Source organism: Geothrix sp., from assembly GCF_030219325.1.
Classification (GTDB): Bacteria; Acidobacteriota; Holophagae; order Holophagales; family Holophagaceae; genus Geothrix.
The window spans coordinates 1797460-1854548 of sequence record NZ_CP126625.1; the positions used below are offsets into that span (position 1 = coordinate 1797460).

Here is a 57089-nt window from a genome sequence, read left to right on the forward strand (position 1 = left end):
GCCGCGTGGTAGATGGAGTCGGCCTTGTTCTCCAGGGTGTGGACCCGCCGGATGCGATCCCGGATCTCCTTCTGGTTGGACATGTTTCGCAGGGAGCGGATGAGGTGCAGGATCTCGCCGGAACCCTCGACGATGATGGAGCTGATCTCCGTGACGGCCGGCATGATGTGGGTGATGCGGTAGAGGATCAGACGCTCACAGACCGCGTGGAGGGAATCGACCACATCGTCGAGGGCATGGGCCAGGGCCATGATGTCCTCCCGTTCGATGGGCGTGACGAAGGTCTGGTTCAGCCGGTCCATGATCTCGCGGGTGAGATCGTCGCCAATGTGCTCCAGGTCCTTCATCTGCCGCCGCAGCTCGGCGAAGCGGACGGGGTCCCCGGTGCGGATCTCCAGGTCGAACAGCTGCGAGGCCTGGTAGGCGTTGGCGGCGGCGGATTCCAGAAGGTCGAAGAAGACCATCTCCCGGGGTTTGAGCCAGCGCATCAGGGCATTCAAGGACATGGGGATCTCCAACGTTCAACCTTCAACTGTAGTGGGTCGAAGGGTGTAACTGGAGCGTAAATTTGGCCACGGCCGCTGGGCGCCGAACCTGCCTCGGTGTATGGTCGGAAGGCATGGATGAGCCGGAATCTCAGCGTGACGGTGGATCGGGGATTCCGGTCTTCTTTGGACGTGCGCTGATCTGTCTGGTTTCCATGACCTTCCTTGGCTTCGGACTGGGGCTGAGTGTCCAGAAGGGGGCCTCTTTCCTCTGGACAGTCGGCTTCCTCATCACCCTGGCTTTGGTCCTGGTCCTCATGGCGCGTTGGCAGGTCGGGCCTCTGGCTGAACCCCTGGGACAGCTTCTGGGTGGGAGCCGTCCCCAGGCCATCGAGGATCTCCCCCGGGCCTGGTTCGCGCTGGAACGGGAGAACGACGACCTCAAGGAGAAGGCGGCGCGGGAAGATCGGCTGCTGCCTGGCATCATGGCGCGCCTGGAGGAGGGCGTGCTGCTCTTCGGCCCTTCGGGGAACCTGGAGCAGTTCAATCCGGCGGCGCAGCGGCACCTGGGCCTGGGCGCCCCCCTGGCCAAGGGGATGGGCGTGGGTGAGGTGTTCCGGGACCAGGCGGGCCAGGACGCGATCCAGCGGGCCTTCCGGGGGGCGTCCTGCGAATGGCGCCTGGCGCGGGCGGGCCGGACCCTGCGAGTCCGTGCCATTCCCTTCGCACCCTTGGGGGCCGTGAGCGGCGTGCTGCTCACCCTGGATGACGTCACGAGCCAGGAGGCCCTGGAGACCACCCGCCAGAAATTCATCTCCAACGTGAGCCATGAGCTCAAGACGCCGGTGACCGCCATCCGGATCGCCGCGGAGAACCTCCAGGAGGAGCGCCTGGAGGGCTCTGCGCGGGCCAGCGCCCAGTCCATCATGCGCTCCGTGGATCGGCTCACCCTGTTGCTGGGGGATCTCTCGGAGCTGAGCCGGATCGAGAGCGGCGCCCTGCATCTGGCTCCGGTGGCCTTCGACCTCGGGGGTTTCCTGGAGACCCTGATGCGGGACCTTCAGCCCCGGGGGGTGGCTTGTGGCGTCGAGCTGGCCCTGCTGGTGGATGCCCCTGAGGGGACGACGATCCTCGCGGATCCGCTGCGGCTCCACCAGGTGCTGGAGAACCTGCTGTCCAACGCCCTGAAATTCAGTCCGGCGGGGGGACGGGTCGAGCTGGTCGTGCGGGTCACGAGCCAGGGACAGATCTGGGAAGTGCGGGACCAGGGGCCGGGCATCCCCGAGTCCGAGCAGGGGCGGATCTTCGAGCGCTTCTACCGGGCCCAGGCGGCGAAGGCCAAGCCGGGCACGGGGCTGGGGCTGGCCATCGTGAAGCACCTGTGCCGGCTGATGGGTGGGGAGGTCGCGGTGGAGAGCCGTCCTGGAGAAGGCGCCACCTTCCGGGTGATCCTGCCGCCCCAGGCCGAGCCTCAGGAACCGGCGGGTCCGCCCAGTCGGTAGCCGACGCCCACCACGGTCTCGATGGATTCTGCGGCCGCCTCGCCGATCTTGGCCCGGACCCGCCGGACGTGGGCATCGATGGTGCGGCTCTCGCCCAGGTACTCGAGGCCCCACACCTGCTGGAGGATCTTCTCCCGAGTCAGGACCCGGCGCGGATTGGCCAGGAAATAGGCCAGCAGCTCGAACTCCCGCCGGGTCAGTTCCACCAGCTGCCCGTCCACCCTGGCGGCGTGCATGTCCAAGTCCACGGTGATGGGACCGAAGGACAGCTGGGGGGCGCGTTCGGAACCTTCGAAAGGCGTGGATCTCCGCAGGATCGCCCGGAGGCGCGCGGCCAGCTCCCGGGCCGAGAAGGGTTTGGAGATGTAGTCGTCGGCACCGAGTTCGAGGCCGAGCACGCGGTCGATCTCTTCGCTCCGGGCCGTCACGAGCAACACCGGGAGGGCCCGGAGGGTCGCATGGGTGCGGATGGCGCGGAGGACATCCAGACCATCCATGTCGGGCAGGCTGAGGTCCAGCAGCGCGGCGTCGAGCTTGGGCCCGCTGGCGTTGAGGGCCAGCATGGCATCGCGGCCCGTGCCGACGGGAATGAGGCTGAAGCCCTCCCGGCGGAGGTGCTGTTCCAGGCCCAGCCGGATTTCGGTGTCGTCTTCGAGAAGGAGGATGCGCGGCATGGTCACCTTTGTCCCTATTCTGCCGCATCGCCCTGGAGGTAGGGGTGCTTGGCGCTCCGTCCCTCCAGGATGAACAGCACTTCCTCAGCAATGTTGGTGGCCTGGTCGGCGATGCGCTCCCAGTTCTTGATGACCAGGATGAGGTGGCTGGCCCGCTCGATGCAGAGGGGGTCGGACATCATCAGGCGCAGCAGTTCCCGGTAGATCGAGCCATAGAGGTCATCCACGGAGTCGTCCGCCTGGATCACGGTCCGGGCCAGACCCGCATCGCTGCCGATGAAGGCGTCCACGGCCATCCGGACCATGCCCCGGGTCTCCTGGCCCAGGCGCTCAAGCGAGCCGCTGGAGAGGATCGGCGGATGGACATACGTCGCCCGGCGCGCGATGTTGCAGCAGTGATCGCCAATGCGCTCCAGCTCCGGGACGATCTTGAGGCTGGAGGCGATGAGCCGAAGGTCGCCCGCCGCGGGGGCCCGCAGGGCGAGCAGGTCCACGCAGAGGCGGTCCAGCTTCAGCTCCCACTCGTCCAAGCCGCGGTCCATGGTCATCACATGATCGGCTTTGGCTTTGGAGCGTTCGGTGAGGGCCTGGATGGTCAGGTCGATCATCTCCTCGGCCAGGCCCGCCATGGCCAGGATGCCGTCCCGGAGATCCCTCAGTTCCTGGTCGAATTGACGCATCAGCCGAACCTCCCTGTGATGTAGTCCTCGGTCATGCGGTGTCCGGGATTGGTGAACATCTTCTCGGTGAGCCCCGTCTCGATCAGCTTACCCATCCAGAAGAAGGCCGTGTGATCGCTGACCCGAGCGGCCTGCTGCATGTTGTGGGTGACGATGACGATGGTGAACTCCCGCTTCAGCTCGAGGATCAGTTCCTCGACCCGGGCGGTGGCGATGGGATCGAGCGCGGAGCAGGGCTCGTCCATGAGGATCACCTCAGGGCGGACGGCCAGGGCCCGGGCGATGCAGAGGCGCTGCTGTTGGCCGCCGGAGAGCCCCTGGGCCGAGTCCTTCAGGCGGTCCTTGACCTCCTCCCACAACCCGGCGCCCTTCAGGCTGCGCTCCACGGCCTCATCGAGGACCGCGCGGTTCCCCTCGCCCTGGATCCGCAGGCCGTAGGCCACGTTCTCGAAGATGGATTTCGGGAAGGGATTGGACTTCTGGAACACCATGCCTGCCCGTTTCCGGAGCGCGATGACATCGGTTTCCGGGGCGTAGATATCCGTATCCCCCATGAGCACCCGTCCCTCGATCCGGACGTCGTCGATGAGGTCGTTCATGCGGTTCAGGCAGCGCAGCAGCGTGCTCTTGCCACAGCCCGAAGGGCCGATGAAGGACATGACGGAGTTGCGGGCCACCTTCAGGTCGACGTCGAACAGGGCCTGCTTGCTGCCGTAGTACAGGTTGAGCCGGTCCACCTGCACCATGGTGGGCGAGGTCAGCACGGCCGGGTCGGTGAGGGGCAGGTCGGGCTTCACGAAGCTCGCGGGACGCATGCCGGCATCAGGGGGCGGCACCTGCAGGTGCGCGGGCTCCGTAACAGGACGGGGGTCGTCGATTTCCATGTCGATGGCTCCAGGGTTCTCGATCAAAAGGTGCTCCCCCCCAGGCGCTCACGCAGCTTGCGCCTGAGGTTCAATGCGAAGAGGTTCAGGACCACCACCACGAGGAGGAGGAGGAAGGAGGCCATGAAGACCATGGGCTTGGCGGCTTCGGAATTGGGACTCTGGAAGCCCACGTCGTAGATGTGGAATCCGAGGTGCATGAACTTCCGGTCGAAATGGAAGAAGGGGAAGGTGCCATCCAGCGGCATGGCCGGGGCCAGCTTGACCACGCCCGTGAGCATCAGTGGGGCAACCTCGCCGGCGCCGCGGGCGATGGCCAGGATGAGGCCCGTGAGGATGCCCGGTGTGGCACTGGGAAGCACCACTTTCCAGAGGGTCTGCCACTTGGTGGCACCCATGGCGAGGCTGGCCTCCCGCTGGGAGCGCGGGACCGCGCCGAGGGCCTCTTCCGTGGCGACGATGACCACGGGGACGGTCAACAGGGCCAGGGTGAGCGAAGCCCAGAGGATGCCGCCGGTGCCGTAGGTCGGGGTCGGCAGGCTGTCGGCGAAGAAGAGCTGGTCAATGGCCCCGCCCAGGCCATAGACGAAGAACCCGAGGCCGAACACGCCGAACACGATGGAGGGCACCCCGGCCAGGTTGTTCACGGCGACGCGCACGGCCCGGACGAGCCAACCCTGCTTGGCGTACTCCCGGAGATAGAGGGCCGTGACCACGCCCAGGGGGACCACCAGGATGGACATCACCAGCACCATCATCACGGTGCCGAAAATGGCCGGGAAGATGCCGCCTTCGGTGTTGGATTCTCGGGGATCGTCGGCCACGAACTCCCAGAGACGGGAGACGTAGACGCCGAACTTGTCGAGGGGGCCCATGGCATTGGCCGGCACCATCCGGACGACGCTGCCGAGGGGCCAGTCCTTGAGCTGGCCCTCCGCCGTCTGCAGGTTGAGGGTCCAGGCCCTGGCCTCGGAGCGGGCCTGCTCCAGGCCGGCCTGGACCTGGTCGTAGGTGGTCTGGATCTCCGCGGTCTTGGCGTCCAGGGCCTGGAGCGCCGGCTGGTCGCCCTTGGCCTCCAACCGTCGGCGGGACAGGCGGAGCTTCTCGATGCGGCGGTTCAGTTCGCCCACCTGGCCCTTCTCGATGGACTGGATGTGGCGCCGAAGCCGGTTGGCCTCCGGAAGGCGGCTCAGGGCATCGGCCATGGCCTGGGGACCGGTCGCCACCACCTTGCCATCGTGGCTCAGGGAGGCGATCCGGCCGATGAAGGGGCCGTATTCCAGGCGCTCGATGAGCAGGGCGTCCTTCGGGTATTCGGGGGCGCCCATGCTGGCGCCGGGAATCCAGCGGAAATCCTGGCCGTAGATGTCGCGGTTCCCGACCCGGAACTGGATCTTTTCGGTCTCCTCGCCGCGGGCGGGCTCATGTCCCGTGATCTCGCCTAGGACCGGCCCCTCCGGCGTCTGCACCTGGACCAGCGTGGCGGGCCAGAAATAGCCCATGCCCTTGGCCACGATGAAGCCCACCAGGCTGAGGATCATGGCGAGGCAGAAGGCCAGCAGGGTTCCGGAGAACCACACGAAGATCCCGCCCTGTCGGAAGCGATCGGCCAGCCGGCTCATCAGATGGACTCGTAGCGGCGGCGCAGGCGCTGGCGGACCAGCTCTGCGACGGTGTTGAGGATGAAGGTCAGGACGAACAGCAGGAAGGCCGCCAGGAACAGCACGCGATAGAGGGATCCGTGCAGCGGTGCTTCCGGGATCTCCACGGCGATGTTGGCGCTGAGGGTGCGCATGCCGTTGAAGGGGCTCCAGTCCATGACCGGCGTGTTGCCCGTGGCCATGAGCACGATCATCGTTTCGCCGATGGCGCGGCCAAGGCCCACCATGGTGGCCGAGAAGATGCCAGGGCTGGCGGTGGGCAGCACGATGCGCCAGGCGGTCTGCCAGGGGCTGGCGCCGCAGGCGAGGCTGGCGGAGGTCAGCGACTTGGGCACGCTGGAGAGGGCGTCCTCGCTGATGGTGAAGATGATGGGGATGACGGCGAAGCCCATGGCGAACCCGACCACCAGGCTGTTGCGCTGGTCGTAGGTCACGCCCATGGCCGTCTGCAGCCAGGTCCGGTAGCTGCCACCCATGACCACGCGCTCGACCCAGGGGCCGGCCAGGCTGGTCAGCCAGACGGCCAGCAGCAGCACCGGGACCATCCAGAGGACCTCACGCCCGTTGCCGTAGCCGTTGCGGAAGGGGAGTGACATGCGCCCCCAGAGCGGTGCGATCAGCAGGGCCAGCAGGAGCACGACGAAGGGAAAGACGAAGACCTCGACGGCCATGCGCTCGAGGAGCGGAGCCATGACCAATCCGGCCAGGAATCCGAGTACCACCGAAGGCAGGGCGGCCATGATCTCGATGGTGGGCTTGATGGCGTTCTTCAGCCGCGGCATGGCGAACTGGGAGGTGTATAGCGCGCCGAGGACCGCCAGGGGGAAGGCGAAGAGCATGGCGTAGAGCGTCCCCTTGAGGGTGCCAAACACCAGCGGCACGAGGCTGAACTTGGGTTCGAAGTCATCCGTTCCACCCGTGCTCTGCCAGACATATTCGGGTTTTTCGTAGCCCTCGTAGTGCGTCTTGCCCCACAGCAGGCCGAAGCTGACCTCAGGATGGGGGGCGTCGAGGGACCAGAGGCGCATGGCCCCCGAAGCCGCGCTGGCGTGGAGGATCAGGTCGCCCCGGGGGGCCAGGGCGGCGATCCCCGGGCCCTCGAGTCGCGCGGAGAACATGCGGCGCTCGGTGGTCAGGTGGTCCACGACCAGGTCTGTCGGTGTCCAGGTGAGGAACCGCTTGTCCCGCTGACTGGCCTGGAAGCCCAGCACCGGCCCCTCAAGTCGCGGGAAGGCGTGGAAGGCCTGGAGCTGGAATGCCTCGTTCACCCGCACGCGCTGGTAGGCGGCCAGCTTGCCCTTGATGCCACCGACCAGCAGGCTCGACTGGCCCAGGGCGAAACCAAGCGACTGGATGGGCTCTGCGAAATCGGCAGAGGACAGGATCGCGTCGGATTCAGGATCGAGGTCCAGCAGCCGTCCTTCGCTGGTGCCCACGAAGAGGTTCCGCCCGTCCGAGCTCCAGGCCGCGGCCGTGGCATGCAGGGAGGGATCCCGGAGGACCGGCCTCCAGGACAGCACTGCGGGAGCGGCATCCAGCTGAGTCTCCGCCCAGGCGAGACCATCCTGGGTGGAGCTCACGATCCTCATGGCAGAGCCACCGCCCAGGCCACCGCTTTCCATCAGCCTGAAATGGAGGATCTGGCCCGCACCCATGTCCAGGGATGGGCCACCTTGCCAATGGGGATCCAGGGTCCATTGGGCGGGATCGTTCTCCCCGGCGGGTTTGGACCAGGCCATCCGCGTGAAGAAGAGACGGCCATCCGCCCCGACGACCAGGGCCTCGCCCTTGGGATTGAGGGGCGTGACGCTGCGCCAGGGCAGCGCCGGACCGTCGCTGGGAGCAGCAAGCGCCGAGCCTTGCGGGAACCTCAGGGCCTTCACCCCTTCCGTCCGGGACATGAGCACGATGGCTTTTCCGGATTCGTCGGCCCAGGCACCGACGGCTGGCGCCGTCTGCAGGGTCCCCAGGGACCGAGACTGGGGCGGCAGGAAGAGCGGCACTGATTCCTTCATGATGAACAGGAGCATGGCCAGCACGGCCCCGATGATCGTCAGGCCGCCGCTGGAGATGGCGAAGGCCATGAACCGGTCGACGCGTTTGGCACGGGCCTGGTGTGAAGGGATGCTGGACATGTCGGCTCTTGGGGGCGAAGGGTAAAAGGCCTGATCAACAAACGGGCGTGCCGGAGGATCCCCCCGGCACGCTCGAGTCCAGATTCACTACTTCAGCTTGGCGATCTCTTCGGTTTCCATCTTGGCGGTGAGGGGCAGGAAGCCGTCCTTCACGACGATCTCCTGGCCTTCCTTGCTGAGCACGAACTTGAGGAACTCGCTGGTCAGGGGATCCATCGGCTTCTTGGGATCCTTGTTGATGTAGATGTAGAGGAAGCGGGCCAGGGGGTACTTGCCACTCAGCGCGTTCTCGTAGGTGGCGGCGAAGGCGGCCCCATCATTCTTCTTGGCATCGGACAGGGGGACCGCCCGGACGCCGGAGGTGGCATAGCCGATGCCGCTGTAGCCGATGGCGAACTTGTCGGAACCCACGCTCTGGACCACAGAGGAGGAGCCCGGCTGTTCCTTCACGGTGTCCTTGTAGTCGCCCTTGAAGAGCGCGTGCTCCTTGAAGTAGCCGTAGGTGCCGCTGGCGCTGTTGCGGCCGTAGAGGCTGAGGGGGCGGTTGGCGGCATCCCCGGTCAGGCCCAGGTCGCCCCAGGTCTTGATGTCCTTCTCGAGGCCGCCCTTGCGGGTCTTCGAGAAGATCGCATCCACCTGCTGCATGCTGAGGGCCTTGATGGGATTGCCCTTGTTCACGAACACCGCGAGGGTGTCGATGGCCACGGCCACCTTGGTGGGCTTGTAGCCGAACTTCTTCTCGAACTTGTCGGCTTCCTCGTTCTTCATCTCACGGCTCATGGGGCCCAGCTGGCTGGTGCTCTCGATGAGTGCCGGGGGGGCGGTGGTGGATCCCTTGCCTTCCACCTGGATCTTCACGTTGGGGTATTTCTTGTTGAACCCCTCGACCCAGTAGGCCATCAGGTTGTTCAGGGTGTCGGAACCGATCGAGTTGAGGTTTCCGCTGATGCCGGAGACCTTCTTGTAGGTGGTGAGCTTCGGGTCCACCTTGACGGTCTGGGCGGTCGCGGTCAGACCAACCAGGGCGGCCAGAACGGTCTGGGCCAGGAATCGGATCCTCATGGATGCCTCCTAAGTAGCCTTGATCCTGGGTCCCGGGGGTGAATCCCTTTGTTACGGCCCGTGACATCCCTGTAACTTCATTCCCGAACCAGCTTGCCCTCGAGCAAATAAGTGGGTTTAATGCTTGGAGATCCTGCGTGCTGATCGAGGCACCGCCCGCGCACGGGGATCGCGACCATCCAGTTTTTTCCTACGGGTGGCCGAAGTCAGGGCAGGGCCCCCTTCGGTTTCCCGATCCACCATCCCAATCCATCACCACACCCAAGGCCGCTGAGCCTGCCGGGCGTAAGCCGCAGCCAGAACCCTGGGCCCCAAGAGGAGCCTCCTTGAGCCCCAAGAAAACCATGATGATCAACGCCACGGATCCCGAAGAGATCCGCGTCGCCACCCTGATCGACGGCGTGTTGTTCGACTACGACGTCGAGTTCCTGCACAACGAGAAGATCAAGGGCAACCTCTACAAGGCCCGGGTGGTCCGCGTGGACACCAGCCTGCAGGCGGCCTTCGTCCACTTCGGCGGCCAGAAGAACGGCTTCCTGCCCCTGGGCGAACTGCCCCGCGAGCTGAGCGGCGACGGCCGCCGCGCCCGCATCCAGGACGTCCTGCAGCGCGACCAGGAGATCCTGGTCCAGGCCGTCCGCGAGGAGCTGGGCAGCAAGGGCGCCATGATGACCGGCCAGGTCAGCCTGGCAGGCCGCTACCTGGTGATCACCCCCGGCAACCCCGTGAACGGCATCAGCCGGAAGATCGAGGCCACCGAGGAGCGCCGCCACTTCAAGCAGCTCATCGACACCCTCGAGATTCCCGAGGACATCGGCGTCATCGTCCGCACGGCCAGCCTGGGCGTGACCAAGGAGGACTTCCAGCGTGACCTGGAGTACCTCCTGGACACCTACAAGGAAGTGCTGAACCGCTACAAGCACCGCCACGGCGTGGGCCTCGTGTGGCAGGAGGATGACGTCGTCACCCGCACCCTGCGCGACACCTTCACGGCCGACGTGGAGGAAGTGCAGATCGACGACGAGGACACCTTCCGGGCCGCCCAGTCCTTCTTCAAGCGCACCATGCCCCAGCATCTCGACGTGCTGAAGCACTACAGCGGCAAGAAGCCGCTCTTCTCCCGCCACCAGCTCGAAGAGCAGATCGACCGCGTCTACGGCCGCAAGGTGGGCCTGCCCAGCGGCGGGGCCCTGGTGCTGGACCAGACCGAGGCCCTGGTGGCCATCGACGTGAACAGCGGCAAGACCTCCGGCGACGGCGTGGAGGACATGGCCTTCAAGACCAACATGGAGGCGGCCGAGGAAGTGGCCCGGCAGCTGCGCCTGCGTGATCTGGCCGGCCTCATCGCCATCGATTTCATCGACATGAAGCGCGAGTCCCACATCCGCTCCGTGCAGGACAAGCTGGTGGACTGCCTCAAGGCCGACAAGGCCCGCATGGAGGTTGGGAAGATCAACCGCTTCGGCGTGCTGGTCATGACCCGTCAGCGCATCCGCCCCAGCCTGCAGCACGTGAACCACGAGAGCTGCCCCACCTGCGCGGGCACCGGCAAGGTGAAGACCATCGAGGCCATGGCGCTCTCCGTGGTGCGCAAGCTGCACGGGATCCTGGCCAAGGGTGGCATCGGCGAGATCCGCGTGAAGCTGGCCCCGGCCATCGCCGCCGCGGTGCTGAACGAGAAACGCAGTGACCTGACGCTGATGGAGGAGGAGAGCGACGCCAAGATCCTCATCCAGGCCGACTGGTCCATGAGCTACGGCGAGATGTCGGCGGAGATCGAGCGGGCGGAAGAGGCCCCGGTCGAGAAGCCCGCGCCCAAGCCGCATCGCGAGAAGGGCGCTCCCGAGGACGAGACCGTGGTCCTGGGCGGTGACAGCCCCATCTCCTTCGAGAAGGCCCTGGGCCTCCATGGCGATGGCCCGAAGGATGCCAAGAAGGAGGCCTTCAAGTACGATCGCCGCGACCTGCAGCGGGCCGCCCTGGATGAGCGGGAGCGCCTCCGCGCCCTGTTCGAGAGCGCCAAGCCCGAGGACGATGAGATGGAAGACGGCCCCGAGGAACCCGGAGACGAGTCCAAGGGCGATGGCACCAAGCGCAAGCGCCGGCGCCGGCGCCGCAAGGGCGGGGCGGACCGGGGCGAAGGAGCCACGCAGGCTGGATCCCCCGAAGGGGCCAGGCCCGTCGTGACTGAGCCCATGCCCGAGCCCCCCAAGGCCACCCCAGGCCTGGTGGCCAGCTTGCTGACGCCGAGCCCCCGGCCCCGGATTGGCGCTGCTCCCCAGGTCGCCGAGGCCGCCGTGGCGGAAGCCCCCAAGCCCAAGCGCACGCCCAGGGCCAAGGTGAGCTCGGCTCCCGAGCCCGCGGCAGCTCCCACTCCCGTGCCCGAGCCGATTCCTGAGCCGGCGGCCCCTGTGAAGAAGAAGGCTGCCCCGAAAGCCAAGGCCTCCGCCAAGTCCCCCGCGAAGAAGGAGAAGGCAGAGAAGGAGAAGGCCGAAAAGCCCGCCGAGACGGCCCCCAAGCCCAAGGCGACCCGCGCGAAGAAGGCCAAAGCCGAGTAGTCGCGGATGTCCATCTTCTGGATTGCACCTCTCGCCTCCCTGGCCACCCTTCTGGGTGGCTGGGGAGTGGTGCGCTTCCTCCAGGGCCGGGCGCAGTTCATGCGCCTGCTATCGGGCGTGGCGGCGGGGTACCTGCTGTCGCTGACCGTGGCCCGCATCATCCCCGAATGCCTGGAAGCCAAGGGTGGGGAGCTCAACGCCTACTGGGTGCTGGCGGGCTACCTGCTGGTGCACGTCATGGAGCACGGCATCACGCTCCATTTCCACTACGGGGAGGAGACCCATACGGACGGATCGCCGCTCAGCGGCGTACTGGCCCTGGTCGGCCTGTCGCTGCACAGCCTCATGGATGGCGTGGCCATCGCTGCGGCCCTGGCGACGCATAGCAACCTCGGTCCCCTGGTCGTGCTGGGCATCCTCCTCCACCGCATCCCGGAGGGCGGAACCATCGCCTCCATCTTCCTGGTGCGGGGCTTCGGGAACCGCGCGGCGATGCTGGCCGCGGGCACGCTGGCCCTGGCGGCCATGCTGGGATCGGCCGGACAATCGCTGCTCAACCTGCCGACCGGTCCGGTCCTCGGACTGACGGCAGGACTGGCCCTCTACGTGGCGAGCTCGGACCTGCTGCCCGAGGTCCAGAAGGTCTCGGGCCTCCGCAGCACGATCGCCCTGCTGTCGGGAGTGGGGATCTTCCTCCTCAGCTCGCGGCTGCTGCCGCACCAGCACTGAGTCCCGCATGCGCCGTCTCGGGAGGAAAAGCAGAGGCCTGTTGCTGGGCGCCCTGCCGGCCCTCCTGGCGGCGCAGGGATTGCCGCCGGCCCCGGTCATCCCGCCCCTGGACGCGCCGACGCCGGCAGAGCTGCTCCCGCTCCGTCCCTTCCGCATCGAGCGGGGCCCCGGCAATTCCCGTGTGCCCTTCGACTGGCGGGGTGACCGGGTCCGGGAAGTGGGCGATGTCTGGATCCTCGAACAGGGGGCCATCCAGGCGGAAGGCCTGCTCCTCCTGGCCGACCGCATCGAATACCGCATCCCCGAGGGCCGGCTCATCGCCGAGGGGCACATCCGCCTGGAGGGCCCTGACCTGCGCCTGCGCGGGGAGCGCCTGCAGATGGACTGGGGCCTCCGCTCGGGCGAGGCCTGGGCCCTGCAGATGGACCTGCCCCCCTCCTGGACCCTCAGGTCTGGCCATGTGGCCTTCGCCACCCTGCGCACCTGGTCCTTCGACGAGGTGGAGCTGAGTCCCTGCCCCGAGGAGAAACCAGGTTGGACGGCCAAGCTCACCAGCCTGAAGGTGGATCTCGACGGTTTCGCCACGCTCTGGAACGCCCGGGTCCTGCTGGGTTCCGTGCCCATCTTCTACCTGCCCTACGCCCTCTATCCGGCCCAGGCGGAACGCACGTCGGGGCTGCTCCCTCCGCGCCTGGGGCTGTCCAGCTCCTTCGGCTCCACCGTGGGGCTCTCCTACTTCCAGGTGCTGGGCGATTCCGTGGATACGACCTTCTCGCCGGAGTACCTGAGCAAGGAGGGCATGCTCTGGGGCGGGGAGCTCCGATGGCGTCCGGACCTGACCCACCAGGGCAGCTTGTCCGGGGAGACCATCCACCAGCGGAGCCTCGACACCCATCGCTACCGCTACAACCTGAAGGAGGTCTGGCAGCGCGAGGACGGCTGGCAGCTGACGGCGGACGTGAACCAGGCCTCGGACAACTTCGTGGATGCCGATTTCGGGAAGGGCCTCGGTTCCCTCGGCGCCACCAGCTTCGACTCGGCCCTGTATCTCGGGCGCAGCTTCACCTTCGGCAGCCTCAGCCTCTCCGCCGCGGAACAGCGCAGCTTCTTCTTCACCAAGGACCAGGGCGACCCCTTCTACAGCGCCCAGTTCCCGGCCTCCCTCCGGCGGCAGACCCTCCCCCAGGGCGAGTTCCGGTTCTTCCCGGTACCTCTCCTCGGGCAGCTGTACGTGGATGGGGGGGTGCGGCTGGGCCGCTTCGCCTACCGCATCGAGGGCAGCTCCTCCGTGCCCGACCAGAGCTACGCCTGGGATCGCCAGGACGCCAACACCCGCGTGCATGGACGGCTGGGGCAGTGGGGGCCGTTCCGGGCCGACTTCGAGCTCCTGGGGCGGGCCACCCACTACAGCTCCACGCTGTCCTCCGCCGTGTTCGATCCGGCGGGCGGGGCCGACGGCACCGTGGTGGACCCGGCCACCAGCCCCTTCCAGGTGGATGGCGTCCCGGCGACGCGGCTCCTGCTGTCCAGCCACCTGCGGCTGTCGGGGCCCCAGGTCGGCCGCAGCTATAAGGAGGTCTCCGTCCTGGGCTACGAGGGTGAGCTCAAGCACGTGGCCGAGCCCTATTTCGGATTCACCGAGACCAGCCGCTATGGCGACGCCGGGCTGCTGCCCAGGTTCGATACGGTGGACTCCTTCCCCGGCGTCAACGACAGCGCCTCCGGTGAGCGGAGCTTCGAGGTGGGGCTCAAGCAGCACCTCCTGGGGCGTTCCGGCCTGGGATCCGGGTTCGCGGACCTGGCCCGGCTGCGGGTGGCCACGCGGTACCACGCAACCCCGATCATCCTCAGCGACGGCCGCTACAAGAAGGGCTGGTCCTCCCTGGATACCGACCTGGACGTGGAACCGGACGATCGCTGGCGCATCAGCCTGCGCCGCTCCTCGGACATCGGGGCCGGGGGTTCCGACAACGCCCTCAGCGTGGACGTGAAGGCGAGGGACGGTGGCCGCTTCAACCTGGCCTACTTCTCCACCGGCATCAACCGGTTCCTGGTCCGCCAGCAGGGCCTCCAGTTCGGCGGCCTGCAGCGGCTCTGGGATGACCGGGTCCGTCTGGAGTTCAGCGCCAACTATGACTTCCGGAACCACGGCTTCGCCTCCAGCCAGGTGGCCCTGGCCTACGTCCAGCCCTGTGTGGCCTATGTCCTGAAATACAGCCATGTGGCCTTGAACACGGCCCTGGTGTCGGGGGGGCGTGAAGATCGCGTGGACCTGACCCTGACGCTGAGGGGGCTGGGCGACCTGTTCAGTTTCCGGCGCTGACGATCCGGGGCGGGAGATCGCCCTCTCCGGACACCACGACGCGGTTCCGTCCCAGGCTCTTGGCCTGGTAGAGCGCCTTGTCCACCTGGGCCATCAGGGCGCTGATGGTGGGCGCACCGGGCCCGCCCACGCCGAAGCTCATGGTGGGGAAGATGGTCTGGCCCCCGGGCAGCACGATGGGGTCCTCGTCGATGCGGCGCCGCAGCTTGTTGGCCACGTCCGCACCGGCCTTGAGGCTGGTTTCCGTCAGCAGCACGGCGAACTCCTCGCCGCCGATGCGGAAGGCGAGGTCGGATTTGCGGAGCGCGGAACGGATGCGTCCCGCCAGCTGCCGGAGGACCTCGTCGCCGACCGGGTGGCCGAAGCGGTCGTTGATCAGCTTGAAGTGGTCCACGTCGCCGAGGACGAGGACGAAGGCGCGCCGGTGCCGTTCCCACTGCCGGACCGCGTGGTCGAGGTTCTGGTCGAAGGCCCTGCGGTTGAGCAGCTCCGTCAGCGGATCGGTCAGCACTTCGTTCCGCAGGGAGGCCGCCTCGATCTCCAGCATGCTGCGCCGTTCCCGCAGATCGTGGATGGCCGATTCGTACTCGGTCTGGATGCGGCGGGCGTGCATCCACTCGACGGCCCGCTTGCAGGCGTGGACCAGCCGGGGTGCCGGAAGGGGGAGCGGCACCCAGTCCGAGATGCCCGCCAGCAGCAGGCGGCGCTGATCGGCCTCGTTCTTCATCTGGCCCACCAGGATCGTGTAGGGCAGCCGGCCCTGCTCCCTGAGCTGGGACAGCACCGCCAGGGCGCCCTCCACCCCCCCGGAGGAGAGGCCCAGCAGGAGCACGGGCGCCTTCAGCGCACGCTGGGCTTCCACGGCATTGCGGACGGGCGGGGAATGCACCTCCATGCCGTAGTGGTGGAGCATGTCCCTGGCCTTCTGGGCGAGGGAGGACTGAAAGCCCACCGCCAGAACCGGGAGGCGCTGCCCCTCCTCGCGGGAGGTGCTGCCCGCCAGCACGGGACCGAGGTGGTTGAGCAGCTGCTGGATGGTGTGTCCAGAGGCGAGGAAGCCGTCGGCCTGGGCTTCCTGCAGGGCCCTGAGATCCTGTTCCGTCGGGGCATGATCGAGGATCAGGAAGATGGGAAGGTTGTGGAAGAGGACCCGGGCCTCACCCCGCAGGAGCCGACAGAGGCGGTAGCCATCCATGGGGTCGCCACCGGAGTCGACGAGGAGGACCTGAGCCTCCCCCCAGGCGTCCTGGGCGAGAGCTTCGAGGGGATCGGCGGCCTGCAGGATGCGATGGCCTGCGCCTTCGAACGCCATCCTCAGGCGTTCGACGAGGTCGTCATGGCGGGAGATGACCAGCAGGTTCATGAAGGGCCGAAATGAAGTCCTTCATGTTAGTGCGGATCAGCCCCGAGTTAAGGAAAATAACGGCGGGAGATCCGGCGATGGAGGGCACAGGTCAGCTCGTAGGGGATGGTGCCGAGGACCTGTGACAGCCGCTCGAGGCTGTGCGGCGCCGCCGGATCGGCGCTGAAGAGAGTCATGGGATCCCCCGGGGCCACCTGAGTGCCCAGGGGCAGGGCCACCGTCAGGTAGTCCATGGACACGCGGCCCACCACCGGGAAGGTCTGGCCGGCGAAGCCGACGACCCCGCGGTTCCCCAGGTCCCGCCGGTAGCCGTCAGCATAGCCGCAGGCCAGCGTGGCGATCTGCATGGGCTGTGGCGCCACGAAGGTGCGGCCATAACCCACCGTGGTTCCGGCCGGAACGGTCTTGACACGGGCCACCTCGGCCACCAGGGCCAGGGCGGGCTCCAGTCCCAGTTGTCGGCCTTCCGGCAGGGTCGTGAGACCGAAGAGGGCCAGCCCGGGCCGGAGGTGGGTGTCCTGGTCCAGGAGGTTCCGGAGGCAGGCATCACTGTTGCCGTGGTGGCGCTGCACCGGGTGGATGCCGGCGTCCACCAGCTGGGCGAGGCAGCCTTCGAACACCCGGCGCTGCCGGAGGGCGAAGCCCAGGTCGGCGTCGTCGGCCGTGGCGAAGTGCCCCATGGCACCATCGATCCAGGGGGCCAGCTGCCGCAGGGCCGCCAGGCAGTCCCCCAGCTCGGAAGGCAGCAGGCCGAAGCGGCCCATGCCCGTGTCCAGCTTCAAGTGCAGCCGAACCGGGTGGCTGGGCAGGATCCGCGCGTACTCCGCCAGGTGCTCGGGCCCGACGACGGCGATGGTCAGGCCCTCCGAGCTGGCGGCGGGGAGGGCTTCCGGGCGGAGGCCACCCAGCACGAGGACGGGACAGCCGATGCCGCCCTGGCGCAGTTCCAGGCCCTCCTCGAGGCTGGAGACCGCCAGACCGTGGGCCCCGGCCGCGGCCAGGGCCCGGCCGACGGGTACGGCGCCATGGCCGTAGGCATTGGCCTTCACCACGCCCCAGACCTCCCGGCCCCCGGCGGCGGTGCGGATGCGCTCCAGGTTCCGCCCGATGCGGCCCAGGTCCACTTCCGCCCGGAGGGCCCGGCCCTCGGGATGCCGGATCAGGGGTTCGAGGTGCTGCTCATTCACCTGTCGCTCGTCATTCGGCAAGACCCTGTTCCGCGAGCCAGCGTTCGGCGTCGATGGCAGCCATGCAGCCGCTGCCGGCGGCGGTGATGGCCTGGCGATAGGTGTGGTCCTGCACGTCGCCGCAGGCGAAGACGCCGGGAATGGAGGTCCGGCTGGAGCCCTTCTCCACCACGAGGTAGCCGGTCTCGTCCATGGGCAGCTGGCCCTGGAAGAGGCTGGTGTTGGGCCGGTGGCCGATGGCCACGAACAGACCTTCCACGGGCAGCTCGGACTCGCTGCCATCCACCGTGTCTTTGAGCTTCAGGGCGCGGATCTTCTCCACCTTCTCGCCCATGGGCGTTTCGTGGGTGGCCGTGACCACGTCCAGCACGACCTTGTTCCAGAGGGGCTGGATCTTCTCGTTCTTGAAGGCGCGCTCCTGCATGGTCTTGGAGGCGCGGAGCTTGTCCCGGCGGTGGATGAGGTGGACCTTGGTGGCGAACTTGGTGAGGAAGGTGGCCTCCTCCAGGGCGGTATCGCCGCCGCCCACCACGGCGATCTCCTTGCCGCGGAAGAAGAAGCCGTCGCAGGTGGCGCAGGCGCTGACGCCGCCGCCGGAGCGGGAGAGCTGCTCGTCCTTGTCGATGCCCAGCCACATGGCCGACGCCCCGGTGGCGATGATGACGGCATCCGCGGTGTATTCGCCCTTGTCCGTGGTGAGGCGGAAGGGACGGCTTTGGAGGTCGGCCTTGAGCACCGTCTCGGACTTGATGGTGGTACCGAAGCGGAGCACCTGCTCCCGCATCTCCTCCATCAGGGCCGGGCCGTCGATGCCCTTGCGGAAGCCGGGGAAATTCTCGACCTCGGTGGTGATGGTGAGCTGGCCGCCGGGCTGGACTCCCTCGAACACGAGGGGTGCCAGGTTGGCTCGCGAGGTGTAGAGGGCGGCGGTGTACCCGGCGGGACCCGTACCGATCACGATGACTTTATGGTGGTTCACGCGCTTCTCCTGGCAGGGGACGGGCCGGGGGCCCGGGTTCCGAGTCTACCGCGCCAGTCCCCGCTCCCGAAGCAGGGCCTCGGCTGCAGGCACGTCCGCCGGCACATCCACGCCCAGGCTCAGGTGGGGCGTGTCGGCCACGCCGATGGCCATGCCCGCGGCCAGCGCCCGCAGCTGTTCCAGCATCTCCAGCTGCTCGAGGGGGTGCGGCGGGAGCTGCGTGAAGGCGCGCAGGGCCTCGGGCCGATACGCGTAGAGGCCGAGGTGGCGCCGGAAATGGCTCAGCTGCCCGGGCTGCATCCAGGGCCGGAAATCCGGCTCGAAGACGGAACCGTTCCGCAGGTAGGGGATGGGGCTGCGGCTGAAGTAGAGGGCCCGCTGGCGGTCATCCACCACCACCTTCACGGCGTTCGGGTTGTAGAGCTCGTCAGGGTGGGCGAAGGGGCAGGCGGCGGTGGCGATGGGGAGGTCCGGCTGGGCCTGCATCAGGGCGACCACGGCCGCCACCGTGTCGGGATGCATGGCCGGCTCGTCCCCCTGGATGTTGAGAATGCAATCAAAGTCCTCCCCCAGGGATGCCAGGGCTGCGGCGGCGCGGTCCGTGCCGGAGGGCAGGGCGGGGTCCGTCATGAGGGCCTCGCCTCCGAAGCCCCTCACGGCGGCCGCGATGCGATCGTCATCCGTGGCGACCACGACCCGGTCGACGCCCCGGGCCCGGTGGGCCGCCTCGAAAACCCACTGGATCATGGGCCTTCCGGCGATGAGGGCGAGGGGCTTGCCGGGAAACCGGGAAGCCTGGAAGCGGGAGGGCAGGACGGCGAGGGTGCGCATGGGCCAAGTGTAGTGCAGGGGGACCGCCGGGATTCCAGACCGGAGGACCCCCTGCCGATGCCTCAGGAACCGGGGGCTTTCGCTTGGATCAATCCTTCGACGATGTATGGGCAGAGTTCGAGGACCTGTTTGCGCAGGCCCGGCAGACCCTTGCCACGCTGAAGGAGCCCCAGCCGGCCCACGTGGTCCAGGCCTCGGTGAACGCCCTGTTCCGGACCACGCACACCCTCAAGGGCATGGCGGGCATGCTGGGGTTTCCCAGCTTCAGCAAGGCCGCGCACCGCATGGAGGACATCTTCGACCTCATGCGCAAGGGGCGCCTGCGTTCGACGGATTCTCTGGTCGAGACCCTGGAGGCGGGCATCCTGGCCCTGGAATCGGGCATGGGCGGCCTGCGCCGGGGCCGCTCGGAGCCCGAAGACTACCTGCAACCCCTGCGGAAGCAGCTGGGGGAACTCGAGGCCCTGGCCCGACCCGCCGAGGGGGCGGCCCAGGACCTCACCTCGATGCTGGACCTGCCCCCCGACACCCTGAAGGCCCTCTCGGAATACGAGCACACCCGGGTGACCTCCCTCCTCATGAGCGGGATGCCGATCCATGGCGTGAGGATCTGCCTGGACTTCGCCACCTTCGACGAGCGCCTACGGGTCTACAGTGAGGCCCTGGGCGCACTCGGCGAACTCATCTCCACGCTGCCCTGGGATGCCCCGGAGGATCGCGAGGGGCTGGCCTTCCTCCTGATGGTCGCCTGCCCGGACCTGGATCCGACCAGGCTTCCGGCCCTGGAGGGCGAGCTGCTCGGCATGGCCCTGCTGGCGGATCCCGTCCGGGTGCCAGCCAGCCTCCGGGCTGCGGAGCCCACCCAACTCCCGGAGGAAACTCCGCCCGAGCCGGCAGTCCCCGGGACACCGGCGCCAGTGTCACCGGCGCAGGAGGTGGAGATCCTCCGCCTTCCGGCCCACCGCGTCGAGGCGCTTGAGGCCCGACTGATGGCCGTCGGACAACTGCGGGACGCGGCCAGCCTGCTGCTGAACCGGAGCCGCCAGGCCACCGATGACGATCGGCCGATGGCCCTGCTGGGACAGATCGAGGATGGTCTCCTGGATGTCCAGAAGTCCCTGCTGCAGATGCGCATGGTCAAGGTGGAGAGCCTGTTTTCGCGCATCGAGCCCATGGTGAAGGGCCTCAGCCGGGACACGGGCAAGCCCGTCAAGCTGACCTTCCAGGGGGGCGATCTGGAACTGGAGCGGAGCATCCTCGGGCGTCTCACGGAACCCTTCCTCCATCTGGTGCGGAATGCCGTGGACCACGGCCTGGAACCACCTTCGGAACGCCTCGCCCTGGGGAAGAATGAAACCGGGTCCCTGCGGATCTCAGCCTCCCAGCGGGGGCGCAACCTCCGCTTCGACATCCGGGACGACGGGCGGGGCTTCCACCTGGAACGCATCGAGGCGCGCGGGGTCGAACTGGGCCTCCTGAAGGCTGGCGAGAACCACACGCCGGAGCGCCTGCACCGTCTGACCCTGGAACCAGGCTTCTCCACCCACGACCAGGCGACCCAGCTTTCCGGCCGTGGCGTGGGCATGGATGTCGTGCGGGCCGAAATCGAGGCCCTGGGTGGCGAGGTGCACCTCTCGAGCGAGGCCCGGCGGGGCAGCCTCATCCGCCTGAGCTTCCCCCTGAGCCGTGCGGTGGTGAGCTGCCTCAAGGTGCGCTGCGCCGGCCAGTCCTTCGGAATTCCGCTGAGCAGCGTGGTCCGGGTCCAGGCGGGGCGGCAGGTCTGCCATGGCGGGGACCAGGTCCAGGTGCTCGGCGAATCCCTTCCCATCGAATCCCTCCAGGCCTGTCTCGGCCTGCCGGAGCCGGACGGGCAGCGGGCCTTCGTGGTGCTGAGCCAGCAGGGCGCGGCTGCCAGGAGCGTCGAGGTGGCCCTCGGAGTGGACGAGATCGTGGGACGGGGGGAGGTGCTGCTGCGCAGCCTGCCCGAACTGGCGCACACGGCGGGCATCATGGGGGGCAGCGTCCAGGAGGAGGGCATCCTCTGGGTGCTGGATCCCGATGCCATGCTGGGGCTGGCCATGGATTCCCTGATGAGGAGGGTGGCCCGTGTCTGAGCGGGGGTCCTGGCTCCATGTGCGGGCCTCGGGAATGGATCTGGCGCTGTCCACGCTGGACCTCCGGGAGGTGGTGGCGATGGAAGCCGTCTCCCCCCTGCCTGGCCGCCCCCATGGCATCCAGGGCGTGGTGATCTTCCAGGGTGAATTCCTGCCTGTGCTCGCCTGGGGGGACCTTCCGGGCTGCACCGTCTCCGCAGCCATTCCCACGGCGATGGCCGTGCTACGGCCCCGGCTGGCGGTACCCATCGACCGGATGGTCGGGATGATCGACGTGTCCACGGCAACCCTTCACCAGGTCGAGGAAGCGGATCCGGCCAGCGGCTGGACCGGCGGCCTGCTCCAGGTGGGGGATCTGAAGCTCCGCCTGCTGGATCCGGATCGCCTCATCGCGCTGCTGCGGCGCTTCCGGGGCGACCGCTGACGCCATGAAGCGCTTCGTGCGATGATGGCTGTTTCGTACCGGAGGCCCTTTGAACCGTCGTCTCGCCGCCCCCGTTGGCATCACCGGAACCGGACAGTGCTTTCCCCCTCGCGTGGTCACCAACGACGACCTCTCCAAGATCATGGAGACCAATGACGAATGGATCCGGACCCGCACCGGCATCCGCGAGCGCCGCTGGGTCGAGCCCGGCACCGGGGCCTCCCAGCTGGGGGCGCCCGCTCTGCAGATGGCGCTGGACAACCGCGGGATCAAGGCTTCCGAGCTGGATCTGATCCTGGTCACCACCGTGACCCCCGACACCCTGTTCCCCGCCACCGCCTGCCGCATCCAACACATGGTGGGTGCCACCAATGCCTTCGGCTTCGACCTGAACGCGGCCTGTTCGGGCTTCCTCTACGCCCTCACCACCGCCGCGAGCCTGGTGGCCGCCGGCGGCGTCAAGCGGGTCGGCGTGGTGGGCGTGGACATCATGTCCACCATCATCAATCTCGAGGACCGGGCGACTTCCGTGCTCTTCGGGGACGGGGCCGGTGCGGTCATCGTGGAGCGGGTCGAGGACGGCCTGGGCATCCTGGACTTCGAGCACAAGGTGGACGGCTCCGGCGGCTGTTTCCTGTACATGCCGGCGGGTGGCTCCCTGAAGCCGGCCACGGCCGAGACGGTCGCCGCCAAGGAACACTACATCCACCAGGCGGGCAGCGAGGTGTTCAAGAACGCCGTCCGGGAGATGGCCGACAACAGCAAGCTGTTGATGGATCGGAACGGCTTCACCGGCGACCAGCTCAAGCTCTTCGTACCCCACCAGGCCAACATCCGCATCATGGATGCCGCGGCCAAGCGGCTGGAGCTCGACCCTTCCCGGATGATGGTGAACATCGACCGCTTCGCCAACACCACCACGGCCACCATCCCCACGGCCCTGCACCAGGCCTTCGAGGAGAAGCGCATGGCCAAGGGCGATTTGGTGGCCCTGGCCGCCTTCGGCGCCGGGTTCACCTGGGGGGCCACGCTGCTCCGCTGGGCCTACTGACCCCTGCATGCGGGTGGTCGCGGGAACCCTGAAGGGGCGCCGGCTGGTGGCGCCGCCCGCCGGGGACCTGAGCGTCCGGCCCACGGCCGACCGGGCCCGGGAGGCCCTGTTCTCCATCCTCCAGCGGTGGGGGCAGGGACCCTTTCTGGACCTCTGCGCGGGGACCGGGGCCGTGGGACTCGAGGCCCACTCCCGGGGGTTCGGGCCGGTGGTGTGCGTGGAATCCGGCGAGCCGGGCTGGACCTGTCTCCGGAGGAACCTCGCGGATGTCCCGGTACAGGCCCTCCGGGCGGATGTGAACCGGCTGAAAGCAGCGACCTTCCGGGATCAGGCCGTGATCTTCCTGGATCCGCCCTACGAGCAGGCGGCCGTCCTGTGGAGCAGGCTGTCCGGCCCATTGCGGTCCTGGATCGCCAGTGACGGGGTCCTGGTTTTCGAAACGGACCGGAAAACCACGCTGGAATTACAGCCCGGATGGAACCTGGCCGAAACACGCGAGTATGGTGCAGCCCGATTCCATTTCTGGATCCCTGCCTGAACTCAGGCTGCAGGCCCCCGTCCGTCTGGGCAGGGCCGAGAGCGAGCTGATCCTCGGCCGTCTCCGCCAGGGGACCTGGATCATCTGGGGGGCGGGCTTCATCGTCGCGACCATCCTCTTCCTGCTGGCCGCCCCGCCGGGCTTCCGCCTCAACGCCAAGGGGCTGGTGATCACCGCGGCCCTCCTAGGCCTGGTGGCCGGATCCTCCCTGTTCCACGTCCGCCAGCTCGGGCGGCTGCTGGCGGACCAGCCGCTGGGGCCCGATGTCTACCGCACCCTGACGCGCTTCCCCCAGGTCTCCTCCCTCCTGCTGTTCCTGCTGGCCCTGGGCCTGTGCTTCGCGACCTACCTGTGGGTCAAGCTCTACCTGGGGCAGAGCCTCTGGGTCAGCTTCATCACCATGGCCATCTTCATGGTGCTGGCGGCCCTGGGCGCCGTCTGCCAGTACTTCCTGGCCAAGCGGAACCTGATGAAGGTCTACAAGATCCTGGCGGGACAGCCCGGATTCTCGGATTCACTGGCGCGCTTCACCACCAGCCTGCGGGCCAAGTTCGGCTTCGGGGTCCTGGGGATCACGGGCGGCGTGCTGCTGCTCTCCATCCTCGTCTCGGGCCTCACCCTGCAGTCCTCCATCCGCACCAAGGTGGCGAGCTACGCGGGCAACGAGCTGGCGAACCTCGCGGATTCCGTGGTGTTCGTGTCGGAGATGAACACCACGCCCGAGGATCTGGATGCCTTCCTCAGCACCCTGAAGCTGGGGGCGGGCGGAGGCGTGTCCCTGCGCCTTCCCGCCGCAAGGGGCGGTGGCATCCTGGGCTCCAGGATCCAGCCGGCCGGAGGCGGGGACATCATCGTGAGCCAGAACCTCCCGGACGGTTCGGAACTCCGGGCCGTGATCCCGGAGGCGGAATACGCCGACGCCATCTGGCGGGCCCTGCGCCCGAACATGGCCATCCTGGCTCTGGCGGCCATCTTCCTGATGTATTTCATCCCGCTGATCCTCCGCGACGTGCAGCAGCCGCTTCTGCTCCTGAGCCGCAACACCCAGCAGGTGGGCGAGGGACGCATCGACCGGCTCGAGCCGGTCTACAGCGACGACGAGGTCGCCTCCCTGGTGCAGGGGTTCGGGCACATGGTCGGCAGCCTGCGGGGGATGGTCGTCCAGATCCGGTCGGCAAGCCGCGACCTGGCCAAGGCCTCCGCCCTGATCCGGGAATCGGGTGACGGCATCCGCCATTCGAACCAGGGTCAGAGGGAGCTCATCGAGGCCTTCCACCAGGAGATCAACGAGCTGACGGATACCTCCATCGGCATCAGCGCCAGTTCCATGGAACTCAGCCTGGCCTCGGAGAGCACCAACGCGACCATCGTGGAGATGGCCGCCAGCGTGCAGCAGATCAACCAGAGCATGGACGAGCTGCTGATGGTGGTGGAGGGCATCACCTCGGCCATCCGGGACTTCGACGTGGCCATCAAGAACGTGGGCAAGAACGTCGACCATCTGGCCGGGCACGCGGAGCACACCAAGGAATTCGCCGAAAACCTGGAGCAGAGCACCTCGGCCATCGACGACAGCGTCAAGATCGCGCAGCGCTACACCAAGAAGGTGATCCACAATGCCGGTCGGGGGATGGAACTGGTGGCCCGGAACCGGGAGAAGATCCAGGTCATCGAGCGGGTCGTGCAGGATTTCCATGGGACCACCCGGACCCTGCTGCAGCTGGGGGCCGACATCGCCAAGATCCTCGACTACATCGGGGACCACGCCCAGCAGACCAACCTGCTGGCCCTGAACGCCGCCATCATCGCCTCCCAGGGGGGCACGGGAGACGGACAGGCCAGGGGTTTCTCCGTCGTCGCCGACGAGATCAAGCAGCTCTCCGAACAGACGGCCCGCTCCACCCAGGAGATCCAGCAGATCATCGGCACCCTCCAGTCCGAGATCCGCAAGGCCTACCAGCAGGTGGAACTCGGCCTGGACGCCGTCCGGGACGGGGCCGAGTCGGTCGGGCAGAGCCAGGAGGCGCTCCAGGCCATCCTGGAATCCGTCAGCGAGACCGACAGCGTGGTGGAGAGCATCCTCAGCGAGACCCTCCAGCAGGCCGGCCAGGCCTCCCTGATCCACGAGGCCAACCGGAACATCCACAACCAGGTGGAAACCATCCGGTCGGTCATCGAGGAACAGCAGCAGACCAGCAACTACATCCTCTCCCTGGCCATGAACGTCCAGCAGGCGACCGCCGTCGTGCGGGACTCGACCAAAGAGCAGAGCACCGGCAGCGACGAGATCGCCAAGGCCACCGAGCAGGTGCGGGCCCTGGCCAGCAACCTGCACGAGATCCTGGCCCGCCAGGAGGACCATGTGGTCTCGCTCAAGGAGACCATGAACCGGGTGCTGGGCAAGGCCATCGAGAGCGAGAAGGCCATCGAGGTCTCCAGCGGCGCCGTGGAGCAGCTCGGGGCCCAGGTCCACATGCTCAATCGGGAAGTGAACCTCTTCAAGCTCTAGGTCCACTGGTAGGCTGGAAGCCGGTTCCACAGGCTCCCCTCCATGTATCGTCTGTCCATCAAGACCAAGCTGAGCGGCGTCATCAGCATCCTGGTCCTCTCGTTCATCGCCTTCAATCTGCTGTACTACCCCCGGTGGGTGGAGCATCAGATCCGCACCCAGGCTGAACTGAGCGCCCGCCAGGTTGCCGAGACGGCGAGCTATGCCCTGGGGCCGGCGGTCAGCACCGGGAACAGCCGGGACATCACCAAGGTGCTGCAGGGGGTGCAGAACATCCCCTCGTTCCGGTTCAGCGCCGTCTATGGCGCCAACGGGGAGGCCCTGGACAGCACCTCCACCACGCCCGACTGGGCCATGGGCCAGGTCCTGAAAGATGGGATCTCGCACACCTACACCCGGCGCGAGGACAACATGCTCGTGGCGGTGGCTCCGGTCTTCTACGAGGAGCCCCGGGCCAACCTGGTGGGGACCCTGATCATCGGGTTCACCACCGAGGGCACCCAGCGGGCCGTGCGGGAGAACATCAAGGCCAGCCTTGCCGTGGGCCTGGTCACCCTGATCCTGGGCATCGGCGTGGCCATCTTCCTCTCCAACCGCTACCTCCTGCCGGTGATCCAGCTGACGGAGGCGGCCCAGAAGGTCGCCCAGGGCAACCTGGAGGCCGTCTCAGTGAAGGTCTACACGCGGGACGAGATCCAGGACCTCAGCCAATCCTTCGAAGTGATGACCGACAAGCTGCGGGTGTCCCGGGATGAGATCGAGCGCCAGAACCGGCTCCTCGAATACCGCGTCCAGGAGCGCACGCGGCAGCTGATGGAAACCATCTGGGAACTGGAGGAGATCCGGGCCAACCTCGAGCAGCTGGTCCAGGACCGGACCCGCGGCCTGGAGCAGAGCCGCTCCGAACTCAAGGCCTGGGCGAACACCCTCGAGGAGAAGGTCCATGAGAAGACCCAGGAGCTGCGCCAGCTCAACGACAACCTGCTGATCAGCTACCAGAAGCTGAAGGAGGTCGACCGCCTGAAGGATGAGTTCCTGGCCAACATGAGCCACGAACTGCGGACCCCCCTGAATTCCATCATCGGGTTCTCGGGCATGCTCATGCAGGACCCGCAGGGCCGCCTCGGGATCGAGGCCCGCGAGGACCTCCAGATCATCTACCAGAACGGCCGGTCGCTTCTCAACCTCATCGATTCGATCCTCGACCTCTCCAAGATCGAGGCGGGCAAGATGGAACTGGAACTGGAGGAGGTCGATCCCGTGCAGCTGCTGGATGAAGTCAGGGCCATGGCGGTCGGGCTCATCAAGGGTCGCCCCATCGACCTCCAGTACCTCCGCCCGGAGGAGGACATCCGCGTCATGGGCGACCGGGACCGGCTGCGGCAGGTCTTCACGAACCTGGCCGGAAACGCCATCAAGTTCACCGAGTCCGGGTCGGTGCGGATTTCCGCCAGCTGCGAGGGGAGACGCTTCAAGGTGCGCATCGAGGACACCGGCATCGGCATGAGCGAGGAGGAGCTGGACCGCCTCTTCAAGCCCTTCCAACAGGTGGACGGGAGCATCACGAGGCGTTTCGGCGGGACCGGTCTGGGCCTGGCGATCAGCCAGCGCTTCATGAGCCTCATGCACGGCCGCATCAACGCCACCAGCAGGAAGGGCGAGGGCAGCACCTTCATCGTCGAGATGCCCCTGGCCACTGGAGCGGGCCGATGAGCACCGCCCCCCGCATCCTCTGCATCGAGGACAACCCCATGAACTGGCGCCTGGTGCAGCGCCTCCTGTCCCAGGCCGGCTATGAGATGCACTGGGCCGATGATGGCCTCAAGGGCTGCGATCTGGCCCTGGCGCTGAAACCCGCCCTGATCCTGCTCGACATCAACCTGCCGGGCCTGTCGGGCTTCGAGGTGGCCACCAAGCTCCGGCAGAACACCAGCATGGACGCCACGCTCATCGTCGCCCTGACGGCCAAGACCATGCGGAGCGACCGGGAGACGGCCCTGGTCACGGGGTGCGACGGGTTCATCCCGAAACCCATCGACCCCTTCCTGTTCGTCGCCCAGGTGGAGGCCTACCTGGGCGGCCGGCGGGACCACCTCGAGCAGGGGCGGGAAGGGGCCGCCCTTCGGCAGTTCAGCCAGCAGGTCGTGGAGCACCTGGAAACGCAGCTGAAGGAGGCCCAGGAAGGCAACCGGAAGCTCCTGGCCGCCCAGTCCGAGCTGGAGCAGCGCAGCCACCACCTCTCCCGCCTCTTGTCGCTCAGCAAGGAGATCATCCCCATCGTGAACGACGGGGACATCCTGTTTCGGGTCCTGGGGCAGCTCCAGGAGGAGCTCCACCTCGACCGACTCCGGGCCTACCGGGTGCATGGCAGCGGGACCTATTTCGAGGGGCTGGAGAAGACACCGGACCATTTCGCCGAGACCACGGTCATCCCCTCCACCCACCCGCTGATCATCTGGGCCAATGGTCTTCCCGATGGCACGATCCTCACCGGCAGCGACCTTCGCCAATCGGCCCCCTGGGAGCAGGGCATCGACCTGGGGCTGTGGTCTCCCAGGGCCCAGGCCCTGCTGCTCCCCCTCCGTAGCCGGTCTGGGGACCAGCATCTCTGGGGGTTCCTGGCCGCCGATCGTCCGGACCAGCCCTTCCTGCCCTTCGAGACGGAGCTGGCGGCCCTCCATGCGGGCATCCTCCAGGTCAGTCTGGAGAACGCCGGGCTCATCGCCCACCTGGCCGACACCAGCCGGGCCCTGGGCACCAGCTACGAGGGGCTCGAATCCGCCTATGAGGCCCTGAAGGAGGCCCAGCGGGCCCTGGGGGCCCAGAACCAGAGGACCGCCCTGGGAACGCTCTTCATGAGCATGGCGCAGCGGCTCCAGTCTCCTGTGGGCGTGCTCAAGCAGGAGAGCGCTGCGCTCTCGGTCTTCATGGAGCGCCCAGAGGTTCCTGCCCCGGAGGACAGGGCGGAGTGCCACCGGTCCATGCACCAGATCTGCGAGGCCGTCTCCCAGGTGGATGGCCTGGTCCGGGGACTGCTCCGCCGCGCAGGGCAGGGCGAGGCGCGCTCCCCCGAATGGATCCACCTCCACGACCTCATGAGCCAGGAACTGGAACTCCTCCGGGCAGAGGGCACGCTCCCGGAGTCCCTGGCGGTGGAGATGAACTTCCAGGCGCCCCGGGATCTCCTCTTCGGGGTGTATTCGGACTTTGCGGAGTTGCTCAGCCACCTGGTCGGCCACGCCGTGCAGGGCCAGGCCGGGCGGATCACCCTGCGAACCTGGGGGGGGAACAGCCACTTCCGCATCGAGCTGGAAGACGATGGCGCCGCCATCGATGAGGCGCTGCTCGACACGGCCTTTGAACCCTTCCCCGACCTTCGGGCAGGGGCCAGTGCCTCCGGCCGGAAGCCGGGCCAGGGGCTTCCCAGCTGTGGCCAGCTCATGAAGGCCTACGGCGGGGCGGTCCAGATCCTGCCGGCGGAACGGGGTTCCCTCGTGCGGATCAGTTTTCCGATGGAGTAGACCCCTATCGGGTCACCCGCTTCTCGATGCGCTTCTCGTATTCCGCCCCGAGCACCAGGCGGTGGACGAAGATGCCCGGCGTGTGGATGGCGTCCGGATCCAGCATCCCGACCTCGACGATCTCCTCCACCTCGGCGATGCAGACCTTCCCGCAGGTGGCTGCCATGGGGTTGAAGTTGCGGGCGGTCTTGCGGAAGACCAGGTTGCCGAGGCGGTCCGCCTTCCAGGCCTTCACCAGGGCGAAATCAGCGAAGATCCCGGTCTCCAGCACACATTCCCGGCCCCGGAGCAGGCGGGTCTCCTTGCCCTCGGCCACCCTGGTGCCGGCCCCGGTGGGGGTGAAGAAGGCCGGGATGCCGGCCCCGCCGGCCCGCATGCGCTCCGCCAAGGTGCCCTGGGGCACCAGCTCGACCTCCAGCTCGCCGCTGAGGAACTGCCGCTCGAATTCCGCGTTCTCGCCCACGTAGCTGCTGACCATCTTCCGGATCTGGCGGTTCTTCAGCAGGATCCCGAGCCCGAAATCATCCACGCCCGCATTGTTGGAATAACAGGTGAGATCCCTCGCGCCGGACTGGGCCAGGGCCGCGATGAGGTGCTCGGGAATGCCGCAGAGGCCGAACCCACCCACGGCGAGGTGGGCACCATCCGGTATGTCCTTCACGGCTTCCAGGGCACTGCTGACGCGCTTGTCGATCATGAATCCGTCCTCGTCGGGGATTTGTTGGGCACTCTTAATCCAGTGTGCCACTTCTGCCATGCTTCTTCGAAGTCACTGTTGTGAAAGGCAGGTCGCATCCATGATCCGGAACCTTCTCCTGCTGGCCGCCCTGGCGCTGCCCGCCGCGGCCCAGGCTCCCGCCCACGGTCAGCCCGCACCCTCCGAAGAGACCGTTCCCGGCGATGGCCTCCGACACGTCAAGGAGGCCCACCTCCGCCATGTCCAGAAGCTCACGGGAACGGGCTCCAACGCCGAGGCCTACTGGTCGAACGACGGGAAGAAGGTCATCTTCCAGAGCACCCGGGACGGCTATCCCTGCGACCAGCTCTACACCATGAACGCCGATGGGACCGAGCAGAAGCGCGTGAGCACCGGTAAGGGCCGCGTCACCTGCGGCTGGTTCCTGCCGGGTGACCGTCAGATCATCTTCGCGAGCACGCACGGAGCGGGGCCCGAGTGCCCCGAGGGACCACCCTTCACGCCGGGCAAGTACCAGTGGCCGGTGTTCCAGGGCTACGACCTCTACCTTGCCAACGCCGATGGCAGCGATGCGAAGCCCTTTCTCGCCTCGCCGGGCTATGACGCCGAAGCCACTGTGGCACCCAATGGCAAGTGGATCATCTTCACCAGTGAACGCAGTGGCGACGTGGATGTCTGGCGCGTCGACCTGGACGGGAAGCACCTGCTGCGCCTCACCGACGGTGTGGGCTACGATGGCGGTGCGGTCTTCAGCCCCGATTCGAAGCTCATCGTCTGGCGCACCAACTACCCCAAGGGCGAGGCGGCCTCGGCGAAATACCGCGACCTGCTGAAGCAGCACCTGGTGGAGCCCATGGACATGGACATCTGGGTGATGAACGCCGACGGCAGCGGCAAGCGGCAGGTGACGAAGCTGCCGGGCGCGGCCTTCGCACCCATCTTCACGCCGGACGGGAAGGGCATCGTCTTTGCCACCAACCACCACGACAACGAAGGCAAGGGCAGGGGCTTCGACCTCTTCCGGATCAACCTGGACGGCACGGGCCTGGAGCGGATCACCTGGACCGGCGTGTTCAACTCCTTCCCCCACTTCAGTCCCGATGGCAGGAAGCTGCTCTGGGTGAGCGGGAGGGCCCCCCGGGGCTCCCGCCAGTTCGACGTGTGCGTGGCGGAGTGGGTGAATTGAGCGCGAAGCTGAAACCAGCCATCTTCCTGGACCGGGACGGCACCTTGAACGAGGAGGTCGACTTCCTCTGCGACCCGGAGCAGCTGGTCCTGGTTCCCGGCGCTGCCGGGGCGGTGGCGCGCCTGAACGCCAGGGGCATCCCCGTGGTGGTGGTCACCAACCAGAGCGGCATCGGCCGCGGCAGGTACGGGTGGCAGGATTTTGCCGCCGTCATGAGCCGCATGGGCACCCTGCTGGCCCTGGAGAACGCCCGCATCGACGCCGTCTATGCCTCCCCGCACCATGAGCACGCCCTCGGGGAGTACGCCGTGGCGGATCATCCGGAGCGGAAGCCGAACCCCGGCATGCTGCTCCGGGCCGCCGAGGAGCACGGCCTCGACCTGACCCGCTCCTGGATGGTGGGCGACAAGGGCATCGATCTGGAAGCCGGCCGCCGGGCCGGTTGCCAGGTGGCCCTCGTCCGGACGGGGTACGGTTCCCGGGTGGATGGTTCCACCGCGGATCTGGTGGCGGAGAGCCTTCCTGAGGCCATCGACTGGATCCTGGCCCGGTGGCCATGATCCTGGTCGAGAAGCCGGGACTGGTGCAGGGCCGCCTGATCCAGCGCTACAAGCGCTTCCTGGCTGACGTGCAGCTGGAGGATGGCAGCGTCGTCACGGCCCACACCACGAACACCGGTTCCATGAAGACCTGCTGGGAACCCGGGGATCGCGTGCTCCTGGAGCCTGCCGCCAATCCCGAGCGCAAGCTGAAGTTCACCTGGCTGGCGGTGGAACGGCCCGGCGGCTGGGTGGGCGTGGAAACGGGCATGCCCAACCGCGTCGTGGCCGAGGCGGCTCGCCGGGACGCGCTGCCCGGCCTGACGGGCCTCCACGGCGTTCACACGGAAGTCGCCTACGGGGGTGAGCGCAGCCGCATCGACGTGCTGGCCCTGGATGGAGAGGGGCGCCAGGTCTTCATCGAGGTGAAGAACACCACGCTGAAGGAGGGACCCTGGGCCCTGTTCCCGGACGCCGTCACGGAACGGGGCACCAAGCACCTGCGGGAGCTCCAGGCGATGGTGCGGGAGGGCCACCGGGCCGCCATCGCCCTGTTCGTGCACCGCATGGACGTGGACCGTTTCGACGCCGCGCGCGAGATCGACCCCGGCTATGCGGCGGAACTGGACCGCGCCGCGAAGACCGGAGTGATGGTGCTGCCCCTGGCTGTGCGCCTCGTCACAAGGCAGGAGCCAAGCGGTCTGTGGAACCTCGGGTGGGAATTACCGGGCCTTCTGCCCTGGGTTCCCCGGCGATAGACTGGGGAGTCCTGCTGGAGCCTCCATGTCGATTGCTGCATCCGAACTGATGAAGACCCCACTGAATGCCGCCCACCGGGCCCTGAATGCCAAGATGGTGGATTTCGGCGGCTGGGACATGCCCGTGCAGTATCCCGCGGGCATCATCGCCGAGCATGAGGCGGTCCGCACCAAGGCTGGTCTCTTCGACGTGAGCCACATGGGCGAGATCCGCGTGAAGGGTCCCGGGGCCCTGGCCCTGGTGGAGCACCTGACGCCCAACGCCGTCTCCAAGCTGGCCATCGGCCAGGTCCACTACACGGCCTTCCTCTACGAGAACGGCACCTTCGTGGACGATCTGCTGGTCTACCGCGAGGGCGACGAGGAGTTCCTGCTGGTGGTGAACGCGGGCAACTCCGACAAGGACTTCGCCTGGGTGCAGCAGCACGCTCCCGCTTTTGATTGCACGGTGGTGAACGAAAGCCCCGCGACGGGGCAGATCGCCCTCCAGGGGCCCCTGTCCCTCGAGATCCTCCAGCCGCTCACGACGACGCCGCTGGAGCCCATCGGGTACTACTTCTTCACCCACGGCGAGGTGGCTGGCATCAAGTGCCTCATCAGCCGCACCGGCTACACCGGCGAGGACGGGTTCGAGCTCTACTGCGCCGCCGGCGACACCGAGAAGGTCTGGAACGCCGTCATGGCCGCCGGCACGCCCAAGGGCCTGCTGCCTGCGGGCCTGGGCTGCCGCAACACCCTGCGCCTGGAATGCAAGATGGCCCTCTACGGCCACGAGATCGACGACACCATCCACGCCCTGGAAGCCGGGCTCGGCTGGATCGTGAAGCTGGACCACAGCGACTTCATCGGCCGCGAGGCCCTCCTGGCCGCCAAGGCCGCGCCGGCCCCCCGCAAGCTGGTCGGGTTCAAGACCCTCGAGAAGCGCGACATCGCCCGCGACCACATGCCCGTGGTGCAGGATGGCAAGCAGATCGGCTTCGTCACGAGCGCGGCGCCCTCCCCCACCTGCGGCTTCAATCTCGGGCTGGCCTACGTGCCCACGGAACTGGCCAAAATCGGCGGCACCATCCAGATCGAGATCCGCGGCCGGGCCGTCAACGCCGAGATCATCCCGACACCCTTCTACAAGCGGGCCAAGTAGCCTTTCCCCATCCGTGCATTCCACCCCCTCCCGGAGGATCCATGTTCCCTGCCGACCTGAAATACACCAAGGACCACGAGTGGCTGAAGCCCGCGGGCGATGGCACGGCCCTGGTGGGCATCACCCAGTACGCGCAGGAGGCCCTGGGCGACGTGGTGTTCGTGGACCTGCCGGAGGCGGGCGCCTCCTTTGCCGAAGGCGAGGAGTTCGGGACGGTCGAATCCGTGAAGACGGTCTCCGAGCTGAACATGCCCACGGCCGGCGAAGTGCTCGAAGTGAACGCCGCGCTGGGCGATCATCCCGAGGCCGTCAATGAAGATCCCTATGGCAAGGGCTGGATGGTGAAGGTGAAGCTGACCGGCGAGCTGGCCGGTCTTCTGGATGCCACGGCCTATGCGGCCCTGGTGAGCGCGGAAAGCCACTAGCCCCATGCCAGCCCTGGTCCTGGCCAGCCTCCTTTGGGGGATGGCGCCGCTGCAGGCGCCACCCCTGGCCCAGGTTCCAGTGACCACGGTCCCGGTGCGGGCCGCGGAGTCCGATGCCATCCGCATCCAGCGGCTGCGGGCGCTGGTGGAGGCCGCGGAGAAGGCCGTCGAAGACAGCGATGAGAAGGCGGCCGCGACCAGATTCGAGGAGGCGGACGTCCTCACCGCGGACTGGTCTCCCGAGCTGCTGAAGCTGGTCGAGGTTCAGGAACTCCTCCTCCGTCTGAAGGAGGTCCAGGAGCAGATCCCCGCCGGAGATGCCACCGAACCGGAGCCCGGCCTGAAGGCCCAGGAGGAGGTGGTCTCCATCACCGGCGAGGAGCTCCGCGCCGAGTCGGAGCTCGTGCGGTCTGCCGAGCAGGGCGCCAGCTACGACTACCCCATCGACCTCAATGACAAGGTGCTCACCTGGGTGAGCCTCTTCAGCAGCACCAAGCGTGGCTTCATGGAGAACGCCCTGGGTCGGGCCTCCCAGTACATGCCCATGATCCGGCAGGTCTTCGCCGAGGAAGGCGTGCCCTCCGACCTGGCCTACCTCGCCGTCATCGAGTCCGGTTTCCGGAACGAGGCCAAGAGCCGTGCGAAGGCCGTGGGGATGTGGCAGTTCATCCGCTCCACAGGCCGCATCTACGGGCTGAAGGGCACAGCCTGGGTGGAGGAGCGCCGCGACCCCGTGAAGGCCACGAGGGCCGCCGCCCGCTACCTCAAACGGCTCTACGAGATCACGGGCGACTGGTATCTGGCCGCCTCCAGCTACAACGCCGGCCCCCTCACCTTGGAACGGGCCATCCAGAACGTGGGCACCCGGAATTTCTGGGATCTGGCGCGATCCCGGTGGCTGCGGACCGAGACGAAGAATTACGTTCCGGAGCTGTGCGCCGCCATCCTGGTGGGCCGGAATCCCGAACGCTATGGTCTCCGGATCCTCCCGCTCACGCCCTACGCCTATGAGACGGTCCCCGTCCCCTCCATGACCAGCCTCACGGTGCTGGCCCGCTGCGCGGGCACGGACGCCACCACGCTGAAGGCCCTGAATCCGGAGCTGCTGAGAGGCTCCACGCCCCCCGGGGCCTATCTGCTGCGCGTGCCGCCGGGCAGGGCCATGGATTGCCTGCGCCAGCTGGCCCACATGCCGAACGGGAAGCGACTGGATTTCCCGGGTTACACCGTGAAGAAGGGTGACACCCTCGCGAAGGTCGCCCAGCGCTTCAAGCTGAGTCCCGAGGATCTGCTGCTGGCCAATGATCTGACGGTGAAGCAGTTCAAGCCCGGCAGGCGACTCCTGGTGCCCCCGCCTCCAGCGTCCCCCGTGGAAGCCCGGGACCTGGTCCCGGGCATCGAGCGGGTCAAGGCCCTCGGCGACCGGCCCCTGCCGCCGCTTCCTGCGGTGCCACGCGAGCTCGAAGGCCCCACGGAAAGCCCGGCCGCACCTCGCCAGGAACCTGCGCCCGTGGCGCAGACCAAGGTGCCGGATGGCCCCGGGGTCGTGCCGACCCTGGAGGCACCCGCGCCCGTTCCGACGGCGCCGGCTGCGGGCGCCACCCTGCGGGCGAAGGCGGGCGATACCCTGGCGAAGCTGGCGAGGCGCCACCAGGTGCCGCTGGGCGAGCTCATGCGCCTGAATCCCCAGGCCGCCAAGGCCCTGCACCCGGGGGATGAGGTCCGCCTTCCGGGCGCCGTGGCCGCCGTCCCAAGCGCAAGCCCAGTGGCCTCCTTCCACCGGGTGCAGAAGGGAGATGCCCTCGCCACCATCGCCCGCAAGTACGGGGTGGAGGCGAAGGATCTCAAGGCCTGGAACGGGCTGAAGGGCGACCGCATCCAGGTCGGCCAGAAGTTGCGGCTGGCTCCCCGCTGATCGGTGCTTGCAGAAGCGCGGAAGGGGTGTGATACTGGTTCTTCCCGATTGGGGCCATAGCTCAGCTGGGAGAGCGCTTGCATGGCATGCAAGAGGTCGTCGGTTCGATCCCGATTGGCTCCACCAAACAGAAGGCCACCGCAAGGTGGCCTTCTTGCTGAGAACGGACACGGCCGGACATGCTCGCATCCCTCAACCACGTCGATCTGCGCTTCGGCCCCCAGGAGGTGCTGAAGGACGTGACCTGGGCCATCCAGGAGGGCGAGTGCTGGGGCGTCATCGGCCGCAACGGCGCCGGCAAGAGCACGGTCTTCAAGCTGCTGCTGGGCCAGCTGGAGGCCGATGCCGGGACCGTCGTGAAACCCACGAGGGAACGCGGCATTCGCATGGGCCACTACGCCCAGGATCTGGTTCCCGAGACGCAGGGCAGCGTGCTGGAAGAGGCGCTGGCCGCCTTTGGCGACGTCGAGAAGCTGCAGCACGAGATGCGCGACCTGGAGCATCGCATGGGCGAGGCCGGCGCCGATCTCACGGAGGTGATGGAGCGCTACCAGAAGGTGACCGAGGCCTTCGAGCACCTGGATGGCTTCACCATCCGTGCCCGGGCCGAGAGCATCCTGCAGTCCCTGGGTTTCAGCGCGGCGGATTTCGAGCGCTCCGTGGAGACGCTGTCCGGTGGCCAGAAGAGCCGCGTGATGCTGGCCAAGGCCATTCTCAAGGGCCAGGACCTGCTGCTGCTGGACGAGCCCACCAACCACCTGGACCTGCCCAGCCTGCGCTGGCTGGAGGGCTTCATCCAGGAGGTGGATGCCACAGTGGCCATCATCAGCCACGACCGCTACTTCCTGGACAAGATCGCCACCGAGATCCTGGAGCTGGAGCAGGGCCGTTCGCGGGTCTACGAGGGCAACTACTCCGAGTTCATGGAGAAGAAGGAACAGGAGCTGGAGCTGCTGGAGCGGCACTACGAGCAGCAGCAGGCCTACATCAAGAACCAGGAAGAGTACATCCGCCGCAACATTGCCGGGCAGAACACCAAGCAGGCCCGGGGCCGGCGCACGCACCTCTCCAAGCTGAACCGCATCCAGAAGCCCCTGCGGGACCGCCGGAAGGTGAAGTTCAGCTTTCCGGAAACCCAGCGCAGCGGCGACGTGGCGCTGGTGCTGGAGAACGCCAGCGTGGGCTGGGGCGGGAAGCCGCTCTACGCGCCCCTGGAGCAGCTCCAGATCAAGCGCGGCCAGAAGATGGGCATCGTGGGTCTCAATGGCACGGGCAAGTCCACCCTGCTGAAGGCCATCTCCGAGGAGATCCCCTTCATCACCGGCCAGGCCCGCCTGGGCAGCCAGGTGAAGGTGGGCTACTTCGACCAGCACCACCGCAACCTGGATCCCCGGAACACGGTGTTCCAGCAGATCCATGGCGTGACGCCGCAGGCCGTGAAGCAGGACGTGCTGGGCTTCCTCGCCAAGTTCCAGTTCCGGGGTGACGAGGTGGACAAGCCCGTCACGGCGCTCTCCGGCGGTGAACGGGCGCGGCTCAGCATCGCCACGCTCATCCGTCACGGCGTGAACCTGCTGCTGCTGGACGAACCCACCAACCACATGGACATCCCCAGCATGGAGGCCATGGAGGACACCATCCTCAGCTTCACGGGCGCAGCCATCGTCGTGACCCATGACCGCTACCTGCTGGGCCGCGTGGCGGATTCCCTGCTGCGCATCCACGAAGGCAAGGCCGAGTTCCGCGAAGGCGGCTATGAGGACCATCAGGCGTGGGTGGATCTCGACCTGGGCAGCGAAGACGAAGCAGGCAGTGCCGAGTCGGAGCCAGCCAAGAAACCCGCTTCGCCGCCGGTGAAGCACAGCCCTGCGGTGAAGCCGCAGAGTCATGAACCAAGGCCCGCCAAGCCCCAGCCCATCGACAAGGACAAGCAGCGGGCCACCAAGCGCTTCGAGCGGCAGGTGGCCGAGGCCGAGGCCAAGGTGGCGGACCTGGAAGGCCGGTTGGCAGAGCTCCAGAAGGAGATGGCCACCATGGATCCCACGGACTGGCAGGCCTTCAGCGCCCGCCTGGACGCGCAGAAGGCCCTGGAGGCTGACCTGGCCTATGCCATGAGCGACTGGGAAGCCGCCCAGGGGGCCCTGGAGGAAGCGCAGCGCTGACGCCTGCCAGGCACTAGAAATGCTTCAGCGTCAGGTCGATCAGTCGCCGCACGAAGCCCGTATAGGGCGGGTACATGAGCTGGAGGGCTGAGAAGCGGGTGCGCTGGCGCAGGATGCCCCGGGCATTGGAGAAGGTCTCGAAGCCGTGGCGGCCGTGGGCCTTGCCGAAGCCCGAGGTGTTCACGCCCCCCGTGGGCAGGCCGGTGTGGGCGAAGTGCAAGAGGGTGTCGTTGATGCAGCCGCCCCCGGCGGTGGTGCGGCCGATGAGGGCTTCCGCGTTCCGGCGGCTGCCGCTGAACACGTAAAGGGCCAAAGGTTTCGGCCGGGCGTTCACGAAGGCCACGGCCGCGTCCATGTCCTGCACCTTCAGGATGGGGAGCAGGGGGCCGAAGATCTCCTCCTGCATGATGGGCGAGGCGGGATCCACCTCCGTGAGCAGGGTCGGTTCCATGTACCGGGTGGCGGGGTCGTTCTCGCCTCCGAACACCACCACCCCCCGGGAATCCTGTAGCAGGCGCAGCAACCGGGCGTGGTGATGGTCGTGGATGATGCGGGCCAGATCCGGGTTCAGCCTCCGGGTGTCGGCCTCAGCACCGTAGAAGTCCACCAGTGCCCGTTTCAGGGCCTCCACCAGGGCGGCATGCACCCGCTCGTGGACCAGCACGTAGTCCGGGGCCACGCAGGTCTGGCCCGCGTTCACGCACTTGCCCCAGGCGATCTTGCGGGCGGCGTTCTCCAGGTCGGCGTCCGCGTCGACGAGCACCGGCGACTTGCCGCCCAGTTCCAGCGTCACGGAGCTCAGGTGCTCGGCGGCGGCCTTCATGACCACCTTGCCCACGGCGGGGCTGCCCGTGAAGAAGACGTGGTCGAAGGGCAGGGCCAGCAGGGCCTGGGCCGTGTCTGCCTCACCTTCCACCAGGGTCACCTCCTCCTCCGGAAACAGCCCACCCAGGAGTTTGCGGAGGAAGGCGTTGGTACGGGGCGTGAACTCCGAGGGCTTGATCACCGCGCAGTTGCCCGCGGCGAGGGCCGACACCAGGGGACCCAGGGTGAGGTAGATGGGGTAGTTCCAGGGGGCGATGATGAGCACCACGCCCCGGGGTTCGTGAATGATGGTGCCGGCGCTGCCGAGCAGGCCGATGGGGGTGGGCACCCGGCGGGGCTTCATCCAGCGGGGCAGATGGCGCAGGGCATCCTTGAGCTCGGAGATGACCGGATACAGCTCTGTCAGGTCCACTTCCTCCGGGGCCTTCCGGAAGTCTGCCGCCAGGGCCGCCTGGGCCTCGGCGCGGTGGGCCATGAGGGCCTCCAGGAGGGCCCGGAGCTTCGCCTTCCGCTGGTCGGCCGAGGTGGCGGCCACCCGCCACCGGGCGCCCTGCTGGCGGGCGAAGAGTGCTTCGATGGAGGGGGAGGCCATGGGGACTCTGGTCAGTGGGTCCTGCCCATCCTACAGGATCAGCCCTCCGGCAGGCTGGCCCGGGTTCGCGACGCCTCACGGCGCCACATCGTGATCAGCCAGAGGGCCAGGATGGCGTTGAAGATCAGCCCGAAGAGCGCCTCGCCATTGAAGATGCGCACCTGTCCCCCGAAGAGCCCGGCATGGCCGGTGTAGACGTTGCCGAGCACGATGGGATTCCAGAGGTTCCAGCTGAGGTGCAGCACCGCGCAGGGCCAGACGGAGCGTCCCCAGAGGTAGAGGGCCGCGAAGGGCACGGCGGCGGCGGCGATGGAGAGGAGGAACACCGCGTTCAGCACCGGGTGTCCCTTCTGGGCCGAGGAGAAGATCACGGGCAGGTGGAAGCTTGCCCACACGGGCATGGTGATGGCCACGGCCACCAGGGGCCGATCCGCCCAGCGCCGCACCAGGTGGCCCCGCCAGCCCATCTCCTCGCCCAGTTCCCCTGGAAAGACCCCATGGATGAGGAAGGTGGGCACGAAAAGGGCCGCCCGGAAGGCGTGGTGCAGCCAGCTCCAGGGCGAGGGCAGGGCCGCCTTCAGGCGATCCGGCCACTGGGCCCGGTAGGCGGTGGCCACCAGCAGCCAGGGCAGCAGGAGGACCACCCAGGCCGCGGCCGCGAAGCCCAGGGCCGGAAGGCCCTGGAAGCCCAGGTTCTTCGAGATCCCGAACTTGAACTCGGCCAGGGGCCGCAGGTAGATGAAGTCGGCCCGGCCTGAGAGGGCGCGCCAAAGATAGGCTAGGCCCAGGCAGACCAGGATCATGATCCAGGGGTAGGCCATGGCCAGCAGCCAGGGACGCCAACCTGTGAACGCGAACCCCGCCGCCCTTGGCGCCTCCCGCCGGAAGGCCCAGGCGCAGCCCATGGCCACGAAGGCCGGGATGCACATGAGCAGGCGGATGAGGATGAACCGGCGCTCGTCCAGCAGCCACCAGGCGCCCACGCCCCAGCTGAGCAGCAGGGCCAGGGCGATGAACCAGAGGGTCTCCTTGCGGGTGGGCATGCGGGCTCCGGGTGGGGTTCGGAGTAGCCTACGCGCCTTCGCTTCGGGAGATGAGTCCCAAGTCCGGAAAATGGAACGGGTGTTTCAGGGCCTCAGACCCAGGCCATCTCGGCGGTGAAGTGGCGCAGATACTTGCTCTGCTTGACGATCTCCACGCCGCGGATCTCCCTGGCCTTGGCCTTCACCTCGGCGATGACTTCGGCGGCGAAGTCGAAGTGGCTCTGGGTGTACATGCGGCGGGGGAAGGCCAGGCGCACCAGCTCCATGCTGTGGTAGGTCTCCGTGCCATCGTCCAGGCGTTTGCCGAACATGACCGAGCCGATCTCCACGCCGCGGATGCCGCCTTCCAGATACAGCGCATTGCAGAGGGCCCAGGCCGGGTACTGCGCCACGGGCATGTCCGGCAGCACGGTCTTGGCGTCGATGTAGACGGCGTGGCCGCCCGTAGGCTTCACGAAGCCGACGCCCGCGGCCTCCAGCTTCTCGCCCAGATATTCAGCCGTGCGCAGGCGGTAGCGGAGGTAGTCCTCCTCCATGCCTTCTTCGAGCCCCACGGCCAGGGCATCCAGGTCGCGCCCGGCCAGGCCGCCGTAGGTGGGGAACCCCTCGGTGAGGATGAGCATGTTGCGGACGGGATCCAGCCACTCGTCGCTGCGCAGCATGATGAAGCCGCCGATGTTCACCATGCCGTCCTTCTTGGCGCTCATGGTGCAGCCGTCGGCGTAGCTGAACATCTCCTGGCAGATGGCCTTGATGGGGGTGTCCTGGTAGCCGTCCTCGCGCAGCTTGATGAACATGGCGTTCTCGGCGAAGCGGCAGACGTCCATGATGAAGGGCTTGCCGTGCTGCTTGAGGAGCTTGGCGTAGGCCCGGATGTTGGCCATGGAGACCGGCTGGCCACCCCCCGTGTTGTTGGTGACCGTGATCATGCCGAAGGGAATGCGGTGGCCCTCGGACTTCAGGACGGCCTCCACTCGCGCGAGGTCGATGTTGCCCTTGAAGGGGTGGATGAGGCTGGGCTGCAGGCCTTCGGGAATGACGAGATCCACGGCCTCCACGCCGTTGAATTCGAGGTTGGCCCGGGTGGTGTCGAAGTGGCAGTTGTTGGGGACCAGGTCCCCCTTCTTGCAAACGGCGCTGAACAGGACCTTCTCGGCGGCCCGGCCCTGGTGGGTGGGGATGAAGTGATCCATCCCGGTGATGTCCTTGAGCACCGCTTCCAGGCGGAAGAAGCTGCGGGAGCCGGCATAGCTTTCGTCGCCGACCATGATGGCGCCCCACTGGGCCGAGCTCATGGCGCCCGTGCCCGAGTCCGTCAGCCAGTCCAGCAGCACGTCCTCGGCCCGCAGCTTGAAGACGTTCAGCTTCGCGGCCTCCAGCATCCCCAGGCGCTCCTGGGAGGTGGTCATGCGGATGGGCTCGACGGACTTGATGCGGAAGGGTTCGATCATGGTGCGGGGCATGGCGGCTCCAGGCAGAACCCCCAGGCTACCGAAGGCTGGCGGGAAGGAGGTCACAAGGGGACTGGTATCGCAGACCACCCTAGGCGATCCTGGATGGCTTGGAGCATGCGCATGAGTCTTCTGCTGGCCGTGGATGTGGGCAATACCAACGTGGTGCTGGGGATCTTCGACCTGGCCCAGGGGCCGGACGCGCCGCTGCTCCACTCCTGGCGCCTGGCCACCAGCCGCGAGCGCACCGTGGACGAGTACGGGCTCTCGGCCCTGGCCCTCATGCGCCACCAGGGCATCGAGGCCAGCCAGATCAAGCACGTGGCCATCTCCTGCGTGGTGCCCCCCCTGCATCCCGTGCTCATGAGCCTCGCCAAGACCTTCTTCCACGTGGACGCCTTCTACGTCGAGCCCGGCGTGAAGACCGGCGTGAAGGTGCTCATCGACAACCCGTCGGAGCTGGGTGCCGACCGCTTGGTGAACGCCGTGGCGGGCATCGAGAAGTTCGGGGCGCCCCTCATCGTGGTGGACTTCGGCACCGCCACGACCTTCGACGTGATCAATGCCAAGAAGGAATACCTGGGCGGCCTCATCTGCCCGGGCCTGAAGATCAGCGCCGATGCCCTGTTCCAGCGGGCCAGCCGCCTGCCGCGGGTGGAGATCGCCGAGCCCGACCGCCTGGTGGGCCGGAATACCGTCCAGGCCATGCAGTCCGGCATCTTCTACGGCTACGTGGGCCTGGTGGACGGCATCCTGGACCGCCTGCTGGAGGAGTGCCCCGAGGCCAAGGTGGCCGCCACGGGCGGTCTGGGGCAGGTCATCGCGCCCCACACCAGGCACATCAAGCACATCGCCCCGAACCTCACCCTGGATGGCCTGCGCATCCTCTGGTTCCGCAACCAGGGCAGCGGTCGGAAGTAGCATGCCGGTGCCGCTGATCCGGCTGGCCGTGGTGGACTCCACCCAGGCCTTCCTCCGGCGGAACCCCCAACTGGGCTTCTGCACGGTACTCGCCGACCGGCAGAGCGAAGGGCGGGGTCGCCAGGGCAACCGCTGGGAGAGCGCCGCCGGAGAGGGCCTCTGGATGTCTGCCGCCCTGCCGGCCCCGGCCGGCGTGGCCCCGGGCCTCGTCCTCCAGCGGGCCATGGCCGCCACCGCCCGAGTGCTGGATCCCGAGGGTCGAGCCCTGGGCCTCAAGTGGCCCAATGACCTGGTGGCCCGGAAAGAGGGCCGTCTGGTGAAGCTGGGGGGCATCCTGGGCGAGCAGGTCGGCGGGCGGCTCATCCTCGGGCTGGGGGTGAACTTGACGGGGGCCCCGGAGATCCCCGGCCGGGCCGTGCCACCCGCCTGCCTGGCGGACCTGGGGTTCCGCGGCCTGGATCCAGTCGAGTTGGCTGGCGCTATCGTTCATCTATGGACTGATTTGACGGAAAACATTCAACTCCTTTTCCAGTGGCCGGAGTCGGGTGATGCCCTGCGCTGGGAGGACGGGCAGGGCACCTGTCTGGGCTGGGAGTCCGATGGGCGGCTGAAGGTGGCCACGGCCGAGGGGATCCGGCGGCTCAGCGCGGGGGACGTGGCCGGGCTGGCCTGATCAGAGTACCGACCGGATCTCGGTTTCGCTGAGGATCCTCGGACTGTTCTTGGCGGTCTGGAGGATGCGGTCGACGCGTTCGGGGCTGGGATCATAGCCGTTCATCTCGAGCCAGTAGACGACATTGCTGTGGCCGGCCATGGGGCCGATTTCGATCTCCTGGCGTCGGCCCACCAAGGCCGCTGGGACCCCGGAGTACACGGCATCGGCCAGTTCCACATCCCCGCGGTGCAGGGCCTTCACGATGGCGGCGGCATGGACGCCGGTACCGGTGCGGAAGGCATCCCGGCCCAGCACGGGGTAGTTGGCCGGGATCTCCACGTCGCACAGTTCGGCCACCAGCTCGGCCAGGGCGGGCAGGTCCGAGAGGTCCCCCTTGGGAAAGCCCATGAGGTGCAGGTTGATCATGAGCTGATCCATGGCGACGTTGCCGCAGCGCTCGCCGATGCCGAGGATGCTGCCGTGCAGCCGGTCCGCGCCCGCCTCGAAGGCGGCGATGGCGTTGGCCACGCCCAGGCCCCGGTCGTTGTGGCCGTGCCAGTCGATGCGCACCGAGCGATCCTTCACCACCTCGTCCTTGATGAACCGCAGCAGGCGCCGCACGCCATCGGGGGTGGCGTGGCCACAGGTGTCCGACAGGCAGATGGACTGGGCGCCCTCGTCCAGGGCGGCGCTGTAGATGGCCTTGAGCACATCCGGCCGGGCCCGGGTGCTGTCCTCGGTCACCATCATCACGGGCACTTCCTGACGGCGGCAGAAGGCGATGGCCTTGCGGGCCGTGGCCACCAGAAAGCCCAGGTCCCAGCCCTCCACGTCCATGCGGATGGGGCTGGAGCCCAGGAAGGCGCCCGCTTCGAGGGGCATGCCAGCCCGCTGCTGGATCTCGGCCACCTGGGCGAGGTCGGCCTCCAGGGTGCGGACGGCGACATTGGGGGAGATGGGCAGGCGGTGGTCCCGGATCTCCACCATGAGGGCCCGCACGGCCGCCAGGGCCTTGGGGCCCGCGCCAGGCATGCCGAGGTCCACGGCATCCACCCCCAGGCGGGCCAGGCGATGGGTGAGATCCCGTTTGGCGGCGATGTCGGGATCGCGGACCGAGGGGCTCTGCAGGCCGTCCCGCAGGGTCTCGTCGTTCAGCAGGGGGATCCGGTCGCCCCTGGCGGGAAGGCCGTTCCAGTCGTTGATCAGTTCGTCGAGGGTCATGGAGAAACTAGACTACGGTGACTTCAATCCAGCGGTCCAGCAGGGTTCCCAGGAGGGCGCCCTTGTCGAGGAAGGCCTCCATCTCCGGATCGACGTCTCCGGCGGCATCCAGGATGAGGTGCAGGCGCTGGTCGTCCACTTCCACGGCCAGGTGGCGCACGGACTGCCGCCGCCGCCGGTCAAGGGCATCGGCGGCGCGGAGGATGGCCGCCAGCTTGCGCACCACCTGGCGGTGCCAGGGCGCCAGGGCCCGGAAGGCCTCGTGCTTCGCGTGATGGGGCGCCTTGCCCCGGTGGAAGCGCACCACCTGGGCCAGCAGGTCCACCTCCTCCGGCCAGAAACCGGGCAGGGCGGCATTGCGGACGAGGTATTCCCCGTGCTTGTGATGGCCCTTCTCGGCGATGGAGAAGCCGATGTCGTGCAGACGGGCCGCGTAGGCCAGCCACTGGCGCTCGGTGTCGCCCAGCTCGAAGTGGGGCTGCAGGGAGGTGAAGAGCTCATCGGCCAGCCGGGCCACGTGGCGGCTGTGGCCCGGGTCCGGGTCAAGCCGGGCGGCTAGCTGTTCGACGGAGGCCCGGCGGCGGTCCGCCAGCGGCGGGATGGCGGCGCCGCCGTGCTTGAGGGCCTCCCAGATCATGCCCTCGCGCAGGCCCACGGGCAGGTGGCGCAGGGGCGGGCAGCCCAGCCACTCCATCAGCGAGAGTGCCCAGATGGCGCCCACGTGCAGCACCTCGGCTCGCTTGGGATCGATCCCCAGGCGCTCGATGCGCTGCTGGGCATCCGTGCGCCAGAGCCGGAGGGTGAAGTCCCGGAGCTGCTCGATGGTCAGGGGCTGGCCTGCCGGAACTCCCTTCATGAGCTCCTCCAGGGTCCCGGAGGTGCCCAGAATCAGGGCCGGTTCGGGCAGGACGGAAGGCAGGTCCTTGCGGGCCTTCTTCAGGATGCGGCGGATCATCTTCCGGAGTTGCCTGAGGTCGGTCGCCGTGGGGGGATTGGCGGTCTGGGCCGCGTCCGCCAGCCGCTGCAGGCCCCAGGGCAGCGAGATGCTGGCCGCCACGCGGCCGCCCTGCACCCAGGTCAGCTCGGTGCTGCCGCCGCCGATGTCCACCAGCGCCACGGGCTCCGGCGGGAAGGGGATCGCGTGGGAGACGGCCTGGTGGATGAGGCGGGCCTCCTCTTCGCCGGAGATCACCTGGATGGGAATGCCGAGCTTTTCGGCCTCCAGCACGAAGGCCTGGGCGTTGTTCGCGTCGCGCAGGGCCGCCGTGCCGCAGGCCATGATGGTGTCGCAGCCGAAATCCCGGATGAGCCTGGCCATCTGTCCCAGGGCCTCGAGGCCGGCGCGGAAGGCTTCGGGTCCGATCTCCCCCGACTTCGCCTCGCCCCTGGCCAGGCGCACCATGGCCTTCTCCCGGGCCATCACGCGCTGACCGCCCATGGGATCGGCTTCCACCACCATCATGTGGATGGAGTTCGACCCGACATCGATGGCTGCGATCCGCATGGGACGATTGTGGCCAATGCCGCCATCCTTGAGGCGGGAATCTTTGGAGGGACCTTGCTGAAGCGACTGCTGATCCTGCTGATTACCCTGCCGCTCCCGGCGCAGAAGGTCGCCCTCAGCCTGGACGATGCCCCCTTCCTGCGGCCCGCGCCCCGGATGGCCGCACCGGCCCAGCACCAGGCCATGCTGGCTGCCCTGAAGGCACGGAAGGTCCAGGCCATCCTGTTCACCAACGGCGTCAATGGCGGCGATTCCCGCGAGGGGAAGGCGATCTTCCAGGCCTGGAGCCAGGCCGGACACCTGCTGGCCAACCACAGCTACAGCCACTGGGACCTCAACCGCGACGAGGTGACCCTCGATGCCTATGAGGCGGACGTCCTCAAGGGAGAGGCCCTGATCCGGGACCTGCCCGGGTTCACGAAGCGCTACCGCTACCCCTTCCTCCGGGCCGGCAATACGGCCGCCAAGCGGGACGGCTTCTATGCCTTCCTGACGGCCCGGGGCGACGCCATCGGCCACGTGAGCATCGACACGGCGGACTGGCTGCTGGACGAACGCCTGCGGAAGCGCCTGGAGCGGGAACCCTCTGCGGATCTGGCGCCCTACCGCGACCTCTACCTGAAGCACCTCTGGGCCTGCGCCCGGTTCTACGATGCCTGGAGTCGCGAGGTCTTCGGCCGGGAGATCCCCCACGTCATCCTCGTGCACAGCCGCCTGCTGAACGGCCTCTTCCTGGGGGACGTCATCGACTTCTTCCGCGCCAAAGGCTGGACGTGGATTGGACCCAGCGAGGCCTTCCAGGATCCGGCCTACGCCCTGATGCCGAAGAACTTGCCAGGGGGCGAGGCCCTGGCCGATGCCGTGGCCGCCGAACGGGGGCAGCAGGGGTTTGTGCAGGCCTGGCGAGCCAAGGCCACGGATCCCGACGACCTGCTGTTCTCTGAGGGCCGGCTGACGGAGCGCCTGGACAAGCTGGGACTGTGAGCCGGGGCGCTGAACTGTGGTGAAATGGGGATCCATCCATCCACAAAGAAGGAGCCGCGCATGCTTCACCGTTGGCAGATCGGGTTCATCCTTGGCCTGGGCCTGCTGGCCGGCCAACCGGCCCAGCCCCGGAACCAGGCCTGGGTCCTGGCCCTGGACGGGCGCGGCGCCATGGTGGGCGACCTGAAGCCAGAAGAGTTCCGTGTGAAGGTCGATGGCAAGATACAAACCCCGATCCAGGTGAAGACGCCGGCCCAGACCGCGGAGGCCGCCCAGTCCTGGGTTCTGGTCTTCGAACCCATCCGGGATACGAACATGCGTGCCACGGCCTTCATCGCGGCGGCGGATTTCCTGACGAAGGTTCCGGACGGAGACCGTGTATTCATCGTGATCCGGGGCAAGGACTCCCTGGAGTCGCTGATGCCGGGCTTTTCGTTGCGGCGCGGGCTCTGGGCAGAGGCGCTGGCCAAGGTGCCGAACCTGCTGCCCGAGGGACTAGTGGGGATCTCCAAGGAATCCCTCCAGGGCGCGGGATATCGAGCGGACTTCACGGATGCGGCGGACGGTTCACCGGGTCAGGAGGCCCTGACGGCCCTGCTCGTCCAGTTCCGGAGTGGCGCTCCCGGTTGGGCGAAGGGAACCATCGATCAGCGGGGAGTCAGCGTCCTCGATCGGCTCAACCTGAACAACCCTGGGTTTGTTTCTGGACTGCTCGCGACGGTGGCCCGCGAAGCGAAAGTTCTGGGTGGAATCATCGATCAGTTGGCCTCGATGCCCGGCCAAAAGCACCTGGTGGTCTTCTCTCGGTGTGAAGCAGACGATCTCACCCATCCGAGTGTCAAACAGGCTGCGACACGACCTGATCGCAGGCCCGGTGACACGACTGGCACAGGTTTCGTACGGGAAAGGGGCGACATGGGAGGGCCCGCCGAAGCGGCCTCCTTGGCCACCCGCGACTTGACTCTGCTCCAGGCCGATTTGAAGGCCAGGGCCGTCTCCGCTGGCGTCACGCTCTACTCCGTGGCGGGGGCCGGCCAGAATGTCATGGGGCAGATCGGCACCATTGCCCCCGCCACCGGTGGCTTCGCCTTTCCCCTGAGCATCGGAGTGGAGACCCAGTTCGGTCAGGGCATCCAGGTGTTCGGCTCCCGCTACCTGGTGCAATGGCGTGAGGATGCCGCCCCTGGCACACCCGTGACCCTGGAGGTCACCACCACCCGCAAGGATGTGAAACTGGTCGTCCAGTCTCTCCGGTAGGGGCAGGCCCAAAAAGTACGAACCGGTTCGTTGACAAATTACGAATCAGTTCGTATGTTGTTTCCAGATCCCCTGGAGGCCCCATGTCCACCGCGCCCATCCGCCCTTCCGATGGTGAGCTCGCCATCCTGCGGGTGCTCTGGTCGCAGGGCCCCTCGACCGTGCGGGACGTGCACACCGAACTGTCGAAGGACCGGGACATGGGCTACACCACCGTGCTGAAGCTCATGCAGATCATGGTGGAGAAGGGCCTGGTGGCAAGGGACGAACGCGCGCGCTCCCACACCTACCGGCCACTCCAGGGTGAAGCCGAGACCCAGCGCTGCCTGCTGAAGGAGCTCCTGCACAAGGCCTTCGCCGGTAGCCGTCGGGAGTTGGTCCTCCAGGCCCTCGAAGCCGAGCCCGCCTCGGCCGAGGAACTGGAGGACATCCGCCAGCTGCTGAACCAGGCCAAGGGGAGGATCCGATGAACGAGCTGGCTTCGATCCCCCTCCTCCGGGCCATGGGCTGGACCCTGCTCCACAGCCTCTGGCAGGGCGCACTGGCGGGTCTGCTGGCAGCCGTGGCGCTGCGTCTGGCGCGACACCGTTCAGCAGAATTCCGCTATGCCCTCGCCGCAGGGGCGCTCGGCCTGCTGGTGCTCGCCTTCGCGGGGACCCTGGTCTGGCTCTCTGCCGGCGGCGATCCCCTGGCTGGGGCCGACGCCGTGCTCATCACCCCCCTGGCTGAGGGGCGCGGGGCTTCCGGTTGGCTGCCCCAGCTGCGCCAGGCCCTAGGCCCTTGGATCCCCGGGCTGTTCCTGGCCTGGGTCCTCGGTTTTAGCCTGCGGCTCGTCCAACTGGGACGGTCCATGGCCTGGCTCTATGGCACCTGCCTCCGCAGCTTCCTGCCTCCGCCCGCCGAATGGCTGGCGCGCTTCGAGGCGCTGCGGATCCGCAGCCGCGTTCAGTTTCCTGTCCGCCTGGGGCTTTCCGACCAGGTGGATTCGCTGGTGGTGCTGGGTTGGCTCAAGCCCGTGGTGCTCGTCCCGGCTGCGGCCCTGCTGGCCCTTCCACCGGAAGGACTGGAGGCGGTGCTGGCCCATGAACTGGCCCATGTCCGCCGGGGCGATTTCCTCGCGAACCTCGTCCAGACCTTCGCGGAAGCCCTTCTGTTCTACCACCCCGCTGTCTGGTGGCTCTCCCGGCGCATCCGCCAGGAGCGCGAGCATTGCTGCGATGACGCAGCCGTGCGGGCCTGCGGCGATCCGATCCTCTACGCCTCCGCCCTCGCCGGGCTGGAGGAACTCCGACTGCAACCCACGTTCGTTTCCGACCTGGCCCCCGCGGCCAGTGGAGGTCGTCTCATGTCCCGCACCCAGCGCCTGCTGCGCCCCCGAATCACCCACGATCCTGCGGCCCCCCTGGCCGCCCTGCTTCCCGCAATCCTGCTGGTGGCCGCCCTCGGGGCCGCCACCCTGGCCGCCTCCGACGCGCCGAAGGCCCCGACGGCAGGTCCCATGGAGACGGACTTCAAGAAGGTACGCATCAAGCACCAGCCCGAGGCCCCCCGCTATCCATCCGAAGCCAAGGCCGCCCGCATCCAGGGCACGGTGGTGGTGGTCGTCACCATCGGCATAGATGGCAAGGTCACCGAGGCCAAGGCGGAGTCTGGTCCACCCGAGCTTCAGGCCTGCGCGGTGGACTATGCGAAGGCCTGGGAGTTCGAACCAGTCAGGGTGAAGGGGAAAGTGGTCCCCGCGCGCTTCAAGCTGACGATGCCGTTCCGTCTGAGATAGGGAATTCCCGTTTCCGGAGAGGGGGCCGAGAGGCCCCTTTTCCGTCGGCGGGTGGGCATGGTGGAGCTTGACCTCTGGTAACCGTTGCGCGGAGTCCGAACGCCCGGCCATGCTCGATCCACAATCCCGAGGTGATCTGATGGCTTTGACGGTGGACGGCATTTTTGCGCTCATGCCCGAGCTCTTCCTGCCCGAGAAGGCCCAGGGTCTGACGGTCTCCGTCTACTACCAGGTGACCGGAGAAGGGGGCGGCGACTACACCTGCCTCATCGAGAACGGGGCCTTCTCCCTGAAGCGGGAGGCCAAGCCGGACGCCACCTCCGTGGTGGTGATCGCGACCGAGGATTGGATCGCCCTGAACGAAGGCAAGCTCGACCCCATGCAGGCCTTCATGACCGGCAAGCTCAAGGGAACCGGCGATCTGGGCCTGCTCCAGAAATTCCCCAAGTTCTTCAAGAAGCCCCAGAAGCAGGGCGGGCCGGTGAAGCCGCTCAAGGAGCTGGTGCCGGCGCGGCTGGCGCTGGCCGGGGCGGGCCTCAAGGTCACCATTGGCGGCGAAAGCTGGGGCGAAGGCGCCGAAGTGGCCGGAGACGAGACGGCGGTGCGCGGTCTGGTCTGCGGGGTGTCCGATCCGGGCCCGGCATTGTTGGGCGGCCAGCTCCGCTTTGCCGGCGACATGGTGGTGTTGCGCCAGGCCTGGAAGGCCTGGTCTGCCGAGCCCGAGATCAGCTTTCCCGACACGCCGGGAGGCAAGGCCCTGGCGACCCTGCGCCGCCGTTACCGGGGCGGGGCCAGCGGAACGCTGGAAGTGAAGGTGGACGGCGTGCCCTACCGCCTGGACTTCAGCCCCGGGGGCCTCTCTGTGCGTCCAGGCGAGGTGGAGGGTGGCGCGGCCCTGGGCATCTCCGATGCCGACTTCGCCGCGCTCAACGCCGGCAAGTTGAACCTGGTGGCGGCCCTGCTGGGCGGTGCCATCACCGTGAAGGGCGACATGAGCCAGGTGGCGGCCTACACAGCCCATTTCGATGCGGATGTGAACCCGGCCCAGGGCCTCCTCGAGTCCATGCCGGAGCGGTTCAACGCCGAGAAGGCCGGCGACCTGGAGGCCGTGGTGGGCTACCAGATCGACGACATGGGCTACACAGTGTTAATCCGACACGGCGCCTGCATGGTCTTCCCCCGCCTGCTGAAGCCCTGTGATACGCTCCTCAAAGCGAAGGCTGATGACTTCGTCGCCATGAGCACCGGAACGCTGAACGCCCAGGAGGCTTTCATGACCGGCAAGATCCAGATCGAGGGTGATCCCCTGCTCATGCAGAAGGTGGCGAAGTCGTTCCGGCGGCCGGAGGCCTGACAGCCATGCCCAGAGGGACCGCCCGCAAACCCCAGACCACCCCCAAGGCAGACATGGGGTCCGGGGTGGTGCGGATGGCGAAGGCGGTACCGACCATGGAACGACCGGCCCCCATGAAGGACCTGGATCCTCCCATGGACAATGGCCTGCCCTGTAGTGGACGGTGTGGACACTGCGACTGCCACCCGTGCCGGCTGCACGCTCCGATCTGATCAGGCCCCTTCCCAGAGTTCGCGGAGACGCTGGAATCCCGCCCGGCTCACGGGCAGGCGGGTGCCGTCCCGAAGGATGGCGTCGCGGTGTTCCTTGGAGTCCTGCTCGATCCGGACAAGGCGGTCGAGGTTCAGGATGTAACTACGGTGGATGCGGATGAAGCGGCTCGAATCGAGCTGGGTTTCCAGGCTCGCCAGGGTCTGCTGCTTGAGCAGGTTCTTCCCCTCGGTCCGCAGGAGCACATAGTCATCCTGGGCCTGCACCCAGTCGAGCCGGTCCAGGTGGACCACGGTGACCTTGGGCCCGTCCTTCACGACGATGCGTTCCAGGGGACGGCCTTGACGGGCGCTGGAGGCTAGGTCCGCGGCCGGGGCCGGAGGTGCTGTGGGTTGGGCCGACTGCAGGGCCCTCGCCTTGGCCAGGGCCGAGTCGAACCGTTCCTTCGAGAAGGGCTTCAGCAGGTAGTCCACCGCGTGGGCCTCGAAGGCCCGCAGCGCGTGCTGATCATAGGCCGTGACGAAGACCACCGCCGGGCGCTTGCCCTCGGCCTCGAGCAGCTCGAGCACCTCGAAGCCATCCAGCTTGGGCATCTGGATGTCCAGGAAGATCAGGTCCGGCTGGTGCTGGGCTGCCGCCTTGATGGCCTCGAAGCCGTTGGCGCACTCGCCCACGACCTCCACGTCCGGATGGGCCGCCAGGTGCTCGCGCACCACGGCGCGGGCCAGGTCCTCGTCGTCGATGATCAGGGCTTTCATGGTTCCACCTCGAGCGGGAATACCAGGGTGACTCGATGGCTGCCGTCCTGCACACCGGCTTCGAAACGGGCCCGGCTGCCAAAGCGCCCCAGCAGGCGCTGGCGGACCTGCCGCAGGCCGATCCCGAGCCCCTGCGGGGCCGGTGAATCCGCGTCCAGGGGGTTGTCCACCTTCAGGACGACGTATCCCTCCAACACCTCGGCGGCCACGCGCAGGGTGCCGCCCTCGGGAAGGGCCGCAATGCCGTGCTTGATGGCGTTCTCCACCAGGGGCTGCAGCAGCAGGGTGGGCAGCAGCGCCGGCTCTGCCGCGGGATCCACCACCCAGGCAAGCTGCAGGCGGGCCCCGAACCGGATCTGCTCGATGGCCAGGTAGGCCCGCGCCAGCTCCAGTTCCTCGCGCAGCGCCACCAGCCGGCGTTCGCCCAGGCCCAGGCTGCGGCGGAGGAAATCGGAGAGCAGCACGCACATCTCCCGGGCCCGGGCCGGGTCCACAGCCGTCAGGGCCGACAGGGAGTTGAGGCTGTTGAAGAGGAAGTGGGGATTCAGCTGGGCGCGGAGGGCCTTGAGCTCGGACTCCTGGGCCAGCAGCTGCAGTTCCGCACCCTTGCGCTCGGCCTCGACGGCCCGGTCCTGGGCCAGCATCAGGTAGCTGAGGGCCACGGAGGCCAGGTAGAGGAGGATGCCCAGGCCCGTGAGCACCGGCAGAGCCGTGCCCACCCGCTGGGGCAGGGCGCCCAGGCCGGGAATCCAGGCCAGGAGGCGGGCCAGGATCCAGGCCAGGCCGGCCCACAGTCCGCCCATGAGGACGGCGGCCATGCCCCAGGCGGCGCCGTGGGCCCCCAGGCCATCGATGGTGCGGCCCAGGGGCAGGGCCCGGCAGAGGAACCAGGCCGAGAGGAAGAGCAGAGCTGCGAACAGGCAGAGAGGCAGGGCCAGGCAGGCCGCTTCAGCCCAGGTCCAGCCCTGGCTGCGGGCAATGCCGGTCAGCAGCAGCGCGATGGGGGCCCACCCCAGGAGGTAGGCCCCCAAGCGCGCGCGGCTGGCCAGCAGGGGGTGCATTAGGACTTCACCTCGGTGCCGCCGAAGAGGATCAGGCCGGTGATCACGAGGCGGGGGCGGCCTTCCACCGTGCTGGGGCCATGGTGCGTGCTGTCGTTCAGGGCGCCGGCGATGGCCGTGGCCCGGTTGGCGATCTCCCAGCCCTCGGGCACGCGGATCTCGCCGCCCCCGAAGAGCACAAAGACGTCGATGCGGGCCTGGCCTGACTCCAGGGCCGCCTGGCGCAGGTCGACCTCGTAGCCGCCGAAGATGGCCGTCAGCTCGCCGCCCTTGAAGGCCTGTGTGAGCACCCGGCGCTTGAAACCCCCGAAGATCGCCGTGCCCTGGAGGAAGTCCTCGGACCGGGCCAGCTCCGGGGGCACGCCACGGTTCTGCTTCAGGGCCTTGATGACGATGAGGATGCCCACAGCCACCACCAGCATGGGCGCCAGGGCCTCGGCCAGGTGACCCCGGGCGAAGGAGAAGAGCAGCAAGAAGGACCCGCCCAGCACGAGGAACCATCCGCCCATGCCACCGCCGCTGCCCTCTTGGCGGATCTTCGCGATGCCCATGGCCACCAGCACCAGGGGCCAGAGCTTGAAGATGGTGTGGGCCTCGATGAGCCCGAGGTTGTCGAGGGTGAGCACCAGGCCCGCCACGATGATGGCCACGCCCAGCACCAGCTTGGGGCTGAAGGGGCTCGGGGCCTTGGTTTCGTCGGGGGCGTTCATGGTTTCACCTGCGTGGCATCGGTTCCAGGATCACAGGAATCAGCGGGGGTTGGCGATGGGGAACCCGCCTTGGCCTTCTTGAGGCGCTTGGGTTGGGGGAAGATAGCTCGCAGCGTCACGATGATGCCGCCCCAGACGATGAAGGCCGGCCACCAGCGCTCCAGCAGGCCCCAGGGCCCGAACTGGGAGATGAAGCCGGCGACGGCGAACCCCAGCCAGATGTGGCCGCGGAGGCTGAGGATGCCGTCCTGGGTCAGGCGGGCGAGGCCGAAGGCGGCGAGGGCCAGGGGCCACCAGGTCAGCAGGTGCCAGGCGTCGTACCAGCGGAGCGTGTCAGCCATGAAGATCAGGCCCAGGGCGATCACCGTGAGGCCGAAGACCAGCTTCGTCGAGAAGAGGGGTGGGCGTTCCTGGGTGTTCATGAGCGGTGTTCCTTTCTGCCTGAACCGAAGGGGATGACGAAGGCCAGGGAGGGCAGCCACAACGCCAGCCACCACCAGGCGCTGTCGATGAACCAACCGGTCTGGACCATGGGGTCTTCCTCCCGTGTGATCAAGCTACGGGCCTTCCGCTTCCGGCCAGGGCGGGGATCGGTGAACGGGGGGCGGGAGTCGGCGAGCGGTCAGTCCCAGCGAATCAACCCGCCCCGGCTGCGCTCCTGCCAGGCGTGCTCCAGGGCCTCGACCAGCTCAGGGGGGCACACGAACCGGAGGATGGCGGCCTCCCTCTCGAAGGTCTGCTCCTGGACCACGGCCCCGGGGAAGGCCCCCAGCAACGCGAAGGGCAGGTGGGCCTGGGCGGCCGGGACCTGGATCTCCCCGGTGCGGACGATGCGGACCTCCTCCCAGGCGCCCTGGGCATCCGCCGCCGCCAGGGCCCCCTGCACGCCTTCGGTGTAGGCCCGCACCAGACCGCCGGTGCCGAGCTTCGTGCCGCCGTACCAGCGGATGCAGACGGCGATCAGGTCCGTGGCCTGGGCCCCTTCCAGCACGGCCAGCATGGGCCGACCCGCGGTTCCCGAGGGCTCGCCGTCATCGTCGGTGCCGAAGGCCCCGACCGGCACCCCCTCCCGCCAGGCGCTGCAGTGGTGGGTGGCGTCGAAGTCGCGCTTGCGCAGGGAGGCCAGCACCGCCGCCCGCTCCACCGCATCCCGTGCTGGATGCAGTTCCGTCAGGAAGACCGAGGCCTTCTCCCGGAACCGATGGCTCGCAGCCTCCTTCAACCGACGCATGAACTCAGCATGGATGGGGCTCTGACTGGAATCAACAAGGGCCCGCATTCGCGGGCCCTTGTCAGCTGTGGGACGACGCCCCTGAGCGACGGACTACTTCAACCCGTCGATGATCGCGTTGAAGGTGGCGCTGGGGCGCATGGCCTTGCCGGTCTTCACCTTGTCGGGGTGGTAGTAGCCGCCCATGTCCACGGGGCTGCCCTGGGCGCCGATGAGCTCGCCGTTGATCTTGGCTTCGTTGTCCCCGAGAGCGTGGGCGACCTTGGCGAAGCGGGCCTGCAGCTCAGCGTCCTTGGTCTGGGCGGCCAGGGCCTGGGCCCAGTAGAGGGCCAGGTAGAAGTGGCTGCCGCGGTTGTCGATCTGGCCCACCTTGCGGGCGGGGGACTTGTCGTTGTCCAGGAACTTGGCGATGGCCTGGTCCAGCGTCTCGGCCAGCACAGCGGCCTTGGCGTTCTTGAAGGCGTTGGCCACGTGCTCGAGGGAGGCGGCGAAAGCGGAGAACTCGCCCAGGGAATCCCAGCGCAGGTAGCCCTCTTTCTGGAACTGCTGGACGTGCTTGGGGGCCGAGCCGCCCGCGCCGGTCTCGAAGAGGCCGCCGCCGCCCAGCAGGGGCACGACGGAGAGCATCTTGGCGCTGGTTCCCAGCTCGATGATGGGGAAGAGGTCCGTGAGGTAGTCGCGCAGGACGTTGCCCGTGACGGAGATGGTGTCCAGGCCCTTGCGGATGCGCTCGCAGGAGAGCTTCATGGCGTCCACGGGATGCAGGATGCGGATGTCCAGACCCGTAGTGTCGTGGTTCTTCAGGTAGGTCTCGACCTTGGCGATGATCTGGGCGTCGTGGGCGCGGTTCTTATCCAGCCAGAAGATCGCGGGCGCGCCGGTGATGCGGGCGCGGGAGACCGCCAGCTTCACCCAGTCCTGGATGGGCGCGTCCTTGGCCTGGCAGGCGCGGAAGATGTCGCCCGCCTCGACCTTCTGGCTCAGCAGGGTCGCGCCCGCGGCATCGACGATGCGGATGACGCCAGCCGCCGGAGCGAAGAAGGTCTTGTCGTGGGAGCCGTACTCCTCGGCCTTCTGGGCCATGAGGCCCACGTTGGGCACGCTGCCGATGGTGGCGGGGTTGAAGGCGCCATGCTGCTGGCAGTCCTCGATGATGGCTTTGTACATTGTGGCGTAGCAGCGGTCGGGGATCATGGCCAGGGTGTCGTGGAGCTTGCCGTCGGCACCCCACATCTTGCCGGAATCACGCACCACCACGGGCATGGAGGCGTCCACGATGATGTCGTTGGGCACGTGCAGGTTGGTGATGCCCTTGTCGGAGTCCACCATGGCCAGGGCCGGGCGGGTCGGGTAGACGGCCATGATGTCGGCCTCGATCTCGGCGCGCTTGGCCTCGGGCAGGGTCTGGATCTTGGCGTAGAGGTCGCCCAGACCGTTGGCGGTGTTGACGCCCAGCTCCTTGATCACGGCCGCATGCTTCTCGAAGACGGCCTTGTAGAAGA

At 67.7% G+C, this 57089-nt stretch carries 48 protein-coding genes and 1 tRNA gene (2 of these 49 only partly in view); 26 read left to right on the top strand and 23 right to left on the bottom strand.

The genetic code is table 11. The annotated features are described in order from the left end of the window. Positions 1–506, bottom strand: partial view of a DUF47 domain-containing protein gene (locus QOZ81_RS08150; RefSeq protein WP_291199054.1) — the 5' portion only. It extends 142 nt beyond the left edge of the window; the window shows 506 of its 648 coding nt (coding positions 1–506); its start codon is at positions 504–506; the stop codon falls past the left edge of the window. Positions 507–700: 194 nt separating this feature from the next. Between QOZ81_RS08150 and QOZ81_RS08155 the strand changes: the two genes are divergently transcribed. Then, on the top strand, positions 701–1987 hold the full coding sequence (locus QOZ81_RS08155) for a sensor histidine kinase (RefSeq protein WP_291199052.1): 1287 nt from the start codon (positions 701–703) through the stop codon (positions 1985–1987). Here QOZ81_RS08155 and QOZ81_RS08160 read toward each other — a convergent pair. The 6 genes from QOZ81_RS08160 to QOZ81_RS08185 form a co-directional block, all read right to left on the bottom strand. Beyond that, positions 1957–2661, bottom strand: a complete 705-nt coding sequence (locus QOZ81_RS08160; RefSeq protein ID WP_291199051.1) for a response regulator transcription factor — start codon at positions 2659–2661, stop codon at positions 1957–1959. The genes QOZ81_RS08155 and QOZ81_RS08160 overlap by 31 nt on opposite strands. 14 nt (positions 2662–2675) lie before the next feature. Then, positions 2676–3341 carry a phosphate signaling complex protein PhoU gene (gene phoU, locus QOZ81_RS08165; protein WP_291199049.1) on the bottom strand — a complete coding sequence of 222 codons (666 nt, stop codon included), beginning with the start codon at positions 3339–3341 and terminating at the stop codon, positions 2676–2678. Further along, entirely contained in the window at positions 3341–4087 is a 747-nt protein-coding gene (gene pstB / locus QOZ81_RS08170) for a phosphate ABC transporter ATP-binding protein PstB (RefSeq protein ID WP_291207542.1), read from the bottom strand. The genes phoU and pstB overlap by 1 nt, the downstream gene beginning before the upstream one ends. 161 nt (positions 4088–4248) lie before the next feature. Further along, entirely contained in the window at positions 4249–5847 is a 1599-nt protein-coding gene (gene pstA, locus QOZ81_RS08175; protein WP_291199047.1) for a phosphate ABC transporter permease PstA, read from the bottom strand. Continuing rightward, positions 5847–8021, bottom strand: coding sequence for an ABC transporter permease subunit (locus QOZ81_RS08180; protein WP_291199045.1), 2175 nt, complete (start codon positions 8019–8021; stop codon positions 5847–5849). The genes pstA and QOZ81_RS08180 overlap by 1 nt, the downstream gene beginning before the upstream one ends. Before the next feature lie 87 nt (positions 8022–8108). Next, the gene (locus QOZ81_RS08185; RefSeq protein ID WP_291199043.1) at positions 8109–9083 is read right to left on the bottom strand and encodes a PstS family phosphate ABC transporter substrate-binding protein; all 975 of its coding nucleotides are present in this window, start codon (positions 9081–9083) and stop codon (positions 8109–8111) included. A gap of 326 nt (positions 9084–9409) precedes the next feature. Between QOZ81_RS08185 and QOZ81_RS08190 the strand changes: the two genes are divergently transcribed. Genes QOZ81_RS08190 through QOZ81_RS08200 form a run of 3 tightly spaced genes read left to right on the top strand, consistent with a single transcriptional unit; the run spans position 9410 to position 14693 of the window. After that, complete coding sequence (locus QOZ81_RS08190; RefSeq protein ID WP_291199041.1) at positions 9410–11641, top strand: Rne/Rng family ribonuclease; 2232 nt, start codon at positions 9410–9412, stop codon at positions 11639–11641. A gap of 6 nt (positions 11642–11647) precedes the next feature. Next, entirely contained in the window at positions 11648–12370 is a 723-nt protein-coding gene (locus QOZ81_RS08195) for a ZIP family metal transporter (protein WP_291199039.1), read from the top strand. 7 nt (positions 12371–12377) lie between these two features. Beyond that, positions 12378–14693, top strand: coding sequence for an LPS-assembly protein LptD (locus QOZ81_RS08200; RefSeq protein WP_291199037.1), 2316 nt, complete (start codon positions 12378–12380; stop codon positions 14691–14693). On the opposite strand, the gene QOZ81_RS08205 is transcribed toward QOZ81_RS08200, so the two are convergent. From QOZ81_RS08205 to kdsB, 4 genes are read right to left on the bottom strand one after another with little or no spacing between them, the layout of a single operon-like run. Beyond that, entirely contained in the window at positions 14677–16056 is a 1380-nt protein-coding gene (locus QOZ81_RS08205; RefSeq protein WP_291199035.1) for a GGDEF domain-containing protein, read from the bottom strand. The genes QOZ81_RS08200 and QOZ81_RS08205 overlap by 17 nt on opposite strands. Positions 16057–16103: 47 nt before the next feature. Further along, positions 16104–17243 (bottom strand): alanine racemase, encoded by a 1140-nt coding sequence (gene alr / locus QOZ81_RS08210; protein ID WP_291199033.1) that lies wholly within the window; start codon positions 17241–17243, stop codon positions 16104–16106. Positions 17244–17253: 10 nt separating this feature from the next. After that, positions 17254–18222: a thioredoxin-disulfide reductase gene (trxB, locus tag QOZ81_RS08215; protein ID WP_291199031.1), complete on the bottom strand. Its 969-nt coding sequence runs from the start codon at positions 18220–18222 to the stop codon at positions 17254–17256. A gap of 45 nt (positions 18223–18267) precedes the next feature. After that, positions 18268–19053 (bottom strand): 3-deoxy-manno-octulosonate cytidylyltransferase, encoded by a 786-nt coding sequence (gene kdsB / locus QOZ81_RS08220; protein WP_291199029.1) that lies wholly within the window; start codon positions 19051–19053, stop codon positions 18268–18270. Between the two features lie 83 nt (positions 19054–19136). Between kdsB and QOZ81_RS08225 the strand changes: the two genes are divergently transcribed. From QOZ81_RS08225 to QOZ81_RS08255, 7 genes are read left to right on the top strand one after another with little or no spacing between them, the layout of a single operon-like run. Next, positions 19137–21167, top strand: coding sequence for a chemotaxis protein CheA (locus QOZ81_RS08225; RefSeq protein ID WP_291199027.1), 2031 nt, complete (start codon positions 19137–19139; stop codon positions 21165–21167). Then, positions 21160–21591, top strand: coding sequence for a chemotaxis protein CheW (locus QOZ81_RS08230; protein ID WP_291199025.1), 432 nt, complete (start codon positions 21160–21162; stop codon positions 21589–21591). The genes QOZ81_RS08225 and QOZ81_RS08230 overlap by 8 nt, the downstream gene beginning before the upstream one ends. Positions 21592–21640: 49 nt before the next feature. Next, positions 21641–22642: a beta-ketoacyl-ACP synthase III gene (locus tag QOZ81_RS08235; protein WP_291199023.1), complete on the top strand. Its 1002-nt coding sequence runs from the start codon at positions 21641–21643 to the stop codon at positions 22640–22642. A 7-nt stretch (positions 22643–22649) separates the two neighbouring features. Further along, the gene (locus QOZ81_RS08240; protein WP_291199021.1) at positions 22650–23180 is read left to right on the top strand and encodes an RsmD family RNA methyltransferase; all 531 of its coding nucleotides are present in this window, start codon (positions 22650–22652) and stop codon (positions 23178–23180) included. Further along, complete coding sequence (locus QOZ81_RS08245; protein ID WP_291199019.1) at positions 23146–25689, top strand: methyl-accepting chemotaxis protein; 2544 nt, start codon at positions 23146–23148, stop codon at positions 25687–25689. The genes QOZ81_RS08240 and QOZ81_RS08245 overlap by 35 nt, the downstream gene beginning before the upstream one ends. A 42-nt stretch (positions 25690–25731) precedes the next feature. Then, entirely contained in the window at positions 25732–27402 is a 1671-nt protein-coding gene (locus QOZ81_RS08250; protein ID WP_291199017.1) for a sensor histidine kinase, read from the top strand. Then, positions 27399–29210: a response regulator gene (locus tag QOZ81_RS08255; RefSeq protein WP_291199015.1), complete on the top strand. Its 1812-nt coding sequence runs from the start codon at positions 27399–27401 to the stop codon at positions 29208–29210. The genes QOZ81_RS08250 and QOZ81_RS08255 overlap by 4 nt, the downstream gene beginning before the upstream one ends. Positions 29211–29214: 4 nt before the next feature. On the opposite strand, the gene QOZ81_RS08260 is transcribed toward QOZ81_RS08255, so the two are convergent. Then, on the bottom strand, positions 29215–29907 hold the full coding sequence (locus tag QOZ81_RS08260) for a CoA transferase subunit A (protein WP_300715372.1): 693 nt from the start codon (positions 29905–29907) through the stop codon (positions 29215–29217). A 100-nt stretch (positions 29908–30007) separates the two neighbouring features. Between QOZ81_RS08260 and QOZ81_RS08265 the strand changes: the two genes are divergently transcribed. The 8 genes from QOZ81_RS08265 (at position 30008) to QOZ81_RS08300 (ending at position 38033) form a co-directional block, all read left to right on the top strand. Then, positions 30008–31093, top strand: coding sequence for a TolB family protein (locus QOZ81_RS08265; RefSeq protein ID WP_291199011.1), 1086 nt, complete (start codon positions 30008–30010; stop codon positions 31091–31093). Next, positions 31090–31653: a D-glycero-alpha-D-manno-heptose-1,7-bisphosphate 7-phosphatase gene (locus tag QOZ81_RS08270; protein ID WP_291199009.1), complete on the top strand. Its 564-nt coding sequence runs from the start codon at positions 31090–31092 to the stop codon at positions 31651–31653. The genes QOZ81_RS08265 and QOZ81_RS08270 overlap by 4 nt, the downstream gene beginning before the upstream one ends. Continuing rightward, the gene (sfsA, locus tag QOZ81_RS08275) at positions 31650–32390 is read left to right on the top strand and encodes a DNA/RNA nuclease SfsA (RefSeq protein WP_291207538.1); all 741 of its coding nucleotides are present in this window, start codon (positions 31650–31652) and stop codon (positions 32388–32390) included. The genes QOZ81_RS08270 and sfsA overlap by 4 nt, the downstream gene beginning before the upstream one ends. Positions 32391–32415: 25 nt before the next feature. Further along, positions 32416–33531 (top strand): glycine cleavage system aminomethyltransferase GcvT, encoded by a 1116-nt coding sequence (gcvT, locus tag QOZ81_RS08280; protein ID WP_291199007.1) that lies wholly within the window; start codon positions 32416–32418, stop codon positions 33529–33531. Positions 33532–33572: 41 nt separating this feature from the next. Then, positions 33573–33956, top strand: a complete 384-nt coding sequence (gene gcvH / locus QOZ81_RS08285) for a glycine cleavage system protein GcvH (protein WP_291199005.1) — start codon at positions 33573–33575, stop codon at positions 33954–33956. Between the two features lie 4 nt (positions 33957–33960). Beyond that, complete coding sequence (locus QOZ81_RS08290; protein WP_291199003.1) at positions 33961–35871, top strand: LysM peptidoglycan-binding domain-containing protein; 1911 nt, start codon at positions 33961–33963, stop codon at positions 35869–35871. A 50-nt stretch (positions 35872–35921) separates the two neighbouring features. Continuing rightward, positions 35922–35997: transfer RNA gene (locus tag QOZ81_RS08295), tRNA-Ala, on the top strand. 53 nt (positions 35998–36050) lie between these two features. Continuing rightward, positions 36051–38033 (top strand): ABC-F family ATP-binding cassette domain-containing protein, encoded by a 1983-nt coding sequence (locus QOZ81_RS08300; RefSeq protein ID WP_291199001.1) that lies wholly within the window; start codon positions 36051–36053, stop codon positions 38031–38033. A gap of 13 nt (positions 38034–38046) precedes the next feature. On the opposite strand, the gene QOZ81_RS08305 is transcribed toward QOZ81_RS08300, so the two are convergent. The 3 genes from QOZ81_RS08305 to QOZ81_RS08315 all read right to left on the bottom strand — a co-directional run bounded on the left by QOZ81_RS08305 (position 38047) and on the right by QOZ81_RS08315 (position 41956). Beyond that, on the bottom strand, positions 38047–39450 hold the full coding sequence (locus QOZ81_RS08305) for an aldehyde dehydrogenase family protein (protein WP_291198999.1): 1404 nt from the start codon (positions 39448–39450) through the stop codon (positions 38047–38049). Positions 39451–39488: 38 nt separating this feature from the next. Next, entirely contained in the window at positions 39489–40493 is a 1005-nt protein-coding gene (locus QOZ81_RS08310; protein WP_291198997.1) for a CPBP family glutamic-type intramembrane protease, read from the bottom strand. Between the two features lie 92 nt (positions 40494–40585). After that, positions 40586–41956 carry a tryptophanase gene (locus QOZ81_RS08315; RefSeq protein WP_291198995.1) on the bottom strand — a complete coding sequence of 457 codons (1371 nt, stop codon included), beginning with the start codon at positions 41954–41956 and terminating at the stop codon, positions 40586–40588. Between the two features lie 111 nt (positions 41957–42067). On the opposite strand from QOZ81_RS08315, the gene QOZ81_RS08320 reads away from it, so the two are divergent. Both QOZ81_RS08320 and QOZ81_RS08325 read left to right on the top strand, forming a co-directional pair. After that, positions 42068–42865: a type III pantothenate kinase gene (locus tag QOZ81_RS08320; RefSeq protein ID WP_291198993.1), complete on the top strand. Its 798-nt coding sequence runs from the start codon at positions 42068–42070 to the stop codon at positions 42863–42865. 1 nt (position 42866) lies between these two features. Beyond that, a complete protein-coding gene (locus QOZ81_RS08325) occupies positions 42867–43538 on the top strand; it encodes a biotin--[acetyl-CoA-carboxylase] ligase (RefSeq protein WP_291198991.1) in 672 nt (223 codons plus the stop codon). Here the strand turns inward: QOZ81_RS08325 and QOZ81_RS08330 are convergent, their stop codons facing one another. Together QOZ81_RS08330 and QOZ81_RS08335 are read right to left on the bottom strand one after the other, a co-directional pair. After that, positions 43539–44741 (bottom strand): LeuA family protein, encoded by a 1203-nt coding sequence (locus QOZ81_RS08330; RefSeq protein WP_291198990.1) that lies wholly within the window; start codon positions 44739–44741, stop codon positions 43539–43541. A gap of 7 nt (positions 44742–44748) precedes the next feature. Continuing rightward, the gene (locus tag QOZ81_RS08335) at positions 44749–46245 is read right to left on the bottom strand and encodes a Ppx/GppA phosphatase family protein (protein WP_291198989.1); all 1497 of its coding nucleotides are present in this window, start codon (positions 46243–46245) and stop codon (positions 44749–44751) included. Between the two features lie 54 nt (positions 46246–46299). On the opposite strand from QOZ81_RS08335, the gene QOZ81_RS08340 reads away from it, so the two are divergent. The 5 genes from QOZ81_RS08340 (at position 46300) to QOZ81_RS08360 (ending at position 51617) form a co-directional block, all read left to right on the top strand. Then, on the top strand, positions 46300–47229 hold the full coding sequence (locus QOZ81_RS08340) for a polysaccharide deacetylase family protein (RefSeq protein WP_291198987.1): 930 nt from the start codon (positions 46300–46302) through the stop codon (positions 47227–47229). A 60-nt stretch (positions 47230–47289) separates the two neighbouring features. Further along, positions 47290–48486 carry a hypothetical protein gene (locus QOZ81_RS08345; protein WP_291198985.1) on the top strand — a complete coding sequence of 399 codons (1197 nt, stop codon included), beginning with the start codon at positions 47290–47292 and terminating at the stop codon, positions 48484–48486. An 83-nt stretch (positions 48487–48569) separates the two neighbouring features. Beyond that, the gene (locus tag QOZ81_RS08350; RefSeq protein WP_291198983.1) at positions 48570–48956 is read left to right on the top strand and encodes a BlaI/MecI/CopY family transcriptional regulator; all 387 of its coding nucleotides are present in this window, start codon (positions 48570–48572) and stop codon (positions 48954–48956) included. Continuing rightward, entirely contained in the window at positions 48953–50263 is a 1311-nt protein-coding gene (locus tag QOZ81_RS08355; RefSeq protein WP_291198981.1) for a M56 family metallopeptidase, read from the top strand. Before QOZ81_RS08350 ends, QOZ81_RS08355 begins: the two co-directional genes overlap by 4 nt. Positions 50264–50402: 139 nt before the next feature. Beyond that, positions 50403–51617 (top strand): SCP2 sterol-binding domain-containing protein, encoded by a 1215-nt coding sequence (locus QOZ81_RS08360; RefSeq protein ID WP_291198979.1) that lies wholly within the window; start codon positions 50403–50405, stop codon positions 51615–51617. 212 nt (positions 51618–51829) lie between these two features. Here the strand turns inward: QOZ81_RS08360 and QOZ81_RS08365 are convergent, their stop codons facing one another. The 6 genes from QOZ81_RS08365 to QOZ81_RS08390 form a co-directional block, all read right to left on the bottom strand. Next, complete coding sequence (locus QOZ81_RS08365; protein ID WP_291198977.1) at positions 51830–52585, bottom strand: LytR/AlgR family response regulator transcription factor; 756 nt, start codon at positions 52583–52585, stop codon at positions 51830–51832. Beyond that, the gene (locus tag QOZ81_RS08370) at positions 52582–53646 is read right to left on the bottom strand and encodes a sensor histidine kinase (protein ID WP_291198975.1); all 1065 of its coding nucleotides are present in this window, start codon (positions 53644–53646) and stop codon (positions 52582–52584) included. Before QOZ81_RS08370 ends, QOZ81_RS08365 begins: the two co-directional genes overlap by 4 nt. Further along, positions 53646–54356, bottom strand: coding sequence for a LiaF transmembrane domain-containing protein (locus tag QOZ81_RS08375; protein ID WP_291198973.1), 711 nt, complete (start codon positions 54354–54356; stop codon positions 53646–53648). Before QOZ81_RS08375 ends, QOZ81_RS08370 begins: the two co-directional genes overlap by 1 nt. Next, a complete protein-coding gene (locus tag QOZ81_RS08380; RefSeq protein WP_291198971.1) occupies positions 54353–54778 on the bottom strand; it encodes a LiaI-LiaF-like domain-containing protein in 426 nt (141 codons plus the stop codon). The genes QOZ81_RS08375 and QOZ81_RS08380 overlap by 4 nt, the downstream gene beginning before the upstream one ends. Before the next feature lie 200 nt (positions 54779–54978). Then, the gene (locus tag QOZ81_RS08385; protein ID WP_291198969.1) at positions 54979–55587 is read right to left on the bottom strand and encodes a YigZ family protein; all 609 of its coding nucleotides are present in this window, start codon (positions 55585–55587) and stop codon (positions 54979–54981) included. A 93-nt stretch (positions 55588–55680) separates the two neighbouring features. Beyond that, a protein-coding gene (locus QOZ81_RS08390; protein ID WP_291198967.1) for an NADP-dependent isocitrate dehydrogenase crosses the window boundary here: on the bottom strand, positions 55681–57089 show its 3' portion. Its footprint extends 817 nt past the window's final position; the window shows 1409 of its 2226 coding nt (coding positions 818–2226); its start codon lies beyond the right edge, outside the window; it ends in the stop codon at positions 55681–55683.

Excerpts from the sequence above, each read along its gene's own strand:
- QOZ81_RS08155 (WP_291199052.1), top strand. The coding sequence starts at position 701 with ATGACCTTCCTTGGCTTCGGACTGGGGCTGAGTGTCCAGAAGGGGGCC.
- QOZ81_RS08160 (WP_291199051.1), bottom strand. The coding sequence starts at position 2,661 with ATGCCGCGCATCCTCCTTCTCGAAGACGACACCGAAATCCGGCTGGGC.
- phoU (WP_291199049.1), bottom strand. The coding sequence starts at position 3,341 with ATGCGTCAATTCGACCAGGAACTGAGGGATCTCCGGGACGGCATCCTG.
- pstB (WP_291207542.1), bottom strand. The coding sequence starts at position 4,087 with ATGGTGCAGGTGGACCGGCTCAACCTGTACTACGGCAGCAAGCAGGCC.
- pstA (WP_291199047.1), bottom strand. The coding sequence starts at position 5,847 with ATGAGCCGGCTGGCCGATCGCTTCCGACAGGGCGGGATCTTCGTGTGG.
- QOZ81_RS08180 (WP_291199045.1), bottom strand. The coding sequence starts at position 8,021 with ATGTCCAGCATCCCTTCACACCAGGCCCGTGCCAAACGCGTCGACCGG.
- QOZ81_RS08185 (WP_291199043.1), bottom strand. The coding sequence starts at position 9,083 with ATGAGGATCCGATTCCTGGCCCAGACCGTTCTGGCCGCCCTGGTTGGT.
- QOZ81_RS08195 (WP_291199039.1), top strand. The coding sequence starts at position 11,648 with ATGTCCATCTTCTGGATTGCACCTCTCGCCTCCCTGGCCACCCTTCTG.
- QOZ81_RS08200 (WP_291199037.1), top strand. The coding sequence starts at position 12,378 with ATGCGCCGTCTCGGGAGGAAAAGCAGAGGCCTGTTGCTGGGCGCCCTG.
- QOZ81_RS08205 (WP_291199035.1), bottom strand. The coding sequence starts at position 16,056 with ATGAACCTGCTGGTCATCTCCCGCCATGACGACCTCGTCGAACGCCTG.
- kdsB (WP_291199029.1), bottom strand. The coding sequence starts at position 19,053 with ATGCGCACCCTCGCCGTCCTGCCCTCCCGCTTCCAGGCTTCCCGGTTT.
- QOZ81_RS08240 (WP_291199021.1), top strand. The coding sequence starts at position 22,650 with ATGCGGGTGGTCGCGGGAACCCTGAAGGGGCGCCGGCTGGTGGCGCCG.
- QOZ81_RS08250 (WP_291199017.1), top strand. The coding sequence starts at position 25,732 with ATGTATCGTCTGTCCATCAAGACCAAGCTGAGCGGCGTCATCAGCATC.
- QOZ81_RS08255 (WP_291199015.1), top strand. The coding sequence starts at position 27,399 with ATGAGCACCGCCCCCCGCATCCTCTGCATCGAGGACAACCCCATGAAC.
- QOZ81_RS08260 (WP_300715372.1), bottom strand. The coding sequence starts at position 29,907 with ATGATCGACAAGCGCGTCAGCAGTGCCCTGGAAGCCGTGAAGGACATA.
- QOZ81_RS08265 (WP_291199011.1), top strand. The coding sequence starts at position 30,008 with ATGATCCGGAACCTTCTCCTGCTGGCCGCCCTGGCGCTGCCCGCCGCG.
- sfsA (WP_291207538.1), top strand. The coding sequence starts at position 31,650 with ATGATCCTGGTCGAGAAGCCGGGACTGGTGCAGGGCCGCCTGATCCAG.
- gcvT (WP_291199007.1), top strand. The coding sequence starts at position 32,416 with ATGTCGATTGCTGCATCCGAACTGATGAAGACCCCACTGAATGCCGCC.
- gcvH (WP_291199005.1), top strand. The coding sequence starts at position 33,573 with ATGTTCCCTGCCGACCTGAAATACACCAAGGACCACGAGTGGCTGAAG.
- QOZ81_RS08290 (WP_291199003.1), top strand. The coding sequence starts at position 33,961 with ATGCCAGCCCTGGTCCTGGCCAGCCTCCTTTGGGGGATGGCGCCGCTG.
- QOZ81_RS08300 (WP_291199001.1), top strand. The coding sequence starts at position 36,051 with ATGCTCGCATCCCTCAACCACGTCGATCTGCGCTTCGGCCCCCAGGAG.
- QOZ81_RS08305 (WP_291198999.1), bottom strand. The coding sequence starts at position 39,450 with ATGGCCTCCCCCTCCATCGAAGCACTCTTCGCCCGCCAGCAGGGCGCC.
- QOZ81_RS08310 (WP_291198997.1), bottom strand. The coding sequence starts at position 40,493 with ATGCCCACCCGCAAGGAGACCCTCTGGTTCATCGCCCTGGCCCTGCTG.
- QOZ81_RS08315 (WP_291198995.1), bottom strand. The coding sequence starts at position 41,956 with ATGCCCCGCACCATGATCGAACCCTTCCGCATCAAGTCCGTCGAGCCC.
- QOZ81_RS08320 (WP_291198993.1), top strand. The coding sequence starts at position 42,068 with ATGAGTCTTCTGCTGGCCGTGGATGTGGGCAATACCAACGTGGTGCTG.
- QOZ81_RS08325 (WP_291198991.1), top strand. The coding sequence starts at position 42,867 with ATGCCGGTGCCGCTGATCCGGCTGGCCGTGGTGGACTCCACCCAGGCC.
- QOZ81_RS08330 (WP_291198990.1), bottom strand. The coding sequence starts at position 44,741 with ATGACCCTCGACGAACTGATCAACGACTGGAACGGCCTTCCCGCCAGG.
- QOZ81_RS08335 (WP_291198989.1), bottom strand. The coding sequence starts at position 46,245 with ATGCGGATCGCAGCCATCGATGTCGGGTCGAACTCCATCCACATGATG.
- QOZ81_RS08345 (WP_291198985.1), top strand. The coding sequence starts at position 47,290 with ATGCTTCACCGTTGGCAGATCGGGTTCATCCTTGGCCTGGGCCTGCTG.
- QOZ81_RS08350 (WP_291198983.1), top strand. The coding sequence starts at position 48,570 with ATGTCCACCGCGCCCATCCGCCCTTCCGATGGTGAGCTCGCCATCCTG.
- QOZ81_RS08355 (WP_291198981.1), top strand. The coding sequence starts at position 48,953 with ATGAACGAGCTGGCTTCGATCCCCCTCCTCCGGGCCATGGGCTGGACC.
- QOZ81_RS08360 (WP_291198979.1), top strand. The coding sequence starts at position 50,403 with ATGGCTTTGACGGTGGACGGCATTTTTGCGCTCATGCCCGAGCTCTTC.
- QOZ81_RS08365 (WP_291198977.1), bottom strand. The coding sequence starts at position 52,585 with ATGAAAGCCCTGATCATCGACGACGAGGACCTGGCCCGCGCCGTGGTG.
- QOZ81_RS08370 (WP_291198975.1), bottom strand. The coding sequence starts at position 53,646 with ATGCACCCCCTGCTGGCCAGCCGCGCGCGCTTGGGGGCCTACCTCCTG.
- QOZ81_RS08375 (WP_291198973.1), bottom strand. The coding sequence starts at position 54,356 with ATGAACGCCCCCGACGAAACCAAGGCCCCGAGCCCCTTCAGCCCCAAG.
- QOZ81_RS08380 (WP_291198971.1), bottom strand. The coding sequence starts at position 54,778 with ATGAACACCCAGGAACGCCCACCCCTCTTCTCGACGAAGCTGGTCTTC.
- QOZ81_RS08385 (WP_291198969.1), bottom strand. The coding sequence starts at position 55,587 with ATGCGTCGGTTGAAGGAGGCTGCGAGCCATCGGTTCCGGGAGAAGGCC.